This is a genomic window from Curtobacterium sp. ER1/6, assembly GCF_001742745.1.
Taxonomy (GTDB): domain Bacteria; phylum Actinomycetota; class Actinomycetes; order Actinomycetales; family Microbacteriaceae; genus Curtobacterium; species Curtobacterium citri.
This window is the reverse complement of sequence record NZ_MJAK01000009.1, coordinates 1-57,671: the sequence shown is the minus strand read 5'-3', so window position 1 is coordinate 57,671 and position 57,671 is coordinate 1. Positions and strand designations below refer to the sequence as shown.

Here is a 57,671-nt window from a genome sequence, read left to right as displayed (position 1 = left end):
CGACGTCACCGCGACCGAGGTCACGATCGGCAAGGCGCTCGTGCAGAACGCCGACGTCGACGCCGTCCTGCCGATCGGCGCGTCGAAGGACCGCGACATCATCGCCTTCCAGGTGAAGCCCGCCGGTGGGCCGGACAGCATCTCGACCGAGGAGCTCGTCAAGGACCTCCGCGAGCAGACCGTGTCGAGCGAGGACGGGCGGATCACGCTGGGCGTCGCCGGCAACGCGAGCGCGAACATCGACGTGTCCGAGAAGCTCGCGGACGTCCTGCCGCTCTACCTCGTGGTGGTCGTCGGCCTGTCGCTGATCATCCTGATCCTGGTGTTCCGGTCGATCCTCGTCCCGATCACCGCGACGGCGGGCTTCATCCTCTCGATCCTCGCCTCGTTCGGTGGCCTGACCGCCATCTACCAGTTCGGCTGGCTCAGCTCCGTGTTCGGCACCCACGACCCGGGGCCCATCCTGAGCTTCCTGCCGATCATCGAGATCGGCATCCTGTTCGGGCTCGCGATGGACTACCAGCTGTTCCTGGTGTCGGGCATGCGCGAGGCGTACGCCCACGGGGCGAGCGCGAAGGTGGCGGTCCAGCGTGGTCTGCACGCCGGGCGTGCGGTGGTCACGGCGGCCGCGATCATCATGATCTCGGTGTTCTCGGGCTTCATCTTCTCGGAGTCCTCCACCATCAAGCCGATCGGCTTCGGCCTGGCCTTCGGTGTCCTCGTCGACGCCTTCGTGGTCCGCATGCTCCTCATCCCGGCGGTCATGCACCTGCTCGGTCGGAGCGCCTGGTGGATCCCGAAGTGGCTCGACCGGATCCTGCCGGACGTCGACGTCGAGGGCGCCAAGCTCGAGCGGTCGCACCCGTCCGACGCGCGCGGCCACGACGACGGCGACGCGCACCGCGGTTCGCACGCCGCGGACGCCGAGCCGGACGCCAACGCGCACGAGGGGCACACGCCGACGCACCGCGCGTAGGCGACCCGCGTCACGACGCACCAGCCGGGAGGCCCGGTGCCGGTCCACGAGACCGGCACCGGGCCTCCCGGCCGTCGTGCGGCGCTCGGCCACGACCGTTCGTGCACGAAGGTATCGTGGGTGCATGGATGCGACCGACGTCGACCCGCTCGCCCTCGACCGGCAGCTCTGCTTCGCCCTGGCCGCCACGAGCCGCAGCGTCGTCGGCCTGTACCGCGACCTCCTCGAGCCGATGGGCCTGACCCACCCGCAGTACCTCGTGATGCTCGCCCTGTGGGAGCAGGACCCGCGGTCGGTGCGCGGGATCGCCCGGGAGCTGCGGCTCGACTCCGCCACGCTCAGCCCGCTGCTCAAGCGCCTGGAGGCGTCCGGGTACGTCCGCCGCACGCGCAGCACGGTCGACGAACGCCAGCTCGAGGTGTCGCTCACCACGGCCGGTCGCGCCCTCCGGGATCGCGCCCGAGCCGTCCCCGTCGCCGTCGCCGACCGACTGGGGTGGCCCGTCGAGCGGCTCGAGCGGCTGAAGGACGACCTCACCGAGCTGCTCGGTCGGGTCGACACGCTCGACTGACGACGGCGCACGTGGCAGAATGGTTCGTGCACGAACGAAAGGGTGGACCGTGGGTCGCTTCGGCAAGTGGTACGACCGCTGGAACCGCACGCTCATCGAGAAGATGGGTCCGTCGCAGATCGGTGCCGGACGCGTCGAGGGCGTCGACGACCGCACCGTCGACCGTCCCTGCCCGATCTGCCACCAGCCGCTCTCGCAGCACACCGTGATCCGACCCGAGGGCCAGGTCCGCTCGAGCACGCTGGTGTGCCCCGGTCGCTGAGGATCCGCCGTGCCGGGGGAATTGCCCCGCGCAACACGTGGTTGAACGGACACGTGAAGCTCTTCGAAGCCGCCGACCTCGGCGCACTCCACCTCCGCAACCGCATCGTCATGGCACCCCTCACCCGGACGCGCGCCGGTGAGCAGGGCATCCCGAACGACCTGCTGGTCGAGCACTACGCGCAGCGCGCGAGCCTCGGCATGATCATCACCGAGGGCACCTGGCCCGTGCAGGAGGGCCGCTCGTACCCGGGTCAGCCCGGCATCGAGACCGACGAGCAGGTCGCCGGCTGGCGTCGCGTGACCGACGCGGTGCACGAGCGGGGCGGCACCATCGTCATGCAGCTCATGCACGGCGGTCGCGTCTCGCACACCGACATCTCGCAGACCCCGCGGATCGTCGGCCCCTCGGCCGTCGCCGCCCCGGGGCAGACCCACCTCGCCGACGGCTCGAAGGCGGACATGCCCGTGCCGCACGAGCTCACCACCGACGAGGTCCGCGAGGCCGTCCAGGGCTTCGCCCGTGCCGCCCGTAACGCGATCGCCGCCGGACTCGACGGCGTCGAGGTCCACGGCGCGAACGGGTACCTCGTGCACGAGTTCCTGTCCCCGGTGTCGAACACCCGCACCGACGAGTACGGCGGCTCCCCCGAGAACCGCGCACGCTTCGCCGTCGAGGTCACCACGGCCGTCGCCGAGGCGATCGGCGCGGACCGGGTCGGCATCCGCCTCTCGCCGCAGCACAACATCCAGGGTGTCCTCGAGGAGGACGACGCGGACGTCCGTGCGACCTACACGGCCGTCGCCGAGGGCCTCGCGCCGCTCGGGCTCGCCTTCGTCGACGTCCTGCACGCCGAGCCGGGCAGCGACCTCGTGCAGCACGTCCGCCGCACTGCCGGCGCACCGTTCATCGCGAACTCCGGCTTCTCGTCGATGACGACCCGCGACGAGGCGATCGCGCTGCTCGACGGTGGCCTGGCCGACGCCGTGGCCGTGGGCCGCGCGGCGATCGCGAACCCGGACCTCGCCGAGCGCTGGGAGCAGGAGGCCGAGCTCAACGAGCCGCGCCCGGAGCTCTTCTACGGCGCGACGGCCGAGGGCTACACGGACTACCCGACGATGGCCGAGGTGTCGGAGCGCGTCGCGTAGTCGACGCGACCAGCGACCGACGGGAGGCGCGGTGCCGGCTGGCACCGCGCCTCCCGTCCGTCTCCGGTCCGGTCCGCTGCTACCGGGTCGCCTCGTGCGGCCGGTCCCGGTCGGTGCCGTCCCACAGGTCGGCGCAGTCGACTCCGGTGACGCCCGCTCGGCCGAGCCACGCTCCCGCGGACCGGTCGGCCGGGTCGGCCGTCACCGCGGCGATCAGGCCTGCGTGGTGGTCCGGACCGACGAGGACGGGGTGGCCCGGCCGCTCGCCGAACACCGCGCGCCGCAGGACGTCGCGGTCCGACCCGGGTCCGAGCACGCGCCGGACGACCGCGGCGGGCAGCGTCGGCAGGTCGACGAGGGTGATGCAGGCGGTGTCCTCGTCGTCGAGGGCGCGCAGCCCCGCGGCGAGCGACGCCCCCGGCCCGGCCGCCCAGTCCGCGGCGACGACGACCCGCACGTCGGGAGCGATCGGGACGTGCGGCCGTGCGCGGTCGGCGGCGGCACCGAGCACCACGACGACCTCGGCGCACCCGCCCCCGCGCAGGGCGTCCACCGCCAGCGTCGGCCAGGGCACGCCGTCCGGGCTCCGCACGAGCGCCTTCGGGGTGCCCATCCGGGTGCCGGCACCCGCGGCGAGGACGACCCCGACCACGCGGCGCCGGCCCCGCACGGCGGCCGGGCTCACACGAACGCGGGCACCGACGTCCACGCCGCCGGGGCCTCGGCGACGCCGTCGCGGACGACCGTGCCGGAGATGAGGCCGTAGGGGCGGTCCGCGGCGAAGAACACCTCGCCGGGGTTCTCGAGCCCGAACGGTGCGAGGTCGACGAGGAAGTGGTGCTTGTTCGGCATCGAGAAGCGGACCTCGGCGATCTCGGGGAACGCCTCGATCGCCGTGCGGCCCATCGCGAACAGGGTCTGCTGGAGCGCCAGCGAGTGCAGCTCGGCGAAGGTCGCGAGCATCCGGTCGAGCACGCCGGTGTACACCGCGTCGTAGTCGATGCCCGCGGCGACGGCCTCGGGCGTGTAGCGCCAGCGCGCGGTCACCGAGGTCGCGAGGATTCGGTCGTCGGTCTCCGCGAGCGTCGTGTAGCCGTCGCGGGGGAAGCCGTGGAACTCGCTGCCGGTGCTCTTCAGGACCGTGAGGTCGGTCACGCCGGCGAGCACGTGCACGTCGTCGCCGTCGACCTGCACGACCGCCGTCCGCGTGCCCCGACCCGATCGGACGAAGGAGTGGTCGTGCTCCCGCCCGTCCACGGCGATGCGCTCCCAGGCGTGCTGCTCGGCCGAGAGCGTCGAGCCGTCGTACCAGTCGAAGGCCGTCGCGAAGTGCCGACCGAGGCGGAGCAGGAACTCCTCCGGGCTGCCGACCCCGTGCTCCTTCGCGAACGCGTACACGGTGTTCTTCTGCGTGTCGGTGGCCACGACCTTGGCGTTGTCGCCCTCGGTGTACGACTCGGCGAGCGCCGCGCCCCGGAGCTGCGTCGTGACGGTGAGGTCCTCGATCTCGTGCCGGTCCGTGTCGCGGGTGACCCGGACGAGCCGGACCTCGGCCTTGCCGTACTGGTTCGCGCCGAGCCGGACGGACGTGGTGGTGGGGGCGGACGTGGCCTCGGTGATCTCCATGACGGCGACGATGGCACCCGTGTGTTTCGGTGGTGCGTCGATCAGGTCACGGGTTCGGGCACCGGTCGTGATGCCGGCGTCGCTCCCCCGTAACGACGCTGAAACACCCGTTCCCTACCGTTGCCGCAACGACCCGATCCGATCCGATCCGATCCGACAGAGGAGGCCCCGTGGCGCGCACGACCGCACCCCGAGCGGCGTCCCGACGTGCTCGCGGGGCGTGGAACCGCGGGATGATCGCACACGGCCGACGGCGGCAGGTGTCCCCCGACCCCTCGCCCGTCATCCCGATCGGACCCTCGCATGGACCTCGTCACCGTCCGCACCGTGCGGACACCGTCGCACCGCGACGACCTCGCCCTCGCCCCCGGTGAGCAGCCCCTCGCCGGCGGGACCTGGCTGTACTCGGAGGAGCAGCCGGGCACGACCGGCCTCGTCGACCTGACGACGCTCGGCTGGCCCGACGCGGAACGGACGCCCGACGGCCTCCAGCTCGGCGCCACCTGCACGCTCGCGGCACTGCTGCGCGTGCGACCGGAACCGGACTGGCGCGCCTGGCCGCTCGTCTACCGGTGCGTGAACGCACTGCTGGCGTCGTTCAAGGTCTGGAACGCGGCGACCGTCGGCGGCAACGTCGCCACCGCACTGCCGGCCGGCGCGGTCACGGCGCTGCTCGTCACCCTCGACGCGACCGCCGTGGTGTGGACGACGGACGGCGGGGAGCGTCGACTGCCGGTCGCGGACCTCGTCACCGGACCGCGCACCACGGCGCTGACACCGGGCGAGGTCGTCCGGGCCTTCGACGTGCCCACGGCGGCGCTCCGCGGGACGACCGGCTTCCGCCGGGTGTCGCTCAGCCCGCACGGGCGGACCGGGACGCTCGTCACGGCTCGACGCGACGCCGACGGCTTCGTGCTCGTCGTCACCGGCGGGACCCCGCGCCCGCTCGTGCTGCGGTGGGACACGGTCCCGACGGCAGCCGAGGCGGACGCCGCCCTCGCCGCACACGACGACTGGTACGACGACCCGCACGGCTCCCCCGACTGGCGACGAGCGGTGTCCCGACGCTTCGCCGCCGAACTCGTCGCCGAGGCCGACAGCCCCGTGTCCGCCGCCACCGACGGGGGTGCCCGATGAGGCTCACGGTCGACGGCACCGAACTCGACACGAACCCGCAGCCCGGACAGGTGCTCCGGACGCTCCTCCGCGAGCACGGCGTGACCGCGGTGAAGAAGGGGTGCGACGCCGGTGACTGCGGCGCGTGCTCGGTGCTGCTCGACGGCGTGCCCGTGCACTCCTGCATCACGCCCGCCCACCGGCTCGAGGGCCGTACGGTGACCACCGCCGCGGGCCTCGGCACCCCGGAGGACCCGCACCCGGTGCAGCGTGCGTTCGCCGAGGCACCGGGCTTCCAGTGCGGCTTCTGCACGGCCGGGTACGTCGTCACGGCCTCGGCGCTCGACGACGACCAGCTCGCCGACCGGCACCGGGCACTCAAGGGCAACGTCTGCCGGTGCACCGGCTACCGCGCGATCGAGGACGCCCTCGACGGGGTCCGGAACACCGCGTGCGCCTCCGCCGGGGACGCCGTCGGCACGTCGGTCGCGGCACCGGCGGCGATGCGCATCGTCACGGGACAGGAGGAGTACACGCTCGACGTCCGCCGGACCGAGGCGCTCCTCCACCTCGCGGTCCTCGGCAGCCCGCACGCGCACGCCCGCATCACCGCGATCGACACGAGCGCGGCCGAGGCGCTGCCGGGGGTGCACGCCGTGCTCACGCACCGCGACGACCCGGGCGTGCTGTTCTCGACCGGGCGCCACGAGTCGCGGCTCGACGACCCCGACGACACCCGCGTGTTCGACACCGTGCTGCGCTTCCGCGGGCAGCGGGTCGCGGCCGTCGTCGCCGACAGCGTCCGCACCGCCGAGCAGGCGTGCGCGCTGCTCCGGGTCGAGTACGAGGTGCTGCCGAGCGTGCACGACGTCGACGCCGCCCGGCTCCCCGGCGCACCGCTCCTGCACGGCGACAAGACCACCGAGGAGCACCGGATCGCCGACCCGGGCCGGAACCTGGTGGCCGCCCTGCACGGCGGGACCGGCGACCTCGAGGCCGCCCTCGCCGCGTCCGCGGCGACGGTCGGGGGCACCTGGTCGACGGGCCGCGTGTCCCACGCCGCGCTCGAGACGCACGCCACCCGCGGATCGCTGGACCGGAACGGGAGGCTCGTGCTCCGGACCGCCACGCAGGTGCCGTTCCTGGTCCGCGACGAGGTCGCCCACGTCTTCGGTCTCGACCCCTCGCGCGTCCGCGTGGTCGCCAAGCGGGTCGGCGGCGGGTTCGGCGGCAAGCAGGAGATGCTCACCGAGGACCTCGTCACGCTCGCCGTGCTCCGCACCGGACGCTCGGTGCAGTACGAGTTCAGCCGCCGCGACGAGTTCACGATCGCGCCGACGCGGCACCCGATGCGCGTCCGGGTCCGTCTCGGTGCGGACGCATCGGGACGACTGACCGCGATGCACGTCGACCAGACGATGGACACCGGCGCGTACGGCAACCACGGCGTCGGCGTCATGTTCCACTCGGTGAGCGAGTCGGTGGCCGTGTACCGCTGCCCGGTCAAGCGCGTCGACGCGGAGTCCGTGTACACGAACAACCTGCCGTCGGGCGCGTTCCGCGGGTACGGCCTCGGCCAGGTCGTGTTCGCGATCGAGTCCGCGATGGACGAGCTCGCTCGACGCCTCGGCCTCGACCCGCTGGAGTTCCGGCGGCGCAACGTCGTCGTCCCCGGCGACCCGCTCGTCGTCACCGACCCGGACGAGCAGGACGACCTGCGGTGGGAGGGCAGCTACGGCCTCGACCAGTGCATCGACCTGGTCGAGGACGCCCTCCGTGCTCCCCTGCCCGAGGTCCCCGCGATGGACGGGCCGCCGCTCGACGACGCGGCCGGCGACGGGACGGGGGACTGGGCGTTCGGCACCGGCGTCGCCCTCGCGGCGATCGCCACCATGCCACCCCGCGGGCACCACGCCCACGCCTCGGTCGAGGCCACCGAGGACGGCCGCTACCGCATCGGCGTCGGCACGGCCGAGTTCGGCAACGGCACCACGACGGTGCACACGCAGCTCGTCGCCACGGCGCTCGGCACCACGCCGGACCGGATTGACGTCCACCAGTCCGACACCGACGCCGCGCGGTACGACACCGGTGCGTTCGGTTCGGCCGGGGTCGTCGTCGCGGGCAAGGCGCTGTACGCCGCGGCGCTGGACCTGCACGACCAGATGACGGCGCGCGCGCTGACGATCGTGGCTGCGCGGACCCCGAGGAGCGCCGTCGGCCCGCTCGGCCCCGCGGTCGCGGTGCTGCCCGACGGGGTCCGCATCGGCGACGAGCTGGTCGGGCACGCCGAGCTCCTGGCCGACGGCCCCCTCGTCGCGCACGGCAGCCACGACGGGACCCCACGGTCGCTGGCCTTCACGGTGCACGGTGCCCGGGTCGCGGTGCACCGGCCGACGGGCGAGGTCCGGGTGCTCCACAGCGTGCAGGCGGTGGACGCGGGCACGGTCCTCAACCCCGAGCAGCTCCGCGGCCAGGTGGAGGGCGGCGCCGCGCAGGCGATCGGTTCGACGCTGTACGAGGAGGTCGTGCTCGACGCCGAGGGCCGGGTCACCACCGACGCGTTCCGCTCCTACCGGGTACCGAAGATCTCGGACGTGCCGCGCACCGAGGTCCGGTTCGCCGTCACGTCCGACCCGCTCGGACCGCTCGGTGCGAAGTCGATGAGCGAGGCGCCGTACAACCCGGTCGCCCCGGCCGTCGCGAACGCGGTCCGGGACGCCGTCGGTGTCCGCCCGTACCGCCTGCCGATGACGCGCGACCGTGTGTGGGCGATGCTGCAGGACGCGGCAGCGGACGCGGCAGTGGACGCGCCGACGACCGACGCGACCGACGCCGGAGGTGCGTGATGTTCGAACTGGCACCGCGCCTCCTGGCCGTGCTCGAGACCGGCGACCCCGTCGTCATCGCGACGGCCGTCGCGATGTCCGGCAGCGCACCGAGCGGCGTGGGCACGTCGATGGCGGTCCTGCCCCGCGGTCAGGTCGTCGGCACGATCTCCGGCGGCTGCGTCGAGGGGTCGTTGTTCGTGACCGCCGAGCAGGTCCTCGAGGACGGCGTCCCCGTGCTCGAGCGGTTCGGCTTCGACGAGGACCCGGACGACCCGGACGCCGTGTGGGCGCCGGCGCTCCGCTGCGGAGGGCGGGTCGAGGTCCTCGTCCGCCGGATCGCACCCGGCGACCCCGTGGTCGACGCCCTCCGCCGGGCGGCGTCCGGCGTCCCGACGTCGCTCGCGCTGTCGCTCGACCCGGCCACGCTCGGCGAGGTCGTCACCGCTCCGGACGGCTGCCGGGGCCGGGTCTTCGTCGAACGTGCCGACGCCCGGCCGCGCTGCATCGTGGTCGGTGCCGTGGAGTCCGCCGTCGCGGTGACGAACGCCGCGGCGGTGCTCGGTCACGCGGTGACCGTGGTGGACCCGCGGCCGGTGTTCCTGACCGACGAGCGGTTCCCCGCCGCGGACGAGCGGATCGTCGGGTGGCCGACACGGGTGCTCGAGGGGCTGCCGATCGACGCGTCGACCGCCGTCGTGGTGCTCTCGCACGACGACCGGTTCGACGCCGCGGTGATCGACCTCGCACTCCGACGGGGCGCCGGCTACGTCGGGGCGATGGGATCCCGGGCGACGCACGAGCGGCGGCTCGCGGCGCTGCACGCACTCGGGACGCCGGAGCTGGAGCGCCTGCGGTCCCCGATCGGCCTCGACATCGGCGCGGAGACCCCGGCGGAACTGGCCGTCGCGATCATGGCCGAGGTCGTCGCGGTGCGTCGGGGCGCTCCCGGCGGCGCGCTCACCGCCGGCTCCGGTCCGATCCACCGGCGCGCGGTACGCGTCTGACGGCGGGGACGCTCCGAACCACGGATCCGACGTCGAACCACCCGCGGCGCGTGGTTCGACGTCGGGATCCTGGTTCGATCCGACGGGCACCGGGGGGCGCGCGGTCGCGTGCGGGGTCGGGGTGCGGTCGGGTTCGCGGACGGTTCGCGGACGCTCCGATCGTATGATCATTGGAGGCGCGCAGACGGATCCCCGCCGGGACCCCGTGCGCGCCGGACGCTCAGCCCACGGGTGTGCGCGCGAGCCGCTCGCCGAGCCGAGCTGCGATCTCGCGCTCGTCGCCCGTCACGAGCCGGAAGTCCCGCACCACCACGCGCCCACCGACGACCACGTGCCGCGGACGGCGCCCCGGAGACGCCCAGAGCAGCCCCGCGACCGGGTCCGCCACGCCCGCGTCCGCCACCCCGGAGACGTCCCACACGCACAGGTCGCCGGCGGTCCCCTGCCCGAGGTGCCCGAGCTCGGGCCGTCCGAGCCCCGCGGCCGACCCCTCGGTCATCATCCCGAGCACCTGGCGCGCGGGCAGCTGCGGCCCGACGAGCGCCGACACCTGCATCGCGAGCCGACCGTCCGCGAGCAGGTGTCCCGCGTCGTTGCTGCCCCCGCCGCTCGTCCCGAGTCCGACCGGGATCCCGGCCGCCGCGAGCGCTGCGACGGGGGCGATCCCCCACCCCATCGGCACGTCGCACCCGGGCGCGTGCGTCGCGGTCACGCCGGCCGCCGCGAGCCGACCGATCTCGTCGTCCGTCACGTCGCAGAGGTGCGCGATCGTGACGTCCGGCGCCACCCATCCCCACTCCTCGAGCAGGTCCAGCGGTCGGCGGCCGTACCGCTCGAGCGCGATGGCGGTGTCGACCTGCTCGTTCGCCTGCGTCCGACGCCGGAGCCCGTGCCGTGCAGCGACCTCGCCCAGTGCCCGGAAGGTCGCCTCGCCGTCGGAGTGCACGCCCGCCGGTCCCACTGCCACCTGCAGTCCGCCGTCGGGGTCCACCCCGCCCGCCGCTCGCTCGTGCAGCAGCCCCGTCGCCATCGCGTCCGCCGACGCCGCAGCGCGGTCGGCGTCGTCCCGCGCCGACCCGCGAACGAAGACGAGCCGGCCGCCGAGTCCCCGGACGGCGTCGACCGTCGCCGCGGCGAGCGCGACGGTGTCGTCGGTCGTCGCGTCCGCGGGCCAGTTCAGGTGGTGGTCCGCGATCGTCGTGACGCCGGACAGGAGGCCCTCCGCAGCCCCGGCAGACGCCGCCAGTCCGTAGAGCTCGGGATCGTGTCCCGCCCGGCCGTACGCCGCGGCCATCGTCGGCAGCCACTCCGCCATCGGCACACCCCGGGTGCCGGGCAGGGTGCGGAACGCCGTCTGCAGCAGGTGGTGGTGCGCGTTCACCAGGCCCGGCGTGACCACGCATCCCGACGCGTCCAGCGTGGTCGCCAGGTCGCTGCCGTCGTCGAGGACCACGTCGCCCTCCCGTTCGGTCCGGGGGTCGACGAGGACGCGCAGGGCACCGGTGACGGTCAGCATGGGTGCGTTTGTAGCAGCGTCCTGTTTCCGGGGTGTGTCGGGCGGTCGACGCCGCACGGCCGTGCCTGGGTAGCCTCGGCCGGGTGCCGACGGCGTCACGTGATCCGCACGACGACCCGGAAGGCCCCCACCATGTTCCGACGCAGCTCCCCCGGCAGCGCACCCACCACGAGCGTCTGGGCCGACTCGTTCGGACGGCTCGCGACGCGCTGCTCCCAGGTCGTCCTCGTCGTGACCGTCGCCCTCGGGATCGTGTACGCGGTCGCGCAGGTCGGGCTCGTCACGATCCCGGTCCTCGTCGCCCTCATCATCGCCTCGGCCCTGCAACCGGTCGTCGGTTGGCTCCGCCGGCACGGGGTCCCGTCGGTGCTCGCGACGGCGCTCGTCTTCGTCGCGGTGCTGGCGCTGCTCGCCGGCATCCTGTGGCTCCTCGTCGCGGCCGTCGCGAGCCAGTGGTCGACGCTCCAGTCCTCCGCCGTCGACGGCCTGCAGCAGGTGCAGGACCTCCTGCACGAGCTGCCGTTCCGGATCACGGACGGCCAGATCGAGGACGCCGTGGACGGGATCGTCGGCTTCCTCACGAGTGCTCGGTTCGGCGCCGGAGCGCTGGCCGGCATCTCCGCCGTGACGAACGTCGTCACCGGCGCGGTGCTCATGGCCGTGATCCTGTTCTTCTTCCTCAAGGACGGGCCGGCGCTCTGGGAGTTCCTGCTCCGACCCTTCACCGGCAGCGCCTACGACCGCGCCCGGCGCATCGGCGACCGCGTCGTGACGACGCTCGGCGGGTACGTCCGCGGGACCGCCGCGGTGGCCGCGTTCGACGCCGTCGCCATCGGCGCCGGGCTCGCCGTGCTCGGCGTCCCGCTCACGATCCCGCTCGCGGTCGTCGCCTTCGTGACCTCGTTCATCCCGATGATCGGGGCGCCGATCGCCGGGACGCTCGCCGCACTCGTCACCCTCGTCGGGGTCGGGCCGGTACAGGCGGTGGTCGTCGTGGCGATCGTCGTGCTCGTCAACCAGATCGAGGGCAACTTCCTGCAACCCGTGCTGATGGGCAAGACCCTCCGGCTGCACGGGCTGGTCATCCTGGTCGGGCTGACCGCGGGGACCGTCCTCGGCGGGGTGACCGGGGCCCTGCTCGCCGTGCCCCTGATCGCCGCGGCATGGGGCGTCGTGCAGGTCTGGAACGGCGACGACCGGCCCGCCGAGGCCTGGCGGCAGAAGCGCCGCGAGACGGTGCCGGTCGGCTGAGGGCTACGGACGGCGGGACGGGACGGTGACGCGGAGCCCGCTGCTCCGCCGCTCGATCTCGGCCAGCGCGAGCACCGTCTCCGGGTCCCGCTGCCGCCACCGGTCCACGACGCCGGCACCGAGCCTCCCGACCGCGTCCCGGGTCGTCAGCGCCCGGACGGCGAGCAGTTCCGTGCCGTCGGGCTGCTGCGCCAGTCGTCGGGTCGCGGACGCCCGGCGGATGAAGCCGCCCCGGTACCGGAGCCAGACCGCGATCAGCACGACGACGAGCACCACCGCCAGCGAGGTGCCGAGCAGGTGCGCGAGGTGCAGCGTCTCCTCCTGCTGCTGCGACCCCGCCGCCGCGATGTCGCCCGCACTCCGGCTCGCGTCACGCAGGGGTCGGCTGACAGAACTGCCGACGAGCGGGACGTCGCCCAGGGCGTCGGCGGTCCGGCGGAGCTGCTGCTCGAACGCCGACCCCTGCTCGTTCACGCGTCCCCCGATGGCGGCGAGCGCACTGATCGACGCCGAGACCGCGCGTCCGAGGAGCACGGCGACCACGATGCCTGCGAGGACGACGACGTCGAGCAGCACCTGCGCCGCGGTCCGGACGGGTCGGGCGTCGTAGATCACCATGCTCCGGTCCTACCAGGCCTCGGCACCACGAGATGACCCGCCTGGTCTGCGAGGATCGCGGGATGCAGCCCGACGGAGTGTCCTCGCCGCATCTCGTGCTCAGCGACGGCGCATCACCCGAAGCGCAGTCCCTGCTGCAGCGCTGGAATGCGCAGTGGCCGGGGGTCCAACCGTGGCGACACCTCCCCCGCGAGGCGCGGCCGGACGCCTGGGTCCGGTTCCACACCCTCGTGGGCGGTCGCCAGGCGCCACGGCACCAGCGGGATCGACGAACAGCGGTCCGACGCTTCCGGAGCGTGGTGCGCACCGTCGAGGAGATCACCGCGACGCCCGCGACGGTGCTCCTCGTGGAGGCACCCAGATGGGCCGGCGAGTTCCGCGACCGTGTCGCCTCCGTCGTGCCGACAGCGCAGCCCTGGGTCACACATGTCTTCGACGACGACCCCGGCGAGGATGATGACCACGACGACGACGTCTGGCCCGAGGAGCGGCACTCCTTCCGGTCCGGGGCGGTCGACGACCACATGCTCGCCGCCATCGCTCTGCTCGTGCACGACCGGGACGCCGACCTCCTGCTCCTCCCCGCAGACCTGAGCTGGGCCGTCAGCCCGTACGGGGGCGGGATCGACGCGGTCGTGCGCAACCCCGAGGAAGCCGCAGTCCTCGCGGCTCGGCTCCGTCGGTGGCTCCCACCGGAAGGATGGCCGGGTGCCGTGTCCTGGACGCGGCCGGCGACACAGCGCGAGCTGCACCGCGCACCCGACCGCTGAGCGTGCTCGACCGCGGTCGCTGATCTCGGCCAGGCTCTGCGTCGTCAGCGCCGGGTGACCGCATGGCCGCCGGACCGGACGAGGACGCGGCGTGGGAAGCGTCGGTGGACATCCTTTCTGAGCTGCTGCTCGAACCATCGCGCGGCGAGCGCAGCCGCGGTCCCCGCACCGCGACCGTCGCCCGGAGCGATCAGCTCGACCGGGGCGTCGACTCCGCCCGCTCCGTCGTCGACGACGCCCGCGCTGCCCCACCAAGCTCGGAGAGACGACGCGCGGCCGTCCTCGTGCGAGCAGAGCATCCACAGGGTCGTGCGCCAACCGGTCGTACCCGGCACCTCGATCGACACCGCGAGCGGCTGCACCATCGTCTCGACCGTCGTGTGCCCCGGCGTGACGTCGGTGTCCCACGTCTTCGCGAGCTCGCGGAGCCGGACGAGGAACTCCTGGCAGAACGGGTCGTGCAGGCGGTACCGGCCCTCTGGGAACCAGTCCGACCACTCCGCCCAGAACGCTCGCGCACGCTCGCCCGGACCCCACCACGTGACGTCGACCGCTCGGGTCAGCGCGTCGACGAGTCCCCCGGTCACCCCGGGCACTCGGTCGTCCACGACCCCGTCCTCCACGACGAGACCACCCGAAGCATCCGTCACGCGGTCCGGTCCGTCCGGGAACCACAGGTCGTAGCACTCGAACGTACCGGCGGCGTCACGGTACGCGGAGGCGACCACCGTGCAGTCCGCGTCCGGTCCCGTCCCGATGGTGCCCACGATGCCCTGCTCGTCCCAGTCGGCGAGCGGCGGCACCCCCGGATGCAGTTCGACGGGTTCGGGTCCGCGACGCTCCGGCCACCAACGCATGGTGCCAGGATGGCACGGCTGCACGAGCGACTCCCTCCTAGGCTGCGTTCATGGCAGTGATCGTTCGCTCCGCAGAGCAGCGCGACCTCGAGCACGTCGGACGCATCGAGGACGAGGCCGACCGGATCCTCGTCGATCTGCTGCATCCCGATGACTGGGCGCCGGCGCCCTCCGGGGCCGAACGTGCGGCAGCGGCCGGTCTCCTGCTCGTCGCGGAGCAGGACGGCGCCGTCGTCGGGTTCGCGCACGTGCTGGAACCCGACGGCGTCTGCCACCTCGAACAACTGTCCGTGCTCCCGCTGCACGCGCGTCGCGGTATCGGTCGAGCGCTCCTCGAAGCCGCGAAGGACCGTGCCAGGGCTCGCGGGCACGAGCGGATGACGCTACGGACGTACGCCGACGTGCCGTGGAACGCGCCCTTCTACCGGACGGCAGGGTTCGTCGAGGAGGAGCCGGTCACGGCGTTCGATCGTGCACTCGTCGACACCGAGGACCGGCTCGGCCTCGACCGGTTCGGCCGTCGGGTCCAGATGGCCGCAGCGCTCCTGCCGACGCCGGTGCCGCACGACGTCGAGGGCGGTCCAGGTTGGAGCATCCGCGCTGCTGACCTGCGTCCCAGCGTCACGGATCGGGCAGCGTTCCGTGCTGGTCTGCTGGACGATCCGCTCGCGGTGCCGTTGGAACTCCTCTGGAACGGGGAACCCGACGTCGCGCTGCACCAGCTCGACGCGTTCCCCCGAACCGTCCGGGTCCGCGCTCTCGCTGCCGACTGTCACCGTGACCTCGGAGACACCCTCCGGGCCGTGCAGGAGTACGACCGCCTGGTCGACGAGCACGACGGAACACCGCTCGAGGCCGTCGTCCGCCAGCATCGGGGGAAGGCCCTCCTGGCGCACGGCGACGCCGCACGGGCTTCCGAGGACTTCCGACGGGTCGTGAGGCTGCGCCGCGCCGGCGCCCCGGCTCTCCTCGCGTCGGCCGAACAAGCACTCGCCGTCGCGGAACGGGAACGCACCCGGATGGTCAGCCGGCGGAGCAGCCCGGACGTCCGGCGGATCCTCGGCGCACTGCCCGACTGGTTCGGCGATCCGGTTGCGATCGAGAACTACGCCGCCGCGGCGGCAGACGGGCCCTACGACAGTCGGCTCGCCGTCCTCGGCGGCACGGTCGTGGGCGTGGCGCTCACCCGTCGACACTTCCCGGCGTCCGCCGAACTGCACCTCATCGCCGTGCACCCCACGGTGCACGGGCGCGGTGTCGGGAGTGCCCTCGTCGAGAGCATCGCGGCTGAACTCGCGGCAGACGGGTGCCGCTTCCTGTCGGTGCACACCGTCGGGCCGTCCTTCGATCACGAGCCCTACGCCAGGACCCGTGCGTTCTACGAGCGGCTCGGCTTCACGCCGCTCGAGGAGCACCACGGCCTCGACTGGTCCGGCCCCAGCGTCATCCTCGTCCGTCCACTCGGATCGACCGGGCCGACGCAGTAGGGTCCTGCGGATGCGGAACCTCGATTGGGACGGCTACCCGAACGCGCGTGACCTCGGCGGTCTCCCCACCCCCGACTCCTCGACCGGCGCCACGATCCTCGGCCGGGTGGCGCGGGGACCGCGACGGGAGCGACTCACCGAGGCCGGCTGGAGCCACGCGCGCGACTGGGGGCTCGCCACGGTCGTCGACCTCCGCTGCCCGGACGAGGTCGGTGTCCGCGACGGCGACCCGGACGTGCCGCCCGCAACCCGAGCGTCCGTGCCGGTGGTGCTCGCCCCGACCGAGGACCAGGACGATCCAGAGTTCCGCGCCGTGTGCTTCCCGATCCTCGACTCACCCGAGTACTGGCGGCACAACTGGCGGATCCTGCCCGACCTCGTGCTCGGTGCCCTCCGGGCCGTCGCGGACGCCCCGACCGGCGTGCTCGTGCACTGCAGCGCGGGACGAGACCGCACGGGCATGATCAGCGCGCTCCTCCTGGCGAACGCCGGGGTGGCGCCGGCGATCGTCGCCGAGGACCACGCCGCCTCGGTCCGCGCGATGGCGGGCACAGCGATCCACGCACCGACGCCCGACCGCCAGGCGTCGTGGCGCCCGGAGCAGGTGGAGGCGTGGATCGCTACCACGGGACCGATCGTCGCGGAGGTCGCCGCGGACGTCGACGGTGCGTTCACGACCATCGGCGTGGACGACGTGCTGCGCGACCGGCTGCGTGCCCTGCTGACCCAGGCCTGAGCACCAGGCGTTCCGACGGGTGCCGCGCGCACCACGGGGAAACCCGACGGTGACACCCGCGAAACACGGGCGCCCTAGGTTCGCCACATGTCACAGACCCTGATCCGCGCCGGCTGGGTGCTGACCGCCGCGCCCGACGACTCCGCCACCCCCGCCGCGATCCGCGACGGCGCCGTGCTGCTCGACGGGGACCGCATCGCCGCCGTGGGCACCTTCGCCGAGCTGTCGGCCGCGCACCCCGACGCTCCGGTCCGCGGCGGTGCGTACGACGTCGTGACGCCGGGGTTCGTCAACACGCACGGGCACTTCAGCGAGGGCCTCATCACGGGCATCGGTTCTCAGTACACGCTGTGGGAGTGGCTCACGGCGCTGATCGGCCGCGTCAACCCGGTGATGACCCGCGAGAAGGCCTACGCCGGGACGGTCCTGCAGGGCATCCAGCTGCTCCGGAGCGGTGTCACGACGGCGAACGACATGTTCTGCGCGGACCCGGTGCCGGACGAGCCGGCGACGCCGGGCGTCGTGCAGGCGCTCGAGGACCTCGGGCTCCGCGGTGTCGTGTCGTTCGGCTCGGGCGACGTCGACCGCGACTTCGGTGCGACGCCGATCCTCGAGGAGTTCGAGGCGCTGCGCGAGGCCGCGGACGCCAGCCGGTACAGCACGTTCCGCGTCGGGGTCTCGTCGATCGGCCGCTACACCGACGACACCTGGCAGGAGCACGTCGACTACGCGGTCGCGGGCGGCCACGGCGTGCACGTGCACTTCCACGAGGTGCGTGAGGAGGTCACCGCCGCGCGCCAGCGCACCGGCCGGACGGCCATCGGGCACGCCGAGGCCACGGGCATGTTCCAGGTGCCGGTCATCGCGGCGCACAGCGTCTGGGTCGACCGGGAGGACCGGGAGCGCTACGCCACGAACGGCGTCGGCGTCGCCCACAACCCGGTCGCCAACGGCATCCTGGCCAGTGGCATCGCCCCGGTCGCGGAGCTCCGCGCCCTCGGGATCCCGGTCGGCATCGGCGTGGACGGGCCGGCGTCGAACGACTCGCAGGACTTCCTGCAGGCGATGAAGACCGCTGCGCTCCTCGCCCGCGTCCGCGACCTGCAGGCCACCGCGATGAGCGCCCGCGAGACGTTCGAGATGGGCACGATCGGGGGCGCCCGTGCGCTGCGGATGGAGCACGAGATCGGCTCGCTCGAACCCGGCAAGCGCGCGGACCTCGTCGTGTTCGACGGCGACTCCCCCACCCTGGCGAACGTGCACGACCCCTACCAGGCGGTCGTCTTCGTCGCGGGCAGCCGCGAGGTCCGTGACGTCTGGGTGGACGGTGACCTCAGCGTCGCCGACTTCGACGTCACGAGGGTCGACGTCCGCGAGGCGGTTGCCCGGGCACGCCCGCTCGCCCGCCAGCTGGTCGCCGAGGCGGGCCTGGAGCGCCTGTCGGCGCTCACCGGCGGCGCACTCGACGACACCGAGCGTCCGTAGGAGACGCCGAGCGTCCCTAGGGCGTCAGAGTTCGAGCACCAGGCGCGGGCACCCGCGCCGGGCGCGCGACACGCAGACCATCATCGTGCGGTCGTCGGCCTGCTCCTCCGGGCTGAGCACGGTGTCGCGGTGCTCGACGGCGCCCTCGAGGACGGGCGTCTCGCAGGTCCCGCACGTGCCCTCGCGGCAGGAGGAGAGCACGAAGGCGCCGGCCTCCTCGGCGACCTCGAGCAGGGTGCGGTCGGCCGGGACCACCACCGTCACGCCGGTGACGGCGAGCTCGACCTCGAACGCCTCGCCGGGGGCGTCCACGTCGGCGGCGGGCTCGAACCGCTCGACCCGGACGCTGCCCGCCGGCCAGTGCGCGGCTGCCGACTCGACGGCGTCCATGAGCCCGCGCGGGCCGCAGCAGTAGACGACCGCGTCGCGCGGTTCGGCGAGGAGTCCGACGACGTTCAACCGGGGGTGCTCGTCCGCGGCCGCGACGACGACCCGCTCCGGGTGCGCCGCGACGAGGTCGTCGACGAAGGCCATCCGACTGCGGCTGCGTCCGGCGTAGTGGAGCTCCCACGGGGTCCCGGCACGCTCGGCCGCGTCGATCATCGCGCTGAGGGGCGTGATCCCGATGCCGCCGGCGACGAACACGGCCGGTCGGGTCGGGTCGAAGCCGAAGTGGTTGCGTGGCCCGGCGACCACGACCTCGTCGCCGACCGCGAGGTCGTCGTGCACGGCGACGGACCCCCCGCGGCCGTCCGACTCCCGGAGCACCGCGATGCGCCAGTGCCCCTCGGCCGTCGTCGTGACGAGCGAGTACTGGCGCTCGGTGCCCGGCGCCACCTCGAGGTCGACGTGCGCGCCCGGCTCCCACTCGGGAAGGGTCGACCCGTCGAGGGGTGCGAGGTCGAGCGCGACGACGTCGGTCGCGACGGTCCGACGTGCGGCGACGCGCACGCGGCGACGCTCCGGCACGGCGGTCACGAGGCCGCTCCGGCGTGCGGGGCCGCTCCGGCGTGCGGGGTCTCCTTGACCACGATCATGTGGAAGCGACCGCCGTCCGCGCTGCACCACCGGTGTCCGGTGCCGCCGCGGTAGTAGGCCGAGTCGCCCGGTCCCAGGCGGAGCGGCTCCTGTCCGCGGAGGTCGAGCAGGACGTCGCCGGTGAGCACGGTGAGGAACTCGTCCTCGCGGTGCTCGAAGTACTCGCCGAGGTCGGTGTTCTCACCCGTCCACTCGAGCGGCTCGAAGGCGTGCGGGCCGGCGTGCACGAGGAGCCGGGCCTCGCCGCTCGAGAACGGACCGCGCGCACCCTCGTCGGCGCGGAGCATCTCGGGTGCCCGCACGTCGTGGTCCGACCGTTCCGGCGCACCCGCGGCGAGCAGCTCGACCTGCGTGGTCCCGAGCGCAGCGGCGATCTTCTCGAGCGACACCATGCTCGCGCGGGAGTGCCCGCGCTCGACCTGGCTGAGGAACGGGTGCGACAGGCCGGTCTGCTCGGCGACCTGCACGAGGGTCAGCCGGGCGGCCCGGCGACGGGCGCGGATGTGCTCGCCGATCCGCTGGGTCTGGTCGTCGACGACGCGGTCGGTCTCGGTGGTGGTGCCGGTGCTCACGGCGCACTCCTCTCGGCCTGGACGGGTCCTCCGACGACCTCGCGGACGCCCGGGACGGAACGCTCGTTCCGGCCCCCCGGTCGGACCGGGACGGGTGTCACACACGGCAACCGCCTCGAAACGAGAGGGAAACACGGCCGCCCTAGCATCGGAGATGTTGATGCGATCAACATTGTCACACACGATCGAGAGGCTCCGGATGGACGCGACAGCACCCCGCACGATCGGGCTCCTGCGGTCCGCGCTGCTGCCGGACGGTCGCCTGGTCGACGTCACGATCGAGGACGGCACGGTCACGGCCGTCGCTCCGGCGGGCACCCTGTCGACACCGGCATCGACCCCGGCGGACGCGACGCTCGACCTCGAGGGGCGGCTGCTCCTCACCGCTCCGGCCGAGCCGCACGCACACCTCGACAAGGCCCTCAGCGCGGACGCCATCCGCCCGCCGCTCGGCGACCTCGGCGCCGCGATCGCCTCGTGGTCCGCACACGCCGCCACCATGACCGTCGAGGACATCGCCGACCGCGCCCGGACCGCCGCCCTCGCGCTCCTCGCCGCCGGCACCACCTCGGTCCGCAGCCACGTCGACGTGCTGAGCGGCCGTCGCTCCCCCGCGGACGCCCCCGCCTCCGTCGAGTCCGCGACCCGCGGTGCCCGCGCCGTCGTCCAGGTCCGCGACGAGCTCGCCGGGCTGATGGACGTCGAGCTCGTCGCCCTCGCCGGACCGCTCGCGCCCGACGCCCACGTCGAGGCCGTCCTCGACTGCGGCGTCGACCTGGTCGGCGGTGCCCCGCACCTCGCCGAGGACCCCCTCGCCGACGTCGACCGGCTGCTCGCCCTCGCCGAGCGGTACGGCGTCGGCGTCGACCTGCACACCGACGAGAGCCTCGACGGACCCGTCACCCTCGACCACTACGCCCGTGCCGTCAGCCGCCTGCGCCGTGACCGCGGTGACGCACGCCAGTACTCCGCCGGGCACTGCGTCCGCCTCGGCACCCTCGGCCCCGAACGCCTGGCCGAGGTCGTCGCCGACGTCGCCGCCGCGGACCTCGGCATCATCACGCTGCCGATCACGAACCTCTACCTGCAGGGCTGGCAGCACCCCGTGTCGACGCCCCGAGGGCTCACCGCGATCCGGGCGCTCACCGACGCCGGCGTGCGGGTCGCCGCCGGGGCGGACAACGTCCGCGACCCGTTCAACCCGGTGGGCCGGAGCGACGCCCTCGAGACCGCGAGCCTGCTCGTGTCGGCGGGCCACGTGACGCCGGACCAGGCGTACGCGATGGTGAGCGACACCGCGCGGAGCGTGATGGGCCTCCCGGCCGCCGGTCCCGTCCCCGGGCGGCGCGCCGACCTGCTCGCGATCGCCGCGACGAGCGTCACCGACGCCGTCGCGAACGCACCCGCCGACCGGATCGTCCTGTCCCGCGGACGACTCGTCGCCCGCACCGAGGTGCGGCGGAGCGTCGCCGCCCCTGAGCGGACGCGAGCCAGCGTCCCGCCCCGACCCCAGCCCGTCGCCGTTCCCTGACCGCGCACCACCCGTGCACGAGAACACGAGGTACCCGTGACCACCACCGCCCCACCGCCCGTCACCGCGACGGACACCCTGCTCGACTTCCGCGACGTCGAGATGACCTTCCCGAACGGGACCGTCGCCCTGCAGGGCGTCGACCTGACCGTCGACCGCGGGCAGTTCGTCTCGGTCGTCGGCCCCTCCGGCTGCGGCAAGTCGACCCTCCTCCGGATCGCCTCGGGCCTTGAGTCCGCGTCCCACGGCACCGCCGGGGTCGCCACCGACCGGATCGGCTACGTCTTCCAGGACGCCACCCTCCTGCCGTGGCGCTCGGTCCAGGGCAACGTCGAGCTGCTCGCCGAACTCGGGAAGGTGCCGAAGGCGGAGCGGGCGGCGAAGGCCGCGCACGCCATCGACCTGGTCGGCCTGGGCGGGTTCGAGGCGAACCTGCCGAAGCAGCTCTCCGGTGGCATGCGGATGCGCGTCTCGCTCGCCCGGTCCCTCACGCTCGACCCGGAGCTCTTCCTGTTCGACGAACCGTTCGGCGCGCTCGACGAGATCACCCGCGAACGACTCAACGACGAACTGCTCCGGCTGTTCGTCGAGCAGCAGTTCGCCGGGCTCTTCATCACGCACTCGGTTTCCGAGGCCGTGTACCTCTCCACCGAGGTCATCGTGATGTCCGGCCGCCCGGGCAGCATCGTCGGCCGCTTCGACGTGCCGTTCCCGATGCCGCGCGACCCCGACATCCGCTTCACCCCCGAGTTCGCCGAGCTGGTCGGCGAGGTCTCGCACGCGCTCCGGGAAGGACACCGCTGATGGTCACCCTGCAGGAGGTCGCCGAGACCCGCACCGTCCGCGCCGCCGCCCGTCGCACCACCGGCCGCTCGCGTCCGCGGGTCGCGTGGTGGCAGCCCCTCGTGGTCCTCGCCGTGCTCGTCGGCATCTGGTACGCCGCTGCCGCGTACTACGACCACGTCCGCGGCCTCGCCTTCCTGGTGCCGTACCCGCACCTGGTGGCGAAGGCGATCGTCGCCCCGACCATGCCGGACGGCTCCCCGTCGACCTTCGGCACCGACCTGTGGTCCGCGCTCGGCCGCACCACCGTGGTGTCGCTCGTGGGCCTGGCCTTCGCGATCGTGATCGGCGTCGTCTGGGCGATGGCCATGGCGCAGGCGAAGTGGCTCGAGCGCTCGCTCTACCCGTACGCGGTCGTGCTGCAGTGCGTGCCGATCCTCGCGCTCGTCCCGCTCATCGGCGCCCTGTTCGGCTACGAGTTCGCCAGCCGGGTCATCGTCACGGTGATGATCGCCCTGTTCCCGATGGTGTCGAACACCCTGTTCGGCCTGCAGTCCGCCGACCGGGCGCAGCGCGAGCTGTTCCGCCTGCAGCGGTCGAGCCGGTTCGCCCAGCTCGTCAAGCTGCAGTTCCCCGCGGCCCTGCCGTCGATCTTCGTCGGCCTGCGCACCTCGGCCGGGCTGAGCGTCATCGGCGCGATCGTCGGCGACCAGTTCTTCCAGCGCGGCAACCCCGGCCTCGGCGTGCTCATCCAGGTGACCGCCTCGCGCCTGATGGGCCCGGAGCTCTACGCGACGATCATCATCGCCTCGCTCTACGGCGTCGCCGTCTTCCTCGTGTTCGGACTGCTCGGCCGCCTGGCGGTCGGTCGGTGGCACGACTTCAGCTGAACCACTCCTCCCTTCCCACCCGACCCCTGTTCCCACAGCACCACGAGACCCGCACCACGAACGGAGCCTCCATGCGCACCACCACCCGACTCGGCGTCGCGACCGCCGCCCTCGCCGTGACCGCCATCGCCCTCACCGGATGCGCCGCCGGCTCGTCCGGGGACACCGCGAGCAGCGCCCCCGCCAAGGCGGCGTCCGGCCCCGCGATCGACCTGTCCGACGTCTGCCCCGCGACCGTCGTCGTGCAGACCGACTGGAACCCCGAGGGCGAGCACGGCCACCTGTACGAGATGCTCGGCCCGAACCCGTCCATCGACGCCTCGGGCAAGACCGTCACCGGCGACCTGTACGCCAACGGCAAGAGCACCGGCGTGAAGCTCGAGATCCGCGCCGGTGGCCCGGCCATCGGCTACACGAAGGTCGCGTCGCAGATGTACCAGGACAAGGACATCACGCTCGGCTACATGTCGACCGACGAGCAGGTCCAGTTCTCCGGGAACCTGCCGACCACGGCCGTCTTCGCCGAGAACGACTCGTCCCCGATGTCGATCATGTGGGACCCGAAGACCTACCCGGACGTCGACAGCATCGAGGACCTCGGCAAGGCGCTCGAGGAGAACGGTGGCGTCGTCCGCTACTTCAACGGTGCCGCGTACATGACGTACCTCGAGCAGTCCGGCATCCTGCCGAAGAAGGTCCTCGACGGCAGCTACGACGGCACCCCGGCGAAGTTCGTCTCCGCCGGCGGCAAGGACGCGCAGCAGGGCTTCGCCACCGCCGAGCCGTACATCTACCAGAACCAGGTCGCGGCCTGGGGCAAGAAGGTCGCGTACAAGCCGGTCTCGAGCACGGGCTGGAACCCGTACCCCGAGGCCATGTCGGTCCGCACCGGCGACCTGTCGAAGCTCGAGCCGTGCCTGCAGAAGCTCGTCCCCGTCATGCAGCAGGCCGACGTCGACTACCTGAAGGCCCCGGAGGCGACGAACGACCTCATCACGCAGCTCGTGCAGCAGTACAACAACGGCTGGACCTACGACTCGAAGGTCGGCGCGTTCGCCGCGTCGCAGATGGTGAAGCTCGGTCTCGCGAAGGACACCGACGGCTACATCGGCTCGATGGACGAGCAGCGCATGCAGGACTTCATCGACAAGGCGAAGCCCGTCTTCGCCGGGACCGGTGACGTCAAGAGCGACCTGAAGCCCTCGGACCTGTTCACGAACGAGTTCCTCGACAAGTCCATCGGTCTGGGCAACTGACCCGACCACCCACCGGACGGGAGGCGCGGGGCACGCCCGCCCCGCGCCTCCCGTCCGCTGTTGCAGCACCACCCACCCCACAGGAGTGAGCATGACCACCGTCACCCCCGCCTCCACCACCGGTCTCGAGGCGCTGCGCGCCGAGCTCGTCGACCTGCTCGGCGAGCGCGGCGTGAGCGCCGACGAGCGCACCCGCGCCCGCGCCTCCGTCGACGAGGCGACCATGAGCCCGATCCTCAGCGCGCAGCTACCGCTCGGCCTCGCCGACCTCGTCGCGTACCCGGCGTCCGCCGACGACGTGGCCGCGACCCTGCGCGCCGCCGTCCGGTACGGCGTTCCCGTCACCACCCGCGGCAAGGGGACCGGCAACTACGGCCAGGGCATCCCGCTGCACGGCGGCCTCGTCCTCGACACCTCCCGCGCCCGCGCCGTCGTCGAGGTCGGGGACGGCTGGATCACGGCCGAGGCCGGCGCCTCGATGGTCGCGATGGAGCAGGCCGCCGCGGCCACCGGGCAGCAGCTCTGGATGTACCCGTCCACCGCGCAGTCCACCATCGGCGGCTTCCTGTCCGGCGGCTCCGGCGGCACCGGGTCGATCGCACACGGCTCGAACTGGCAGGGGTTCGTCACCGCGCTCGACGTCGCGCTCCCCGGCTCGGACGGACTGCTGCACGTCGAGGGCGAGGAGGCGCAGCCCTTCGTGCACACCTACGGCACCGCCGGGGTCATCGCGCGTGCAACCGTCCGGCTCGAACCCCTGCAGGAGTGGCGCGCCGTGTACGCGGCGTTCCCGACCTTCGAGGACGCCCTCGTCGCCGTGCGGACGCTCCGCGGACTCGACCCGGTGCCGCGACTCGTCAGCGCCGACCGGCCGGCGATCGCCGCGACCCTGCCGTCGGACACCGCGATCCCGGACGACCGCGCCAGCCTGCGTGCGATCATCGACGACGTCGTCCTCGACGAGGCCCGCGCGCTCATCGAGCAGGCCGGTGGCGAGGTGTCCGACGTCCGCGAGGGGCTGCAGCAGACCACGAAGGTGTCGATGCTGTCGTACAACCACCCGATCTGGTGGCTCAAGCGGAACACCCCGGACACCGAGTGGTTCCACGTCGAGGTCGGGGGCGAGGCGCTCATCGACCGCATCGCCGAGGTCGAGGCCGTGTACCCGGGTGGGATGCTCCACATCGAGGCGGCGCACGTCGGGCCGATCGGCATGCTCACCGCGCCGTACACCGGCGCCGAGGACGTCTACGCCGGGTACCCGCTGCTCCGCGACCTGGGCGTCCGGGTGCACAGTCCGCACCAGTACTACGTCGACCACGGCGTCGAGGAGCTCGTCGCGCTCAAGCAGCGGACCGATCCCGACGGGCTGCTCAACCCCGGGCACGTGATCGACCCGGCGCTCGTCGTCAGCGGGGGCTCCACCGCCTCCGCGCAGCCCGTCGTGCCGGGGTTCGGCAAGTGAGCGGCGGGGCGCGCACCCGCCTGCTGGCCGAGCTGTCGGGTCCGGCGGTCGCCGCCGGGCTCGGCCCCGACTCGATCGTCGTGCAGCCGACCGGCGCCGTCGAGCACCACGGTCCGCACCTGCCGCTCGTCACCGACTTCCTGCTCGCCGACCACATCGGCGGCGCGGCCGTCGAACGCGCGGCGGCCGAGGGCCTCGACGTCTGGCAGCTGCCGACCCTCGCGTTCACGAAGTCCGACGAGCACAGCTGGGCACCGGGCACCGTGTGGCTCGACGAGTCGACGATGTTCGACACCGCCGTGCAGATCGGCCGGGCCGTCGCACTGATGGGTGCCGGATCGCTCGTCTTCGCGAACGGCCACGGCGGCAACGTCGCCCTGCTGCAGGTCGCCCTGCGGGAGATCCGGAAGCGCTACGGGCTGAAGACGTTCCTCATGCCGACGCTCGCCCGGACGCCCGGGCCCTCCGGCGAGGACGCCGACGAGCGCGGGCTCGGCATCCACGGTGGCGCGGCGGAGACGTCGATGATCCTGCACCTCCGCCCGGACCTCGTCGACATGACGAAGGCCGAGCGGTGGGTGCCGGACCACCTGGCCGAGTTCGAGAAGATCCGGTTCAACGGCGGGCCGGTGTCCTTCGGGTGGCTGTCGAACGACTTCGGCACCCCCGGGGTCGTCGGCGATGCGAGCCGGGCGACCGCCGCGTACGGGCAGGCGCTGTGGGACCGGTCGCTCGACGAGGCGGTGGCGTCCCTGCACGAGATCGCCCGGTTCGACCCGGCGGTCGCGAAGCCCGGCGCTGCCGGTGCCGCTCCGCTCGCGTCCGACGCGGTGGCGGTGTCGTGACCGTGCTGCCGGGGCAGGCAGCCGAGGACCCCGACGCCGCCGCCCCGGCCGACCCGCTCGTCCTCGCCGCGGCCTGGCTGCCCGGTGTCGACGCCGGGCCCGGTCCGACGATGACGCTCTCGACGGTCGGCCTCGACGGCTACCCGTCCGCCCGGACCGTGCTGCTCTCGCGCTTCGACGGGGAGCGCCTCCACTTCCACACGGACAGCCGCAGCCGGAAGGCCGCCGAGCTCGCCGCACTCCCCCGTGCGGCGGTCACGATGGTCTGGCCCGAGGCCGCCCGACAGCTCGTGGTGGTCGGGGACGTCGCACCCGTCACCGCCGACGAGGCCCGCGCCGCGTACGCCGCCCGCACCCGGTACCTGCAGGTGCTCGCGTGGGTGAACGACCACGAGGCCGCCGCCGACACCGCCTCGCGGCGTCGGGAGCTGTGGGCGGCCTTCGAGCGGGAGCGGCCGGAGCTCGAGCCGCCCAACACGTGGGCGGGCTACGCCCTGACCCCGGTGCGAATGGCGTTCTGGCGCGGGTCGACCGACGCCGCGAGCAACCGCGCGGCGTACGAGCGGCGCCCCGACGGCTCCTGGTCCCAGGAGTCCTGGCCCGGTTGACCAGCCGGTTGCGCGCCTGGCGCGCGCGTCGCCGGGCGTCGCCGCGCGTCGAACCACGTTCCCGACGTCGAACCAGGCGGACGGCGTGGTTCGACGTCGTGTTCGTGGTTCGACGCGCTCGCACGGCCGGCACGCCTCATCCGTGGTCGGGGCCGACCGTCTCCTACACTCGATCCGATGAGCACCGCACCGGGGGGAACGAGGGCGCCGGCGCACCGCGCACGGGACACGACCCGCTGGGACGTGCAGGGGCTCCGGGCGTTCGCCGTCCTCGCGGTCGTGCTCTACCACCTGTGGCCGGAGGTCCTGCGCGGCGGGTTCGTCGGCGTCGACGTGTTCTTCGTCATCTCCGGCTACCTCATCAGCGGACACCTGCTCCGCGAGCAGCTGGCCACCGGCGGCATCCGCCTCGGCCGGTTCTGGTCCCGACGCGCGAAGCGCCTGTTGCCCGGTGCGTTCCTGACGATCCTCGCCACCGGGGTCGCGGTGCTCGCCGTCGTGCCGAGCGCCCTCTGGGAGCAGTACGGCCGCGAACTCATCGCCTCGACGGTCTACGTGCAGAACTGGGAACTCGCCGCCAACTCGGTCGACTACCTGGCCTCGGACAACCGGGCCTCGCCGTTCCAGCACTTCTGGTCGTTGTCGGTCGAGGAGCAGTTCTACATCGCGCTGCCCCTCATGCTGGTCCTGCTCGCGCTCGCGGTGCGGAAGCGGCCCTCCCCCGCGACGACCGCTCGCATCCTGCTCGGTACCGTGGTCGTGCTCTCCCTCGTGTGGTCCGTCGTCCAGACGACCACGAACCCGGGGGTGGCGTACTTCTCCACCGCGACGCGCGCGTGGGAGTTCGCGATCGGTGGGTTCGTGGCCACGTTCCGGATGCCGGTCGCGCAGAGCACCGTGGGTCGCGCGGTCCGCTCCGGCGCCGCGGTCGCCGGTGCCCTCGCCCTCGTCGCCTCGCTCGTGGTCATCACCCCGGCGACACCGTTCCCCGGCATCGCGGCTGCCCTGCCCGTGGTGGGTGCGGCCCTGCTCGTGACGTTCGGCGCCCGGACGGTCCTCGAGTCGCTCGGCGCCCTGCGGCCGATCGCGTTCGTCGGCCGCATCTCGTACTCGCTGTACCTCTGGCACTGGCCGCTCGTCGTCATCGTGCCGATCGCCCTCGGCCGTCCGCTCGACTGGACGACCAAGCTCGCCGTCCTGGCACTGTCCCTGGTGCTCGCCGCCGCGACGACCATCTTGTTCGAGGAACCGCTGCGCTTCTCTGGTCGGGTCCGCGCGCTCCGCCCCCGCTGGGTCGCCGCGCTCGGTGTCGTGAGCACGCTCGTCGTCGTCGCCCTCGGTTCCTCGACGCTCGCCGCCGTGCACGTGCAGGAGGTGCGTGCGGCGCGCGTCGCGGAGCAGTCGGTGAAGGACGCCGCCTCGTGCTTCGGTGCCGCAGCGCTGATCAGCGCCCCGGAGCCGTGCGTCGACCCGCGCCTGGCCGACGTCCGCGTGCCGGCGCCGGCCGCCGCGAAGGACGACGACGCGAACCGGACCGCCTGCTGGAACGCCACCTTCACGGTCTGCGCCCTGGGGACGCAGTCGGGGTACACCGAGCGCCTCATCGTCATCGGCGACTCGCACAGCAACGCCCTCCTCGGTGCCTACGACGCGATCGGCCGCGAGAACGGCTGGCGCATCGACCTCGCCGGCACCGGCGGCTGCTACCTCACTACGGCCCAGCAGGACGCGTCGAACGACCAGGGCGTGCGCGACTGCAACCGTTGGAAGCAGCAGGCGATCCAGTACGTGCAGGAGCACCGCGACCAGGCCGACGCCCTCGTCGTCACCCACTCGGCGACGCAGCTGGCCGTCACCGCGGCGACGGACGCCGAGCGGGACGCGAGGACCGAGGCGGGCCTCGTGGACGCCTGGACCCAGGCGGCCGGGGACCAGCTGCCCGTCATCGCGATCCGCGACAACCCGGTCCCGCGCCGGGACGTCGTCCTCTGCGTCAGCCAGATGTCCGGTCGGACCGACACCTCGTGCGACCAGCCACGGTCGGAGGCGCTCGCCCGGACGGACTCGTCCGCCGAGGCCGTGCAGCAGTTCACGGCCGCCGGCGGTCGCGCCGAGCTCATCGACCTCACGCCGTACTACTGCACCCGGACGAGCTGTCCAGCGGTCATCGGCGGCGTGCTCGTCTACCGGGACACGAGCCACATCACCGCCACCTGGGCGACGTCGCTCACGCCGTACCTCGAGGAGGACCTGCAGCAGGCCCTCGCGTCCTTCGCCCGCTGACGCGCAGCCGGCGACGCCTCCCGTCCGCCCCACGCGACGCGGAACGGCCCGCGAACCATGACGACTCGGGAACGACGACGACTCGGGAACGACGAAGGCCCCGGGGAACGACGAGGGCCCGGGGGAACGACGAAGGCCCCGTCGCAGTGCGACGGGGCCTTCTCAGATGTGCGCTCGAAGGGACTCGAACCCCCAACCTTCTGATCCGTAGTCAGATGCTCTATCCATTGAGCTACGAGCGCATCCGGCCCTGGGGCCGATACCGGCCTTGCGGCCGTGGAAGACTCTACAACAGGTGCGGCACTGAACGCCAATCGAGCCGCTCCGGCCGAGCCCTCGGCGTGTCGCCGGGGTCAGGCGACGGTCGGTTCCTCGTCGAACACCTCGGCCAGGAACACCTGCAGCGCCTGCCACGAGCGACGGTCCGCGCGCTCCTGGTACTGCGCCCCGTGGTCCGGCGCATCGGTGCCCGGCACGGCGAACGCGTGCATCGCCCCGGCGTACGTCACGACCTGCCAGTCGACGGTCGGCACGGCGCGCATCTCGTCCTGCCACTCGGCGACCTTCGTGTCCGGCACCATCGGGTCCGCTCCCCCGGTGAGCACGAGGAGCTTGGCCCGGATCGCGGAGGCGTCCGAGTCCTCGTGGACGATCAGCCCGCCGTGGAACGAGACGGCTCCGGCCAGGTCGGCACCCGTGCGCGCGAGCTCGAGCGCCCCGGAACCACCGAAGCAGTAGCCCATCACGACGATGCGCGAGTGGTCGACGTCCGGGTCGGCGCGGAGCTGCTCGAGCCCGGCGGTCAGGCGCGCGCGGAACAGCGGCAGGTCCTGGTAGTACGAGCCCGCGACCTGGCCGGCGGTGTCGTCGCCGGGGCGCACGCCCTCGCCGTAGACGTCCGCGCCGAAGGCCACGTAGCCGAGGCGCGCGAGCATCGTGACGCGGGCCTCGACGTGCTCGTTGACGCCGTGCCAGTCGTGGACCACGAGCACGCCGGGGCGCGGGCCGGACGCGGCGTGGTCCTTCGCGAGGACGCCGAGCAGCGCGGTGCCCTCGTGGTCGTAGCGGACGGGCTCGACGCGGACGTCGGAGCCGGCGGGAGCGGGGACGGTGGACAGGACGTCGTCGGTGGTCTTCACGTCACCGGACGCTACGCCCGGTGACCAGGAGACGGACGGGAGGCGCGGTGCCAGCTGGCACCGCACCTCCCGTCCGTCACCGCATCAGCAGTCGATGTTGTCCCACGTCTCGGGACCGGCCGACCCCGCCGCGTACTCGTCGAGCGGGGTCTCGCCCGCTCGCCAGGCCTGCAGGAACGGCTCGACGACCTTCCACCCCTGCACCGCGCTGTCGCCGCGGACCGACAGGGTGGCGTCGCCCTCGAGCACCCCGGCGAGGACCTCGCCGTACGCGCTGAGGCGTCCGGGGTTGAACGTCGTCGCCAGCGAGGTGTGGTCGATCGTGTACGGGTCGCCCGGGCCGTTGACGTTGAGCTCGAGCTGCATCTCGTCCGGGGCGATCCAGATGCGGAGCTTGTCCGGCCGTTCGGCGCCGGACAGCCCGTTCGGCACGTGCGGCGAGTCCTTGAACGTGATGACGATCTCGCGCCGCTGCTGCTCGAGCGCCTTGCCGGACCGGAGCGTGAACGGCACACCGGCCCAGCGCCAGTTCGCGACCTCGAGGGTGAGCTGGGCGAGCGTCTCGGTGCCGAGCGAGGGGTCGACGCCGTCCTCGTCGACGTACGAGGGCAGCGAACGCTCGCCGATCGTCCCCGCGGTGTACCGGGCGCGCTTGCCGGCGGCCACGACGTCGCCGCCCCACGGGCGGACGGCGCGGAGCACGAGCTCCTTCTGCGTGCGGAGGTCGTCGGCGTCGATCGAGGCGGGTGCCTCCATCGCGACGACGGCCATCACCTGCAGCAGGTGGCTCTGGATCATGTCGACGAGCGCGCCGGCCTTGTCGTAGTAGCGCGCCCGGCCCTCGAGCCCGAGGGTCTCGTCGTAGACGATGTCGACGCGGGAGACGTGCTGCGACGACAGCAGCGGCTCGATGATGCGGTTCGCGAAGCGCAGGCCGAGCAGGTTGAGCACGGTCGAGCGGCCGAGGAAGTGGTCGACCCGGTGGATGCGCTCCTCGGGGAGGAACGAGTGCAGCACGTCGTTGAGCTGCTCGGCGCTCGCGGCGTCGGTGCCGAACGGCTTCTCGAGGGCCAGGCGCGTGCCCGACGGCAGGTCGAGGCCCTCGAGCACCGCGCAGCTCTTCTCGGTCACGGCCGGCGGCAGCGCGAAGTAGATCGCGGGGTCGTGCTCGCACGCGGCGAGCAGGCTCGTCAGGTCGTCGGCGCTCGTGACGTCGGCCCGGTGGTAGCTCGAGGCCTCGATCACGGCGACGAGGCGCGGGCTGAGCCGCTCGCCGTCGTCGTCGTGCGCACCCTCGTCCTCCTCGTTCTTCGACGCCTGCGCGTTCTCGAACGACGTGCGCACCTGCGCCTTCCAGTCGGCGTCGGAGATGTCCTCGACGCCGGCGCCGACGAGTTGGACGTCCCAGTCCTCCTTGACGTCGAGGAGGGTGGCGAGACCCGGCAGCAGCAGCCGCTTGGACAGGTCGCCGCTGGCACCGAGGATGAGCAGGCTGGTCTGGAGGCTCGACATGCCCCAGACGGTACTCACGCCGTCCGGCGCGTGGCCGGGTCGCGTCGCTACGGTGGGTGCAGTCCGGCGCGAGGGAGCACCATGAGCAGTGGGTACGGAGGGCGACGCCTCCGCGTCGCCGTGGTCGGGACGGGCATGATCGCCGGCGTCCACGCCCGGGCCGCCCGCGCGGCCGGGGCCGAGGTGACCGGCGTGCTGGGACGCACCCCCTCCCGTTCCGAGCGGGTCGCCGCACAGCTCGACGTGCCGCGCGGGTACGCCTCGCTCGACGAGGTCCTGGCCGACGCACCGGACGTCGTGCACGTCTGCACCCCGAACGACCAGCACCACCCCCAGGCCCTCGCCGTGGTCCGGGCGGGCGTCCACGTGGTGTGCGAGAAGCCCCTGGCGATCGACGCCGTGCAGGCGTCCGAGCTGGTCGAGGCCGCACGTGCGGCCGGTGTCGTGGCGACCGTCCCGTTCGTCTACCGCTACCACCCGGTCGTCCGCGAGATCCGGGCGCGGATCGCCGCCGGGGAGCTCGGGCGCCTGCTCGGCGTCCACGGGCACTACCTGCAGGACTGGATGCTCGACGAGGACGCCTCGTCGTGGCGCGTCGACGCCGGCGCCGGCGGACTGTCGCGCGCCTTCGCCGACATCGGCTCGCACTGGTGCGACCTCGTCGAGTTCGTCACGGGCGAGCCCTTCGCCTCGGTCTCCGCCGCGACCGACGTCGTCCACCAGACCCGACCGGCGGCCTCCGGGCCCTCGTTCTCGGGCTCGCCGGACGCGGACCCGCTCGCCGACGCGACCCAGCGCGCGGAGGTGACGACCGAGGACACCGCGGTCGCGACGTTCCGCACCGGCGCCGGTCGCATCGGCAACGTCGTGGTCTCGCAGGTGTCCGCGGGGCGGAAGAACCGGCTGTGGTTCGAGGTGGACGGCACCCTGGGGTCCGCGGCGTTCGACCAGGAGCAGCCCGAGTCGGCCTGGTTCGGCACCGAGCGCGGCGCGCAGATCGTCGTCCGCGACCCCTCCCAGGGGTTCCCGGACCAGCGTCGTCTGGCGGTCGTGCCGGCGGGGCACCCGCAGGGGTACCTCGACGCGTTCGCGGCGTTCGTCGCCGACACGTACGCGGCGGTACGGGGCGAGACGCCGGAGGGCCTGCCGACCTTCGCCGACGGCGCCCGGGCGGCCCGGGTGATCGACGCCGTGGTGGCCAGCGCGGTCGACGGGACGTGGCGCACCATCGGGTGACGGGCGGCCGGTCGCAGACCTGGACGCGTACAGGATCCGACGAGCACGGTGGACGCATGAGCACCACCGTGAGCGACTTCGTCATCGACCGCATCAAGGCGTGGGGCGTCTCCCGCGTGTTCGGGTACCCCGGCGACGGCATCGGTGCCTTCGACGGCGCCCTGGGGAAGGCCGACGGCAGCGAGCGCGAGCTCGAGTACGTCCGCCCGACGCACGAGGAGATCGCGGCGCTGATGGCGACCGCCCACGCGAAGTTCACCGGCGAGGTCGGCGTGTGCGTCGCGACGTCGAGCCCCGGGGCGTTCCACCTGCTCAACGGGCTGTACGACGCGCAGATGGACAACCAGCCCGTCGTCGCGATCGTCGGGCAGCAGGGGCTCGCGTCGATCGGCACGTTCACGCAGCAGGAGTCGAACCTCGAGCGCGTGTTCGCCGACGTCGCGTGCTACGTCGAGACGGTCGCGACCCCGGACGCGGTCCAGGTCGTCGTCGACACCGCCTTCCGCACGGCGATGCTCCGCAAGCAGCCGGCCGTCGTCGTGCTCCCCCACGACGTGCAGGCCATGGCGTACGAGGCTCCCGCCGCCGAGCACTGGGTGTCGCGGTCGAGCGACGCCGCCCCGTCCACCCGGATCGTCCCGCCGCAGGACGAGATCGCCCGCTTCGCCGAGATCCTCAACGCCGGCGAGCGCGTCTCGTTCATCGTCGGTGCCGGGGCCCGCGGTGCGACGGACCTGGTGCTGGCCGCCGCCGAGAAGACCGGTGCCGGCATCATCACCGCGCTGCGCGGCAAGGACGTCGTGCCCTCCGACGTGCCGTACCACACGCAGCAGGTCGGGCTCCTCGGCTCCCGTCCGAGCCTGACGCAGGTCAAGGAGTGCGACACGATCGTGCTCCTCGGCTCGAACTACCCCTACGGCGAGTACCTGCCGGCGAGCGGTCAGGCCCGCGGCGTGCAGGTGGACATCAAGCCCGAGCAGATGGGGCTGCGCTACCCGACCGAGCTCAACCTGTGGGGCGACGTCGGCGCGACGCTCGAGGCCGTGCTCCCGCTCCTCCGCGACAAGCAGGACACCGCGTGGCAGGACAAGCTCGCCGGCGAGATGCGCGAGTGGGAGGCCGAGATGGACCGCCAGGCCGAGGTCGCCTACGACGACGGCGTGAACCCGCGCCGGGTCATCCGCGCCGTCAACCAGCGCCTGCCCGAGGGCGTCACGGTGACGTGCGACGCCGGCACCACCGCCGACTGGTACGGCCACCACATCCGGCTGCGCCGCGGCATGCACGGTGACATGTCCGGACGACTCGCGACGATGCTCGCCGCGATGCCCTACGCCGTGACGGCGAAGTTCGCCTTCCCGGACGCCCCGGCCGTGTGCACGATCGGCGACGGCGCGTTCCAGATGCTCGGCATGAACGAGCTCATCACCGTGAAGAAGTACATGGCCCAGTGGCCGAACCAGCAGCTCGTCATCGTCGTCATGCACAACGACGACCTCGGCCAGGTCTCGTGGGAGATGCGGACCGAGGACGGCAACCCGATGTGGTCCGGCTCGCAGGACGTCGAGTCGATGGACTACGCCGGCTACGCGGAGCTGCTCGGGTTCACGGGCATCGCGGTGCACCGCGACGACGAGGTCGAGGCCGCCGTTGAGCGGGCCTTCGCGAACCCCGGCGTCACGCTCATCGACGCGTACGTCAGCCGGAACGTCCCGCCCCTGCCGCCGCACATCACCGCCGAGTACGCGGTCAACACGGCGAAGAGCCTGCTCAAGGGCGACCCGGCGGAGCTCGGCGTGATCAAGGACTCGGCGAAGGCGATGGCCGCCGAGGCCGTCGAGCGGGTGAAGGGCGCCCTCGGCCGCGACTGACCCGGCGGTTGTCCCCCGATCGGGAGGATCGTCCCCCGTGGTGTGAACAACACGTGACGTGTCGGGCCGGGGCCTGGCGTGTTGTCTGTGGGATTTCGTAGGTTCAGCGCCGATGAACGCTCACTCCTCCCCGCGCCGCCGGCGCCTGGCCGGGGCCTCGGCCCTGGTCGCCGCCGGCGTCCTCACCGCCCTCACCGTCCCCTCCGCGGCACTCGCCGCCGAGGGCGACACCACCATCGACATCCTCGACGTCAACGACTTCCACGGTCGCATCGAGTCCGAGGGCACCGCCGCCGACAAGGCCGCCGGTGCCGCGAAGCTCGCCGCCGTGGTGCAGTCCTACCGCGAGTCCAACCCGAACACGATCTTCGCCAGCGTCGGCGACAACGTCGGCGCCTCGACCTTCACGTCGCTCATCCAGCAGGACGCGCCGACGATCGACGCCCTCAACGCGATGGACCTCGACGTCAGCGCGATCGGCAACCACGAGCTCGACAAGGGCCAGGACGACCTGACCGGACGCATCGAGGACCGCGCGCAGTGGCCCTACGTGTCGTCGAACATCGTCAAGGCGGGCACCACCGACCCGGCCTTCACGCCGTGGTCGATCGTCGAGCGCGGGGGCGTCAAGGTCGGCTTCATCGGCGCCACCACCGAGGACCTCATCCCCGGGCTCGTCAGCCCCGGCGGCGTGCAGGGCCTGGCGATGGCACCGATCGTCAGCCAGGTGAACCGCTACGCCGACGAGCTCACCGACGGCAAGGCCGACAACGGCGAGGCCGACGTGCTCGTGCTGCTCGTCCACGAGGGCGCCACCACGGGTGCGCTCGCGGACGCCACCGGCACGGGCGCCTTCGGGAAGATCACCTCGGGCGTCTCGTCGAAGGTGTCGGCGATCGTGTCGGCCCACACGCACGCGACGTACGACCACTCGATCCCGGGTCCGGACGGGACCGTCCGTCCGGTGATCCAGACCGGGTCCTACGGCGTGAACTACGGCCACCTGCAGCTCACCGTCGGTGCCGACAAGGAGCTGAAGTCGATCACGTCCGAGGTGCAGTCGGTGAACGGCTCCACGCGCGTGCCGGCGGACCAGACCTCGGTGCAGGAGGTGAGCGGCATCGTCACCGCGGCGAAGGCGAAGGCGGACGTCGAGGGCGCGAAGAAGCTCGGCGACATCACCGCCGACCTGCGTCGTGCCGTGCAGTCGGACCGGAAGACCGAGAACCGCGGTGGTGAGTCCGTGCTCGGCAACTACATCGCCGAGGTGCAGCGGTCGGCCACAGAGCGCCAGGGCTCGCAGGTCGCCTTCATGAACCCGGGCGGTCTCCGGACCGACATGCTGTTCGCCTCGAGCGGGGCGGGCGACCCCGACGGGCAGGTCACCTACAAGGAGGCCGCTCTCGTCCAGCCGTTCGCGAACACCCTCGTCACCGAGGACATGACCGGGCAGCAGATCAAGGACGCCCTCGAGCAGCAGTGGCAGCCGGACGGCCTCGAGCGTCCGTTCCTCAAGCTCGGCGTCTCGGACGGCTTCGCGTACACGTACGACCCCGACGCCGCCCGTGGCGCGCGCATCACCGGGATGACCCTCGACGGCGCCCCGATCGCGCTCGACGACACCCTCAAGGTCACGGTGAACTCGTTCCTGTCGACCGGTGGCGACAACTTCGCCGCCTTCGCCTCGGGGACGAACAAGGCCGACTCGGGCACCGTCGACCTGCAGGCCCAGGTGGACTACTTCGTCGCGAACCCCGTCGTCACGCCGCCGACCGACCAGCGTGCCGTCGGCGTCGTGACGACCCCGGTCCCGGCCGCGGGCTTCCAGCCCGGTGACGAGGTCTCGGTCGCCCTGTCGTCCCTCGTCTTCAGCAGCGACGACCCCGCGGCAGCCGGCTCGGTGTCCGTCAGCGCGGGCGACGTCCTGCTCGCGGAGTCCCCGATCGACCCCACGATCGTGGACAAGCGCGACGAGCAGGGTCGCGCGACCCTGACCTTCACGGTCCCCGAGGGCACCGTCGCCACGCCCGCTGACGCTCGTGCCTCGGCACTCGCGGCTGCGCCGACCGCGGCCGCGCCGACCGCGACCACCGACGAGCCGCTCGTCGTGACCCTGCCGAACGGTCAGACGATCACCCTCGCCGTCACCGTGCCGATCGAGACCGCCGCCGAGCCGACGGACCCGACCGACCCGACCGACCCGACGGACCCCACCGACCCGGGGACCCCGGGTGCCGGTGACCCGACCGCCCCGGGCGCGGGCCTGCCGGGCGACGGCACCGGCACCGGCACCGGCGACGTGGACGGCGACGGCGTCGCCGACGGCGTCCGTCCGGGCACGGCCGGTGGCGACCTCGCCTTCACCGGCGCCGACCTGGTCGTCCCGGGCATCGCCGCCGGTGTCCTGCTGCTCGCCGGCGCGCTGGGCCTGGTGCTCGCCCGCCGGAAGCGCGCCGAGCGCGAGGCGACGGTCCTGACGGACTGACACCGCGCCTCCCGGCCGACGGCACGCGACGGGCCGTCCCACCTCGGTGGGGCGGCCCGTCCCGCTGTCCGCTGCCGGAAGACACGGCCTGTTCCACCGGTCCGCGAGGTACGCTCCCCCTGTCGCATCGCGACGCGTCGCGCCGGGTCGCCCCCCCCCAGGGCCGGACGGTGGTTCCGTCCGCCGACTCCGCGACGCGGGTGTCCTCCGTCTCCAGGGAAACGACGGAGGACACCCACCTCAGCTCCGCGGGCCGGTCAGCGGAAGAGCTGCTCCCCGACGTACGACCCCTTCCGCGGCGCCGGCGGGACGGCGAAGACGCCGGACCCGATGTGCGACACGTACTCGTTCAGACGGTCCGACGCCCCGAGCTTCCGCTGCAGCCGCGTGAAGTGCTCCGGGTCGGTCGTGTAGGCCGCGAAGAGCAACCCGGCGTCGAGCTGGCCGTACTGGTTCAGCCCGTCCGTGTAGTTGTAGCCGCGGCGCAGGATCTTCACGCCGCCGTTATTCTCGTGCGCGGCGAGCGCGACGTGCGACCGCGGGTCGATCGCGGTCCCGCCGTCCGCACCGGCTCCGTGCGCGGCCGCGTGGAAGTCCGGCGTGGTGTGCTCGGTCCCGCCGGAGAGCGGGGCGCCCTCCACCTTCGTACGGCCGAAGACCCGCTGCTGGTCGCGCACGACGTCGGCGTCCCACGTCTCCAGGTTCATCCGGATCTTCCGGACCACCTGGTACGTGCCACCGGCCATCCACCCGGCGTCGTCGTCGAGCCAGACGAAGCGGTCGTACTCCTCGTTCGTCGAGACGTTGCGGGTGCCGTCCTTGAAGCCCATCAGGTTCCGCGGCGTCGACTGCGACGGACCGGCGGAGGCGCGGCCGAAGCCGATCACCGTCCACCGCACGGTCGCGGTCCCACGGGCCATCCGCGCCAGGTCGCGCACGGCGTGGTACGCCACCTGCGGGTCGTCGGCGCAGGCCTGCAGGGAGAGGTCCCCGCCGGTCAGGCCGTCCTCGAGGGCGTCGCTCGGCAGGGTCGGGATCGCCGCGAGGTGCACCGGGCGCTTCGCCGCGAGCCCGAAGCGCTCGTCGAACACCCCGGGGCCGAGGCCGACGGTGACCGTGAGGGACGCGGGACCGAGGTCGAGTGCTTCCCCCGTGTCCGCGCCGACGCCCTCGCCGTGTGCGGGCTCGACGCTGCCGATCGTCCGACCGGCCTGCAGCTGCGCGATCGCCGCCGACCACCGGGCGAGCAGCACCTGCAGCTCGGTGGCGGTGGAGGCGGTCAGGTCGAACACCATGAACACGCAGTGCCGCTGCGGGGTCGTCCGGATCCCGCCCTGCGGCTGCCGTGCCGCCGTCGCGTAGAACGGCACCTGCTGGGAGAGGTCGATGGACTCGTCGGCGTTGCCGGCGGCGGCGAACGGGTCGACCCCGGTCGCCACCGTGGCCCCGGCGACACCTGCGACCGCGCCGACGCCGGCACCGGCCGCGGCGAGCCCGGCGCCGAGCAGACCACGGCGCGAGAACCGTGACGCGGTCACGCCGTCGCGACCTTCTCGGCCAGGCGGGACAGCGGGTCCTGGAGCGCCTGGACCTGCTGCGAGATGCGGTTGGCGTCCTCCGCCTTCGCGGCGGCGTCCCACGTGCTGAAGCCGCCGAGGGCGTTCGCGTCGCGGAACCCGTCCATCATCGTGTTCGTCGCGTCGAACTGCGCGGCGATCTGCTTCGTGAGGGCCGGGTCCACCTTCGTCAGGCCGGGCTTGAGGTACGCGAAGGCCTGCCGGGCGCCCTCGACGTTCGCGGCCAGGTCGACCAGGTCGATGTGGCTGTACGCCTCCTCCTCCCCGGTGATCTTGTTCGACTGGACCTCCTCGAGCAGCCCGGCGGCGCCGTTCGCCAGGTCCTCCGGCTTGTAGTGCAGCGTCGGCACGAGCTTCGCGAGGAGCTGCACGTTCGCGGTCAGGTCGGCGGCGGTCTGCTTCGTCGACGCCGTGATCGCGCCGGCCTGGAACAGGTCCCTCTCGACGGCGTGGAACCCGCTCCAGCCGACGGCGGCGTCGAGGTTCGACTGCCGCATGTCGACGAGGTAGTCGAGGTTGCCCGCGTTGTCGGTGGCGCTGTGGCCCTGCTTGACGAAGCCGTCGACGTCGCTCTCGACGTGCTCGTAGAACGGCCGGGCGGCCGCGTAGTCGCGCTTCGCCGCGTCGAGGTCCCCGGCGTCGACGTCGGTCTGCAGCTGCCGGACGGCGGTCACCATGTCGGTCACCTGGCCGTCGACGTAGGTCGCGTAGCCCGTCGCGCCGTCGGCGAGCAGGGCCGCGGCGCTGCTGTCGGCGGTCGCCGCCGCCTTCCCGGTGACGGTGAAGTCGGTCAGCTCCTCGGCCGCGCCGGGGCAGTACACCTGGTACTTGCCGCCGGTCAGGGTCGCGGTGAAGCGGACGGGGTCGAGGCCCGGGGCGAGGTTCTCCTTCTCGCCGAGGATGCGCTGGTCCTGCAGGAGCTCCACCTCGGTGATGGCGGTGGACGACTCGTTGTGCACGGTGAACGTGACGGGGCCCGCGGGGACCTTCGTGGTCGACACGGCGCAGGCGTCGGAGCCGTCGTTCGTCAACGTGATGGTGACGCGGGACACCCGGCCGGTGCCGCCGGTCGCGTCGTCGGCCGGCGTGCTGCCGGCCGAGCACCCGGTCAGGGTCAGGGCAGCGGCGACACCCAGGGCGCCGAGGGCGAGCAGGGGTCGGGCGGTCGTCGTGGCGGTCGGGATCGTGGGGGTCCTACCGAACGGCATGGTCGAGGCTCCTCGCAGGGACGTCGGCGGGCGGGCCGCGCGACGGGTCGGTTCCGGGGGTGGTGGTCGTGGGGGTCCGGACGCGGCGCCGGTCACGGAGCGCGAGCGCGGCCTGGGCGGCCGCCGCGACGAGCAGCGCGAGCGGCAGCCAGGCGTTCCAGAGGCGCAGCTCGGCGGCACGCGTCTGCGCGGCGGCGAGGTCCGCCGCCGCACGGTCCGCGTCGGCGGGCGGGACGGTCCAGACGTCGCGGTCCAGCGTGGTCGTCCGGGCGGCCGGGAGGCCCCCACCGCGCAGCGTGAGGACGTCGCGTTCCGAGCCGGTCGCCTCCAGGACGCCGCCCTGCACGGTCGTGAGGGTCACGGTGTCGCGGACGGTCCAGTCGGCGGCGAACGGGCCGGGGTTCGTCGACGGGGAGACGCCGACCGGGACCCGGCCGAACAGCCCGATGAGCTGGTCGAGCGTCAGCGAGGCCGGCCGGTCGGCGGACGGGACGTCCTCGGTGACCTGCCACTGGTCGGCGCTGGTGCCCGCGCGGGCGACGCGGCGGTGGGCCGACGCGGGCAGGGTGATCCTCCCCTCGGTCTCGGCCGTCCCGTCGCTCCGCAAGCTCCGCGACGCGCCGGTACCGGACCGAGTGGGCCCCTCCTCCCGGCCGCGGCCCGCCACCCGGAGGACCGCGGCGTCCCCGTCGACCGACGCCGTGACGGCGCGCGCGTCGCCGGTGACGGCGACCGTGCGGGGCAGCTCCGTGCCGCCGCCGGAGGGCACGGCGACCGCGAGCACGACGGCCGTCGCGGCGAAGGCTGCGGCGAGGACGGCGCGCACCCGCGGGACGCGCCGCGGCGACGGCCGCCATGCGCGCGGCCAGAGCGCGACGGCGAGGACCGGGACGACGTAGAGGACCCAGCCGAGCACCTCGACGACGCGCGGGTCGGCGGGGATGCCGAGCACGCCGGTGACGAGCGCGCCGCGGACCGAGCCGTTCGGGGCGAGCCAGCCGAGGTCGACCGTCCGCTGCTGGCCGATGACGAGCCGCCCGGCCTCGTGCGCGTGGCGGAGCGCGGTGAGGACGAGGCCGCCCGCGACGAACACGAGGAAGACGCCCGTGACGGTGAAGAACCGGCCGAGGTCGAGCCGCACGCCGCCGGTGTAGATGCCGTACCCGATGAGCACCGCCACGGCGATGCCGATCACGGCGCCGAGGGCCGCGGTCCCGGTGTCCGTCGACGCCTGGAAGGTCGCGAGCAGGAACACCGCGGTCTCGAAGCCCTCCTTGAGGACCGCGAGGAACGCCATGCCGGCGAGGGCCCAGGCGGTGCCGCGGCCCAGGGCTGCTGACGCGCTCGCCTGCAGGTCCCGCGAGAGGGTCCGCGCGTGGGTCCGCATCCAGACGACCATCCCGGTCACGAAGACGACCGCGACGGCGCCGATGACGGTCTCCATGCCCTCCTGCTCGGCCTGCGGCAGGGCCTGCTCGACGAGCTGCAGGCCGAAGCCGACGGCGATGCTCAGGGCGACCGCGACACCGACGCCGGTCCACATCGGGGTCAGCGGAGCGCGGTTGCGACGGAGGAACGCGGCGATGATGCCGACGATGAGCGTCGCTTCGAGGCCTTCGCGGAGACCGATGACGAGGGTGGCGATCATGGCGAAGGTGAGGCTAACCTAACCAGCCGTCGCACCGCCACCTCCGCGACGTGGGGTTTGATTGTTCTCATGAACCTGCTGACCCCCGAGGGCCTGGCGTCGGTCACGAACGTGCTCGACCTCGCCGGCGTCTTCGCCTCGGCCCTGCTCGGCGGTTCGCTCGCCCGCACCATGGAGTTCGACCTGTTCGGGTTCCTCGTCGTCGGCTTCGTCTCCGGACTCGGCGGCGGCATCCTCCGCGACACCCTGCTGCAGAACGGCCCGCCCGTCGCGCTCGTCGACCCTCTCTACCTGCCCGTCGCGATCGCCGGGTCGCTCGTCGCCTTCTTCGTGTCGTTCTCCGAGGTGACGTGGGACCGCCTGTTCACCGTGCTCGACGCGGCGGTCATCGGCTTCTGGTCGGTGGTCGGCGTGCAGCGGACCTTCGACGCGGGCCTCGAGTGGCCGGCCGCGATCATCATGGGCACGGTCACCGCGGTCGGCGGCGGGGCCATGCGCGACCTGCTGCTGCGGCGCGTCCCCGCGGTGTTCGGTGGGAACGCTCTCTACGCCACGGTCGCGGTCGCCGCGTCGGCCGTGATGGTCGTCGCCTCGCACCTCGGCTCCCCCACGATCGGCATCGTCGCCGCCATCGTGCTCTCGCTCGGGCTGCGGTACGGCGCCGTCAAGCGGGGCTGGGGGCTGCCGAACGGTCGCGAGTGGCAGCCGAAGTCGACCCTCGGGTCCCTGCTGCAGCGCGGGCGACGTCTCCGGCCGGACGCGATCCGGCTGCTCCGTCGACCCGGCCGGCGCACCGGACGGGGCAGCGTGCGGAGCGACCGCGACCGCGAGCCGTCCGACGACGCCTGAGCCTGCCTCCGGGACTGTGCTCGGGAGTCCCCACGCGCTACCATCGCTACCGCCGGGTATCCACCCGGTGACCACGTCGACGACCACACCGACACGACCCGAACGTGCCGGTCGGGCCACCGACGTGGCCGGGGGCTTCGCTGGTGCCGCGCGTGTGCGCAGCGCGCGGCGCGGCAGGTCCCCGACGGTCGCACCGCAGCCCGGGGCGCCCGCACCCCGCACGGTCACCCACGTGCGGAGATCGACAGCACGGCACACCACCGCGACGATCAGGGATCAGGACCACATGGACGACGACGCCACCTCCCCCACCGCCAGGACCCCGCGCGCCGAGGTCCGGGAGCGCCTGCTCGCCGCCGGCGCCGACGTGTTCGCCGAGTCCGGTGTGCACGGCGCCCGGCTCGACGACGTCGCCGCCCGCGCCGGGTTCAGCAAGGGCGCCGTCTACTCGAACTTCTCGTCGAAGCAGGACCTCGTCGCCCAGGTCATGCAGCGCTCGACGAACATGGTGCTCGCGTCGCTGCAGGAGGTGGTGCGGGTCGACATCGCGGCCACCGACATCGCCGACGTCGTCCGTGCCGCGTTCGGCGGGCACGACCAGGCCCGGCAGTTCGCGCTGCTCTGCGAGTTCCGCGCCTACGCGACCCGCACGCCGGAGGCGATGCCCGAGTTCGTCCGGCAGCGCCGCGAGCTGCAGGACGGCGTGCTCGACCTCGTGCGGCTCTGGTTCGGGGCGCACCCGGAGGTCGCGCCCGCGATGCCCCTGGAGGACTTCGCGATCCTGCTCGTCGGCGCGAACGTCGGCATCGTGTTCGACGCCCCCGCGCTGCCCGGCGTCCACCCGGGCGACGTCATCGCCGGCATCGTCGACGCGGTGGTGCGCCCGCGGCGCTGACGCGCGCGGGCGCGGGGCGCGCCCGCGGGCCGTGGCCCGCGGCGCCGCCGCACAACGGGAGGCACGTCACGCCACGCGATCTCGTCGCGCGAGGCGCCCCACGTTGTGCGCAGGCACCACGCGCCGCGGGCGCGCCCAGCGCGGCTACGCCGCCCGCCGCCGCCGGCCCTCGTGCGACCACGCGGACGAGGGCAGCAGGCTCGGCGGGAACAGCCGCGACCGCACCACGCGCGCCCGGGGGACGGACGCGTCGAGGGCGACCCGCGCCTCCAGGACGGCTCGTCGGAGCGCGGTCCCGTCCACCGCTGCCGCGCCGTCCGGTGCGAAGCGTTCGACGTCGACGGCGTCGACCACCGTACGCAGGTGCGGCAGCACCGCCGGCGGCAGCGTTCCCGACAGCCGGCCGAGCACCGCGCGGGCCGTCCTGGCCGCGGCGGCCGGGTCGTCCGGTGGCGCGACGCCCGGGGCGTCGCCGTGGTCGGCGACGTCGTCGAGGACCTCCCGCCAGGCCTGCACGGCCGGCGACCGGCCCGCCCGGATCGCCGCCAGCCGCTGCCGGCGACGCATGGCTCGGACCAGCCCCGGTGCGACGAGCACCGCGAGCAGGAGCACGAGCCCGACGAGGACGCCCGCAGGCCCGGCGCCCGGACGGTCGGACGCGGCCGCCGCACCGGGGGCGGCGGATCCCGAGGGCGTCGGGGTGGCCGTCGCCTGGTCGGTCTCGGTCTCGCCGGGAGCGGGGAGCGGGGTCTCGGAGGGCGCGGGTGCCGGGGTCGCCGAGGACTCGGTACCGGCCTGCGCTGCTGCGTCGGAGTTCGGCGTCGGCTCGAAGGACACCCACCCCGCGCCGCGGATGTACAGCTCCGGCCACGAGTGCAGCTGCCGGTTCGACACCGTGTACTCGCCGTCCTCGGTCTGCTCGCTGCTCGCCCGGTAGCCGACGGCGATGCGCGAGGGGATGCCGAGCGAGCGCGCCATGACCGCCATCGACGAGGCGAAGTGCACGCAGTAGCCCTCGCGGACGCGCAGGAACGTGTCGATGACGTCCATGCTGTCGCCGTCGTAGCCCTGCTCCACCGGGGCGGTCTCCGAGTAGGTGAAGAGGTCGCTCCGGAACCACTGCTCGAGTGCCCGCGCCTTGCCGTAGTCGCCCTGCGCACTCCCCGCCACCCGCTCGGCGGTCGTCCTGATGTCCCGCGGCAGGTCCTGCGGCAGGGACAGGTCGGTCCGGAGCTGCGCCGCACTCGGCTGCGAGAACCCGCGGCTGCCCGCGCGTCCGAGGATGCCGGACGCGGCGATCGCGTCGAGGTACTCACCGGAGGACGTCGACGCGCCGAAGACCTCGTAGGTGGAGCCGCGCTGGGTCGTGGGGCCGGTCGACCGGATCGTGTTCGAGTCCCCCATCCACCGCCACCGGGCCAGGTCCAGGTTCGTGGACTGCGACTCGACGGACACGGCACCCGCGGGCACCGGCAGGTAGTTGCTCGACAGGCCGGTGACCCGGACGGTCAGGTCGCCCCGGCTCGCCAGGCGTGGGTTCACCCCGACGGCCCACTGCTGCTGGTCGGCGGTGTCCGACGTGCTCGCGTCCGTCACGGTCGGCACCCAGTCGCCGGTGCCGAACTCGTCGAGGTCGGCGAGCTTGAGGTACTCCGGCTGCCCGTCGGCGGTGCGGTACCGCAGCACCTCGAGCTCGTTCGGCTGTCGCAGGTCCCGCCCGAGCTCGAGCAGGGTGCCGGGACGGCCGGGCTGGATCGGCGACTGCAGCGACCCGGTGACCCCCGACAGCCAGCTCGCGTTGAGCGGCACGAGGGCGGGCAGCCCGACGGCGACGACGAGCCCGACCGCGCCGACCACCGTCGCGGGGAACGCCCGTTGGACCGGTCGCACCGACAGCCAGAGGAGCCCGAGGAACGCGGCCCCGACCAGGACCACGAGGACGGCCGGGGCCGGCTGACCGGTGACGACACCGGGCACGATGAGCACCACCAGGGCGGGCACCGCGGCCAGTGCCACGGTCGGCGCCACGGCGGCGAGGAAGAGCGACACCCCGGCCACCCAGCCGATCGCGACGGTGACGACGAGCCGGACGGCGTCGGTCTGGAGCAGCGGTGCCGGGTTGAGCCGGATCGCCGCGAGTGCCTCGCCGAGCGCGCCCCCGCGGTCGAGCCAGCCGAGCGGGTGCACGTCGTTCACGACCGCCGCGACGCAGGACCCGAGCACGAGGGTCGTGACGAGGGCGATGAACCGCACGCCGGGCGCCCGCCGGCGGACGGCGAGCACGACCCCGACGAGCACGGCGGTGAAGACCACGCCGGAGACCCACCAGAGGGTGCCCTGCACGAGCGGCCGCATGGACAGGGCGGCGATGAGCACGGGCAGTGGCGCGAGGGCCACGACCCAGGGGCTCGGGACGTCCGACCGCTCGGTGGGGCGGTCGTCCGCCGGCGGGCGGGAGCCGGCACGGACCCGCTCGGTCGTCGAGGCGCTCACCGCGTGCTCCCCGGGTTCTGCGCCCCGGCGACCGGCACCACGAGCGTGCGCCAGCCGGCCCGGTCGAGGATGCCGCGCACCACCGGGTCCGGCGGCACGACGGTCGCGAGGATGCCGCGGCTCGACCCGCTCGTCGCGGTGACGAGCTCGGCGGCCTGCTCGACGGTGCAGCGGCCGGTGACGACGGCGGTCATGCCGTGCACGTCGCGTCCCCGCACCTCGGGCAGGACCTCGGTCACGGGTCGGGCGTCGGAGCGCACGCGGACGTCGGCGAGTCCGACGAGCACGTCGGTCAGGCTGCCGGCGTCGCCGGTGTGCCGGGAGGCGCCCGTCGCGTCGTCGCTGACGAGCACCACGCGCGAGGTCCGCGCGCTCAGCGCCCGTGCCACGCTCGCCGCCACGACGACGGCGTGCTCGAACGCGGCGTCGCCACCGAGGTCGGACAGCTCGGCGAGGTCGTCGCGCCCGAGCGCCTGGTACGACTCCCGCCGGACGTCGATCGCGATGACGGCCTCCGGAGGCTGTGCCTGCGTGGTCTGCCGGACGTGGAGTTCGCCGCGTCGGGCGCTCTGGGCCCAGTGCACGCGGCGGATCGGGTCGCCCTGCCGGTACGGACGGAGCTCGCTGTCGTCGGCGGAGCCGCCCTGCCCGACGCGGCCCTCGTCCGCGGACACGGCGCCGGCGAGCGCCCCCGTGTCGATGGCGGTGAGGGTCGTGGACGCCGGGACGACGACGACCTCCTCCGCGGGGACGACGGGACGGTCGATGCGCAGCAGGCCGAAGGGGTCCTCGACGCGGATCGTCACCGGACCGACGAGGGTCCGGCCACGGTGCATCGCGAGCGCCTCGACGTCGAGGACCGCCGGGGGCTCGTGGGGTCCGACGAGCGCGTACGTCTCGGCGTCGGACACGCTCGCGAAGGCGTCCTCGAGCCGTTCGCGGACGAGCAGCGTCGTCCGCGGCCCGATCGGCAACGAGGTGCCGCGCAGCGTGATCCGTTCGCGGTACACCTCACCGACCTGCACGACGGCGCGCGCGGTCGTCCGGGTGGCACGGAGCGGGGCGGCCACCACGAGCGCCATGACGACGCCGAGCAGCAGGAGGACGAGCAGGAGCAGCCCGGCGGAGACGGCGATGCTGGTCGTGGCGACGAGCCCACCGCCCACCAGCGCGATCCCCGAGCCGAGCACGGTCCAGCCGCGGGCGGTCGGTCGCGGGAAGGGGGTCCGCCGCAGCAGCCCGGCGGCGCGTCGGCCGTACCGGACCGCCCACGACCGCACCGCGCCGGTCCGCAGCGCGAGCGTCGAGGGCCCTCCGCCGTCGGACATCAGGACCGGACGGCAGCCGCGGCGAACGGCACGGCGGTGTCGGAGACGATCCGGACCACCACGTCGCGCGCGGTGTCCTCCGTCCCGCCGCCGAGGCCGCGGGCGACCGGGACGAGGCGGTGGGCGAGGATCACCGGCGCGAGGCGGGCGACGTCGTCGGGGGTGACGAACGGGCGGCCGAGCAGTGCGGCGTGCGCGCGGGCGGCCTGCGCGAGGTGCAGCGTCGCACGCGGGCTCGCACCGAGCGTCAGGTCGGGGTGGGAGCGGGTGGCGCGGACGATCGCGACGATGTACGCCTCGACGTCGGGTGCGACGTGCACGCCCCGGACGGTCTGCACGATCGCGCGCAGGGTCTGCACGTCGACGATCGGCCGCAGCGCCGACAGCGGGTCGCGGACACCGCGGTCGGCGAGCATCTGGCGCTCGGCGTCGGCGCTCGGGTAGCCCATCGTGATGCGCGCCATGAAGCGGTCGCGCTGCGCCTCGGGCAGCGGGTAGGTGCCCTCCATGTCGATCGGGTTCTGCGTCGCCACGATCATGAACGGCGCCTCGAGCGGCCGGGTCACGCCGTCGACGGTGACCTGCGACTCGGCCATCGCCTCGAGCAGGGCCGACTGGGTCTTCGGGCTGGTGCGGTTGATCTCGTCGCCGATGACGACGTTGGCGAACACCGGTCCGGGCGAGAACCGGAAGGTTCCGGAGGACTGGTCGTAGATGTTCACGCCGGTCACGTCGGACGGCAGCATGTCGGACGTGAACTGGATGCGGTTGACCGAGCCGCCGACCGAGGCACCGAGCGCCTTCGCGAGCACGGTCTTGCCGACGCCGGGCACGTCCTCGACGAGCAGGTGCCCCTCGGCGAGCATGACCGTGAAGGCGGTGCGGATCGCGTCGACCTTGCCGTCCACCACGGTGGAGACCGCCGCCACGACGTCGTCGCCGACCGCTCGGACGCGCTCGATCGGGAAGGGCTGGTCGGTGGGGTCCTGCACGCAGGCCTCCTCGTCTCGGGACAGGTGTCGTGCATGCTACAACGGCGCGGTGACAGGGACCGGAGGATGCGTCACCCGTCATCCGGAAGGCACACTGCGGGCCTCGCCACGCGCCGCGGTCGCGCCCCGACGACGGACGGGAGGCGCGGTGCGGGCCCGCACCGCGCCTCCCGTCCGGGGACCGTCACGTCAGGACGCGGGGTCGCCGACCGGGGTCGCACCGTCCGCCGCGACACGCGCCGCCTCGGCGGCGAGCAGCACCGCCGCGGCGACGGCGACGCCCTCCTCGCGCCCGAGCTCGGTGTCCTCGTGCTCGATGTTGACGAGCATCTCCGGGTCGACGTCGTGGAGTGCCTGCAGGAACGCTGTCCAGTACTCGGTCGGGTGCCCCTTGCCGAGCGCGACGAAGTCCCACGACGACGGTGACGGCCACGCGTTCGCCCACTCGTCGCCGCCGAGGTTCGTGCGCGGCTCGTCCGGCGAGAGCCGGCGGAAGGAGTTGTCGAGCACGCCGTTGAGCGCCACCGACGGGTTCACCCGCACGTCCTTCGCCGCGGCGTGGACGACCAGCGGCCCGAGCTCGCGGACCACCGCGACCGGGTCCATCTGCTGCCAGAAGAGGTGGGACGCGTCGAGTTCCACGCCGATGTTGGTCAGGCCACCGCGGTCGACGAGCTCGCGGATCGTCGCGACGTTGAACACGAGGTTCTGCGGGTGCAGCTCGAGCGCGACCCGCACCCCGTGCTCCCGGGCGAGCGCGTCGATCTCCTGCCAGAACGGCACGGCCACGTCCCACTGGTGCTCGAGGACGTCGAGGGCCGCGGAGTTCCACGCGTTCACGATCCAGTTCGGGCGCGTGCCGCCCGGCTCACCGGCGGGCAGGCCCGACATGGTGACGACCCGGGTCTGGCCGAGGCGTGCGGCGAGGCGGATGCTGCGCCGGACGTCCTCGGCGTGCGCCGGCCCGATCGCGGGGTCCGGGTGCAGCGGGTTGCCGTTGCAGTTGAGCCCGGCGATCGAGACGCCGGTCCCCGCGAACTGCGCGACGAACGCGTCGCGGGCCTCGTCGTCCTCGAGGATCGCGTCGACGTCGGGCACGTGCACGGGCGGCAGGAACCCGCCGGTGTTCAGCTCGATGCCGGTGAGGCCGTTCGCCGCGACCACGGCGAGGGCGTCTGCGAGCGGTCGGTCGTGGAGGATCGCGTCGTACAGTCCGAGCTTCATGCGTCCTGCTCCCGGGTGCTCGTGGGGACGGTGCTGGTGGGGACGGTGACGGCCGTGCCTCCGTCGGCGGCGGAGCGTGCCACCGCGTCGAGGACCTCCATGTTGTGGACGCCGTCGTCGAAGGTCGCGTTGCGGGGCAGCGGGTCCGCGACACCGGCGACCTCGTCGAGGAACGCGCGCGCCTGGTACTCGAACATCTGGTTCTGGCCCCAGCCGACGCCCGGGGCGTCCATCGCCATGCCACCGGCGACGTAGGGGTGGTCCGGGCCGAGCACGACCTGGCGGTACCCACCCGTGCGCGATCCGTCGGCCTGCAGCGCGAGGCCGATCTCCGACGGGCGCTCCTGGTCCCAGCGCGCGGCGCCGTGCTCGCAGAACACCTCGACCACGAGACCGTTCGGGTGGCTGGTCGCGACCCGCGAGACCTCGAGCGACCCGACGACGGAACCGTCGCCGAAGCGCGCCGAGAACGTGGCGTAGTCGTCGTTCTCCACCGCGACCCGTTCGCCGGTCAGCGGGACGTCCTGCCCGCGCAGGGCGAACCCGGCGGCGACCGGCCGCTTGGTGACGGCGGTGGTGAAGGTCCCGCCGCTGACGCTGACCACCGGACCGGCGAGGAACTCCGCGACGTACGTCAGGTGCGAGCCGACGTCCGCGAGTGCACCCGTCCCGGGGGCACCGGCGAAGCGCCAGGAGGTCGGGACGTCCGGTGAGGCGCCGTAGTCGGTCCAGTACCGGCCGGAGACGTGCAGCACCCGGCCGAGCGTGCCGTCCCCGACGAGCTCGGCGATCGCGGCGAGCCCGGGTGCACGGCGGTAGGTGAACCCGGTGCGGGCGACGAGCCCGCGACCGGCGGCACGTCGGGCGGCGTCGGCCATCGCGCGGGCGTCCTCGAGCGAGTCGGACAGGGGCTTCTCGCACAGCACGTGCTTGCCCGCGTCGAGCAGTCCCTCGACGACCTCGCGGTGCAGGTGGTTGGCGACGACGACGCTGACGACGTCGACGTCGTCCGCAGCGGCGACCGCCCGCCAGTCGGTGTCGTGCCGCTCGTAGCCGAAGCGTCGCGCGGACTCGTCGGCGACGGGCTCGTACGCGTCGCACACCGAGACGAGCCGCACGGGCGGCAGGGTGGGTGCGAAGAGGGACGGTGCGTTGCGCCACGCTGCCGCGTGTGCCTTCCCCGCCATGCCGGCGCCGATGACGGCGACGCCGATGCTGTCGACCATGCGTGCTCTCCTTCGAGACGTGAGGTGCATTATGGAACGTTCCAGAACGCACTAGACTGTACCCGTCTCACGCCATGTCCTGTCAAGCACCTGGTTCCCCCGACGTCCGATCGGAGTCGCCCGTGTCCCACCGCCCGCCGACGATCATCGACGTCGCCGCCCGTGCCGGGGTCTCGAAGTCGCTCGTGTCGATGGTGCTGCGCGACGACCCCGGTGTCTCCGCCGCCCGCCGCACCGCCGTGCTCGCCGCCGTCGCGGAGCTCGGCTACCGGCCGAACCGCGCCGCCGCGATCCTGGCGGGCACGCGGACCCGCACGATCGGCGTCGTGGTCGACGACTTCCGGAACCCGTGGTTCGTCCCGATGCTCGACGGCGTCCGGACCGCGCTCGCACCGCACGGGCTCCGGCTCACCGTGGCGGACACGCAGGCGAACGCGCACCTCGGCACCTCGCCGCTCGACGACCTGCTCGCGCTCCGCGTCGACGGCGTCGTCCTGGCCGCCGAGGGATCCGCCGACACCGTCGTCCCGCAGGACACCCCGGTGGTCGTCGCGGGCGAGCGGGCGACGGTGCCGCCGGGTCTCGACGTGGTCGCTTCCGACGAGGCCGCGGGCGGCCGACTGGCAACCGAGCACCTGCTGTCGCTCGGGCACCGGCGCATCGTCCACGTCACCGGGTCGGGAGGCCCGGCTGCCGCCCGGCGCGCGGCCGCCGTCGAGCGGATGGTCGCCGCGGGGGCCGTCCCGCTCGTGGTCGGCGACGGTCCGACCGACGAGTCCACCGGGTACGAGGGGACGCGGCGCGCGCTCGCGGAGCACCCCGGGACGACCGCGGTCTTCGCCGCGAACGACGTCATGGCGATGGGCGCGATCGCCGCGGTGCGGGACGCCGGCCTCCGGGTCCCCGAGGACGTGTCGGTGATCGGGAACGACGAGACCCCGCTGGCGTCGTCACCCCTGGTCCGGCTCACGACCGTCGACCCGCACAACGACGAGGTCGGGCGGCTCGCGGTCGAGCGACTGGTGTCGCTGATCGGCGGTCCGACGGCCGGGCCCGCACCGACGCGGACCCTCGTGCAGCCGTCGCTCGTGGTGCGCTCGACGACGGCGCCGCCGCGGGCCTGAGGCGACCCGGCACCGTGCTGCCGTCAGGCGGGCAGCGCCTGCGTGCCGAGCGACCAGTACGCGACCCCGTGCAGCCCGAGGTCCCGCGCCAGCGCCACCCGCGCCCGGTACGACCGGGCGTCCGACCAGTGCAGCTCGCGGCCGTCGGCGAGCGTCGCGGACCACTCCCCCGTCCGCTCCGACCACCGCGCAGCGTCGCCGGCGAGGTCGCGTGCTCGTGCGGGCGACACCTGGCCCGCGTCGTCGGAGCCCTCGTCGGCGCCCCACACGTACCCGTAGCCGGCGATGCCGAGGTCGATCCGGTCCGCCGACAGCCCCTCGCGCTCAGCCGTCCCGACGACCCGCTGCGCCCAGGACAGCGCGCCGATCGTGCCCGGCTCGCTCCACGGGCCGTGCTCGTCGTACGTCATGAGGACGAACCGGTCGACGTGTTCCGCGAGAGCGCGGAGGTCGTAGCCGGTGTCCCGGAAGCCGGACGCCGACGTTGAGGCCATCACGGCCATCGAGACCTCGGCGTCGTCCCCGAGCTCGTCGTGCACGGCTGCCTCGAGTGCTGCGGCGAAGGCGACGAGTCCGGCGCGGTCCTGCGCGCGCAGGGACTCGAGGTCGATCTGCACGCCGTCGAGGTGATGCTCCGCAGCGAGGGCGGCGAGCTCGTGGGCGACGTGCTCGCGGGCGTCCGGGTCGCCGAGCAGCGCCGTGCCGGTCTCCGGGGAGAAGTCACCGAGCGACTCGGAGTAGTTGCTGACGAGCAGTTCGGTGCCGGCACTGCCAGCGGCCGCGGCACGGGTCAGTTCGTCGGTGCCCTCGGGCAGCGGGTGCAGTGCGGCACCGTCGTCCGTCAGGGTGACACCGTCGATGCCGATCGTCGCGGCGAGCTCGGTCGCGGCGGTCACCCGGGCGGCGAGTCCGTCCCCGGGTTCGGCGTACGCCTCCACCACGGGGCGGGACGACCCGGTCGCTCCGACACACCCGGTGAGCGACACACTCGCCAGCACGAGGACGGCGGCGGTGAGGACGGATCGGCGGAGCACCCGGCAACGGTAGCCGACCGGTGCGACGGGGCTGCGACGACGAACCCGGGACGACGAGCCGGGTATGACGAGCCGGGTATGACGAGCCCGGCACGACGAGCCCGGCACGAACGAAGAGACCCCCGCGCGGGGCGGGGGTCTCGTCGTTCGTGCGGAGACGGAGGGATTTGAACCCTCGGTCCCCTCAAAGGGGACTCCACCTTAGCAGGGTGGTGCACTCGGCCGAACTATGCGACGTCTCCATGCGCTCTCGCGAACGCAGGTCCCACCATACAGGAGGACCGGCCTCCGCTCGACCTCAGCCACCGCCGAGTTCCGACTCGGGCCGACTCGCGATGCTCGGTCCCCTGAAGTGGGGACATCTGGGGGTTGTCGAGCCGTACCCCGACGCCTAGCATCATCGGGACGCGGCGATCACATTCCGGGGGTCCTCCCCCGCAGTCGCGACACAGCACCAGACGTCGTCCCCTCCTGCCGAGCCCGGCGCGCCCGATCGCGATGCGCTCGTGCGGGGACGACCAGGGGGCGCGGACCCGGTCCGCGCCCCCGCTCTGGGTCTTCAGGCAGCCGAACGGAACCGGTCGGGCAGCGCGATGAGGTCGTCGGCGAGCCCCACGAGTTCCGCGGCACAGGAGTCGAGCTGCCCGAGCTCCGCAGCGGCCGCGGCACGCTCGACCTGCTGCACCCGCGCACGGCGCCCCACGACCGCATCGATGCCGTTGGCCACCGCGACGTCGTCCGTGAAGAACGCGTCGAGCACCGGACGCTGCGCGACGAGCCAGTCCGAACTCACCACCGCCCCTCGGCGCCGCAGGTACCAGGCACCGAGCTCGACGAGTGCGCCCGCCTCGGTCAGGCACGACCGCAGCCGCTGTGCGTCGAAGGGCTCCTCGACACCCGGCCCACCGACGGCGGGCTCCGCGATCATGGCCCGAGCCACCCGCAGCCGTTCCACCATCTGCCCGACCGACCACGGCGCCACCACGACACCGACGTACCGCTGCACGCTCACGAGCCGGAGGGCCTCGAGCGGCACGAGCGCTTCGCGCACCGGCGTCCGCGACACCTGCATGTCCTCGGCGATGTCGTCGAGGCGCAACCGCTGCCCCCGCCGGTACACACCGCGCAGGACGTTCTCGAGCAGCTTGAGGAAGACAGCATCGCGCAGCAGGCTGCGTCGGATGCCCTGCGGGTCGGGGACCCGGCCCGTGACCGGGGACGATGCGCGATCCATCCAGCCAGGCTCACGCATCGGTGCCACCGAGCGGTCCGTGGACGGGCGACCGGTGGACCGCTCCGGTCGGTGTCGGAGTGTGGAGGAGTGCCATGCCGACACCCTCCCAAGCGGAGGGTGTCGGCCCAGAACATTTCGTGTACGAAGTGTTACTTCTTGCTGGCCTCGGTGAGCACGGACAGCGGTTGCGTGATGTCCTCGAGGCCCTTGCGTGCCGCGTCGACGCCGAAGATCAGCGCGATGACGCCACCGACGATCATCACCCCGGAGCCGAGCAGGTACCCCCAGAACAGCGGCTCCCGCGACGAACCGTCCCCGATGAACGCTCCGTAGATGGTCGGCGCGACGGCACCGAAGATCTGCGCGAGCGCGAAGAAGTACGAGATGGCCTGCGACCGGAGCTCGAGCGGGAAGATCTCGCTGACGGTGAGGTAGGCACTCGACGCCCCCGCGGAGGCGAAGAAGAACGAGACGCACCAGAACACGACCTGGACGGTGGCGCTGATCGCGTCGGCCCGGAAGAGGAACGCCGACGTCGCCAGCACCAGCCCCGACACTAGGTAGGTCAGGAAGATCATCTGCCGACGGCCCCACGTGTCGAAGAACCGCCCGAGGATGATCGGCCCGAGCAGGTTGCCGATCGCGAAGGGGAAGAAGTAGATCGACGTCTCCGAGGTCTTCAACCCGAAGAAGTTGGTGAGGACGAGGGCGTACGTGAAGAAGATCGCGTTGTAGAGGAACGCCTGCGTGATCATCATCGTCGCGCCGACCAGCGTCCGGGTCGGGTACTGCTTGAGCAGCACGCGCGCGATGGTCAGGAAGCCGACCTTGTCGAGCGGCGTGACGGTCATGGCCTTCGAGTCGTCGACGTCGGGCAGCCGGTGGCCGGTGGACTTCTCGACCGACTCCTCGATCTGGGAGACGGTCCGCTCGGCCTCGTCCTCGCGGCCGTGCGTCATGAGCCACCGGGGACTCTCCGGGATGTGGCGTCGGAGGAAGATGATCGCGATGCCGAGCACCGGGCCGAGGAAGAACCCGATCCGCCACCCGATGTTCTCCGCGAAGATCGAGGTGTCGAGCAGGTAGATGTTCGCGAAGGCGCCGAGGGCGGCACCGCCCCAGTAGGTCCCGTTGATCGCGATGTCGACGTGACCGCGGTACTTCGAGGGGATCAGCTCGTCGATCGCGGAGTTGATCGCCGCGTACTCACCGCCGATGCCGAGGCCGGCGACGAAGCGGAAGGCCGCCAGGAACCAGAAGTCCTGCGCGAAGCCGGCGATGCCCGAGCCGATCAGGTAGATCGCGAGCGTGAGGATGAACAGCTTCCGTCGACCGAGGCGGTCGGACAGCCGCCCGAACACGAGCGCTCCGATGACCTGACCGAACAGGTAGATGGTGCCGAGGTACGTGACCTGCTGGGTCGAGAGTCCGAGGTCCGCCTGGAACCCGGCGTTCGAGACGATCTGGATCTCGAGGCCGTCGAGGATCCAGGACACCCCCAACCCCACCACCACGCTCCAGTGGAACCTCGTCCACGGCATCCGGTCCATCCTGGCGGGCACCAGGCTCTTGATCGCCCCGTTCGTCGTGCTGCTCACGAGAGCGGACCGTACTCCGGGGATTCCAGGCAGGTTCCCAGTAGCAGCGCAGCTTTACGGTCTCACAGGTTCAGGAACCTGCTGTAGAGATGGACGCGAGACGTCACGACTGCGCGACCACGCGCCTCCCGTCGGTACCGTGGCGGGGTGCCGCTCCAGAACTCGACCGACCGCATCCTGACCACCCACACCGGGTCGCTCCCCCGGACGCCCGAGCTCACCGCGCTCCTGGTCGCCCGCGACCAGGGGAAGCCGTACGACGCCGATGCACTCCGCGAGGAGACCGCCGCCGTGCTCGCACGGACGGTCGACGCGCAGCTCGACGCCGGCATCGACGTGGTGAACGACGGCGAGGTGCCCCGCGTCGGCTTCTCGACCTACATCCGTGAGCGCCTGTCCGGCTTCGGCGGGACGGGCCACCGGAAGCCGACGCTCGACTCCGTGAAGTTCCCCGAGTACGCCGCGTTCCAGGCGCGTCAGATCGACGAGGGCGCCGAGTTCGCACGCGTCTGGGACACCCCGGTCGCGCAGGGACTGCTCGAGTACGACCAGGAGCGCGCCGGCATCCGCGAGGACCTCGACGGCTTCGAGCGCGAGCTCGCGCGGAACGCCGCCGCGGGCCGGACCCCGGCGGGCACCTTCCTCTCCGCCGCGACCCCGGGCATCGTCGCGACGACCCTGCTGCTCGACGAGCAGAACCCGCACTACCGCGACCACCGAGAGTACGTCTTCGCGCTCGCCGAGCAGCTCCGCGTCGAGTACGAGGAGATCGTCGCCCGCGGCCACGTCCTGCAGCTCGACGCCCCCGACCTCGCGATGGAACGTGTGATCCACTTCGGCGACGCACCCCTCGACGAGTTCCTGGCCGCCGTGGACCTGCACGTCGACGCGCTCAACCACGCGCTGCGGAACATCCCGAAGGAACGGACGCGCCTGCACGTCTGCTACGGCAACTGGCAGGGCCCGCACCAGGACGACGTGCCGGTCGACGTGCTGCTGCCGCACCTGTACCGCGCGGAGGTCGGGTCCTTCAGCATCCCGTTCGGCAACCCGCGGCACGCGCACGAGTTCCCCGCGTTCCGCGACCTGCCGCTCCCCGAGGACGCCGTGCTCGTGCCCGGGGTGATCGACGTGACGACGAACTACCTCGAGCACCCGCAGCTCGTCGCGAACCGCATCGTCGAGGCCGCCGAGGCCGTGGGCGACCCGACCCGCATCGTCGCCGGCACCGACTGCGGCCTGGCGACCTTCGCGAGCTACGAGTTCGTGGCGTCGGACGTCGCGTGGGCGAAGCTCCGCGCGCTGACCGAGGGTGCCGAGATCGCGAGCCGTCGCCTGTTCGGCTGAGCCGGGGGCGTCTGTGCGAGACGCCCACTGCGCGGCGAGACGCCGCCAGATCCGGCGGCGTCTGGGGACGACGACGGCGTCTCGCTGACGCGGGAGCGGCGGACGGGAGGCCCGTGGCGGGGCCCG

At 73.2% G+C, this 57,671-nt stretch carries 47 protein-coding genes and 2 tRNA genes (1 of these 49 running past the window's edge); 27 read left to right on the top strand and 22 right to left on the bottom strand.

The features are described from left to right. The 4 genes from Cus16_RS13015 to Cus16_RS13000 form a co-directional block, all read left to right on the top strand. Nucleotides 1-976: the 3' portion of an MMPL family transporter gene (locus Cus16_RS13015; protein WP_069713086.1), read on the top strand. 1,706 nt of this gene lie to the left of the window's left edge; 976 of the gene's 2,682 nt are visible here — the last part of the coding sequence; its start codon lies beyond the left edge, outside the window; its stop codon occupies nt 974-976. A 124-nt stretch (nt 977-1,100) separates the two neighbouring features. Then, the gene (locus Cus16_RS13010) at nt 1,101-1,547 is read left to right on the top strand and encodes a MarR family winged helix-turn-helix transcriptional regulator (RefSeq protein ID WP_069713085.1); all 447 of its coding nucleotides are present in this window, start codon (nt 1,101-1,103) and stop codon (nt 1,545-1,547) included. Between the two features lie 49 nt (nt 1,548-1,596). Beyond that, entirely contained in the window at nt 1,597-1,809 is a 213-nt protein-coding gene (locus Cus16_RS13005) for a hypothetical protein (RefSeq protein WP_182047365.1), read from the top strand. Nucleotides 1,810-1,862: 53 nt separating this feature from the next. Next, nucleotides 1,863-2,957: an alkene reductase gene (locus Cus16_RS13000; RefSeq protein WP_069713083.1), complete on the top strand. Its 1,095-nt coding sequence runs from the start codon at nt 1,863-1,865 to the stop codon at nt 2,955-2,957. Between the two features lie 79 nt (nt 2,958-3,036). On the opposite strand, the gene Cus16_RS12995 is transcribed toward Cus16_RS13000, so the two are convergent. Then, nucleotides 3,037-3,627 (bottom strand): NTP transferase domain-containing protein, encoded by a 591-nt coding sequence (locus Cus16_RS12995; RefSeq protein ID WP_223246617.1) that lies wholly within the window; start codon nt 3,625-3,627, stop codon nt 3,037-3,039. 11 nt (nt 3,628-3,638) lie between these two features. After that, nucleotides 3,639-4,583 carry a factor-independent urate hydroxylase gene (gene pucL, locus Cus16_RS12990; protein WP_069713082.1) on the bottom strand — a complete coding sequence of 315 codons (945 nt, stop codon included), beginning with the start codon at nt 4,581-4,583 and terminating at the stop codon, nt 3,639-3,641. A 303-nt stretch (nt 4,584-4,886) separates the two neighbouring features. On the opposite strand from pucL, the gene Cus16_RS12985 reads away from it, so the two are divergent. The 3 genes from Cus16_RS12985 to Cus16_RS12975 are packed head-to-tail and all read left to right on the top strand — an operon-like array spanning nt 4,887 to nt 9,534. Next, nucleotides 4,887-5,720: an FAD binding domain-containing protein gene (locus Cus16_RS12985; RefSeq protein WP_069713081.1), complete on the top strand. Its 834-nt coding sequence runs from the start codon at nt 4,887-4,889 to the stop codon at nt 5,718-5,720. Then, entirely contained in the window at nt 5,717-8,548 is a 2,832-nt protein-coding gene (locus Cus16_RS12980) for a molybdopterin-dependent oxidoreductase (RefSeq protein ID WP_069713080.1), read from the top strand. Before Cus16_RS12985 ends, Cus16_RS12980 begins: the two co-directional genes overlap by 4 nt. Next, nucleotides 8,548-9,534, top strand: coding sequence for an XdhC family protein (locus Cus16_RS12975; RefSeq protein ID WP_069713129.1), 987 nt, complete (start codon nt 8,548-8,550; stop codon nt 9,532-9,534). Before Cus16_RS12980 ends, Cus16_RS12975 begins: the two co-directional genes overlap by 1 nt. Before the next feature lie 220 nt (nt 9,535-9,754). On the opposite strand, the gene Cus16_RS12970 is transcribed toward Cus16_RS12975, so the two are convergent. After that, nucleotides 9,755-11,050: an amidohydrolase family protein gene (locus Cus16_RS12970; protein WP_069713079.1), complete on the bottom strand. Its 1,296-nt coding sequence runs from the start codon at nt 11,048-11,050 to the stop codon at nt 9,755-9,757. 132 nt (nt 11,051-11,182) lie between these two features. On the opposite strand from Cus16_RS12970, the gene Cus16_RS12965 reads away from it, so the two are divergent. After that, nucleotides 11,183-12,301: an AI-2E family transporter gene (locus tag Cus16_RS12965; protein WP_069713128.1), complete on the top strand. Its 1,119-nt coding sequence runs from the start codon at nt 11,183-11,185 to the stop codon at nt 12,299-12,301. 3 nt (nt 12,302-12,304) lie between these two features. Here the strand turns inward: Cus16_RS12965 and Cus16_RS12960 are convergent, their stop codons facing one another. Further along, a complete protein-coding gene (locus tag Cus16_RS12960; RefSeq protein ID WP_069713078.1) occupies nt 12,305-12,919 on the bottom strand; it encodes a hypothetical protein in 615 nt (204 codons plus the stop codon). Between the two features lie 296 nt (nt 12,920-13,215). Here Cus16_RS12960 and Cus16_RS12955 point away from each other — a divergent pair, with 296 nt between their 5' ends. After that, entirely contained in the window at nt 13,216-13,689 is a 474-nt protein-coding gene (locus Cus16_RS12955) for a hypothetical protein (protein ID WP_069713077.1), read from the top strand. Between the two features lie 44 nt (nt 13,690-13,733). Here the strand turns inward: Cus16_RS12955 and Cus16_RS12950 are convergent, their stop codons facing one another. Beyond that, on the bottom strand, nt 13,734-14,546 hold the full coding sequence (locus Cus16_RS12950) for a hypothetical protein (RefSeq protein ID WP_141718983.1): 813 nt from the start codon (nt 14,544-14,546) through the stop codon (nt 13,734-13,736). Nucleotides 14,547-14,596: 50 nt separating this feature from the next. Here Cus16_RS12950 and Cus16_RS17065 point away from each other — a divergent pair, with 50 nt between their 5' ends. From Cus16_RS17065 to Cus16_RS12935, 3 genes are all read left to right on the top strand, one after another. Next, nucleotides 14,597-16,033 (top strand): GNAT family N-acetyltransferase, encoded by a 1,437-nt coding sequence (locus tag Cus16_RS17065; protein ID WP_317614866.1) that lies wholly within the window; start codon nt 14,597-14,599, stop codon nt 16,031-16,033. A 10-nt stretch (nt 16,034-16,043) separates the two neighbouring features. Then, nucleotides 16,044-16,769, top strand: a complete 726-nt coding sequence (locus Cus16_RS12940; RefSeq protein ID WP_069713074.1) for a tyrosine-protein phosphatase — start codon at nt 16,044-16,046, stop codon at nt 16,767-16,769. Between the two features lie 87 nt (nt 16,770-16,856). Then, nucleotides 16,857-18,254 (top strand): amidohydrolase family protein, encoded by a 1,398-nt coding sequence (locus tag Cus16_RS12935; protein ID WP_069713073.1) that lies wholly within the window; start codon nt 16,857-16,859, stop codon nt 18,252-18,254. Nucleotides 18,255-18,278: 24 nt separating this feature from the next. On the opposite strand, the gene Cus16_RS12930 is transcribed toward Cus16_RS12935, so the two are convergent. Continuing rightward, nucleotides 18,279-19,205, bottom strand: coding sequence for a PDR/VanB family oxidoreductase (locus Cus16_RS12930; protein WP_223246616.1), 927 nt, complete (start codon nt 19,203-19,205; stop codon nt 18,279-18,281). Between the two features lie 23 nt (nt 19,206-19,228). Continuing rightward, a complete protein-coding gene (locus tag Cus16_RS12925) occupies nt 19,229-19,864 on the bottom strand; it encodes a helix-turn-helix domain-containing protein (protein ID WP_069713071.1) in 636 nt (211 codons plus the stop codon). Between the two features lie 199 nt (nt 19,865-20,063). Here Cus16_RS12925 and Cus16_RS12920 point away from each other — a divergent pair, with 199 nt between their 5' ends. The 8 genes from Cus16_RS12920 to Cus16_RS12885 all read left to right on the top strand — a co-directional run bounded on the left by Cus16_RS12920 (nt 20,064) and on the right by Cus16_RS12885 (nt 29,525). Further along, nucleotides 20,064-21,395, top strand: a complete 1,332-nt coding sequence (locus Cus16_RS12920; protein WP_069713070.1) for an amidohydrolase family protein — start codon at nt 20,064-20,066, stop codon at nt 21,393-21,395. A 36-nt stretch (nt 21,396-21,431) separates the two neighbouring features. Beyond that, the gene (locus tag Cus16_RS12915) at nt 21,432-22,199 is read left to right on the top strand and encodes an ABC transporter ATP-binding protein (RefSeq protein WP_069713069.1); all 768 of its coding nucleotides are present in this window, start codon (nt 21,432-21,434) and stop codon (nt 22,197-22,199) included. Beyond that, complete coding sequence (locus Cus16_RS12910) at nt 22,199-23,068, top strand: ABC transporter permease (protein ID WP_069713068.1); 870 nt, start codon at nt 22,199-22,201, stop codon at nt 23,066-23,068. Before Cus16_RS12915 ends, Cus16_RS12910 begins: the two co-directional genes overlap by 1 nt. Before the next feature lie 71 nt (nt 23,069-23,139). Further along, on the top strand, nt 23,140-24,324 hold the full coding sequence (locus Cus16_RS12905; protein WP_069713067.1) for a nitrate ABC transporter substrate-binding protein: 1,185 nt from the start codon (nt 23,140-23,142) through the stop codon (nt 24,322-24,324). A 91-nt stretch (nt 24,325-24,415) separates the two neighbouring features. After that, a complete protein-coding gene (locus Cus16_RS12900) occupies nt 24,416-25,789 on the top strand; it encodes an FAD-binding oxidoreductase (protein WP_069713066.1) in 1,374 nt (457 codons plus the stop codon). Next, the gene (locus Cus16_RS12895; RefSeq protein WP_083263959.1) at nt 25,786-26,634 is read left to right on the top strand and encodes a creatininase family protein; all 849 of its coding nucleotides are present in this window, start codon (nt 25,786-25,788) and stop codon (nt 26,632-26,634) included. The genes Cus16_RS12900 and Cus16_RS12895 overlap by 4 nt, the downstream gene beginning before the upstream one ends. Further along, a complete protein-coding gene (locus Cus16_RS12890) occupies nt 26,631-27,242 on the top strand; it encodes a pyridoxamine 5'-phosphate oxidase family protein (RefSeq protein WP_069713065.1) in 612 nt (203 codons plus the stop codon). The genes Cus16_RS12895 and Cus16_RS12890 overlap by 4 nt, the downstream gene beginning before the upstream one ends. Before the next feature lie 177 nt (nt 27,243-27,419). Next, nucleotides 27,420-29,525, top strand: coding sequence for an acyltransferase family protein (locus tag Cus16_RS12885; RefSeq protein WP_083263958.1), 2,106 nt, complete (start codon nt 27,420-27,422; stop codon nt 29,523-29,525). 169 nt (nt 29,526-29,694) lie between these two features. Here Cus16_RS12885 and Cus16_RS12880 read toward each other — a convergent pair. From Cus16_RS12880 to Cus16_RS12870, 3 genes are all read right to left on the bottom strand, one after another. Further along, nucleotides 29,695-29,767: transfer RNA gene (locus Cus16_RS12880), tRNA-Arg, on the bottom strand. Between the two features lie 111 nt (nt 29,768-29,878). Beyond that, nucleotides 29,879-30,664 carry a dienelactone hydrolase family protein gene (locus tag Cus16_RS12875; protein WP_069713063.1) on the bottom strand — a complete coding sequence of 262 codons (786 nt, stop codon included), beginning with the start codon at nt 30,662-30,664 and terminating at the stop codon, nt 29,879-29,881. A gap of 84 nt (nt 30,665-30,748) precedes the next feature. After that, nucleotides 30,749-32,176: a glucose-6-phosphate dehydrogenase gene (locus Cus16_RS12870; RefSeq protein WP_069713062.1), complete on the bottom strand. Its 1,428-nt coding sequence runs from the start codon at nt 32,174-32,176 to the stop codon at nt 30,749-30,751. A gap of 81 nt (nt 32,177-32,257) precedes the next feature. Here Cus16_RS12870 and Cus16_RS12865 point away from each other — a divergent pair, with 81 nt between their 5' ends. The 3 genes from Cus16_RS12865 to Cus16_RS12855 all read left to right on the top strand — a co-directional run bounded on the left by Cus16_RS12865 (nt 32,258) and on the right by Cus16_RS12855 (nt 37,768). Continuing rightward, nucleotides 32,258-33,412, top strand: a complete 1,155-nt coding sequence (locus tag Cus16_RS12865) for a Gfo/Idh/MocA family protein (protein ID WP_069713061.1) — start codon at nt 32,258-32,260, stop codon at nt 33,410-33,412. A gap of 56 nt (nt 33,413-33,468) precedes the next feature. Beyond that, entirely contained in the window at nt 33,469-35,283 is a 1,815-nt protein-coding gene (locus tag Cus16_RS12860; protein WP_069713060.1) for a thiamine pyrophosphate-requiring protein, read from the top strand. 112 nt (nt 35,284-35,395) lie between these two features. Next, entirely contained in the window at nt 35,396-37,768 is a 2,373-nt protein-coding gene (locus Cus16_RS12855; protein WP_069713059.1) for a bifunctional metallophosphatase/5'-nucleotidase, read from the top strand. Between the two features lie 257 nt (nt 37,769-38,025). Here Cus16_RS12855 and Cus16_RS12850 read toward each other — a convergent pair whose 3' ends face one another. Genes Cus16_RS12850 through efeU form a run of 3 tightly spaced genes read right to left on the bottom strand, consistent with a single transcriptional unit; the run spans nt 38,026 to nt 42,201 of the window. Next, complete coding sequence (locus Cus16_RS12850) at nt 38,026-39,306, bottom strand: Dyp-type peroxidase (RefSeq protein WP_069713058.1); 1,281 nt, start codon at nt 39,304-39,306, stop codon at nt 38,026-38,028. Further along, the gene (efeO, locus tag Cus16_RS12845) at nt 39,303-40,553 is read right to left on the bottom strand and encodes an iron uptake system protein EfeO (protein WP_069713057.1); all 1,251 of its coding nucleotides are present in this window, start codon (nt 40,551-40,553) and stop codon (nt 39,303-39,305) included. The genes Cus16_RS12850 and efeO overlap by 4 nt, the downstream gene beginning before the upstream one ends. Next, nucleotides 40,540-42,201, bottom strand: a complete 1,662-nt coding sequence (gene efeU, locus Cus16_RS12840) for an iron uptake transporter permease EfeU (protein WP_069713056.1) — start codon at nt 42,199-42,201, stop codon at nt 40,540-40,542. The genes efeO and efeU overlap by 14 nt, the downstream gene beginning before the upstream one ends. 69 nt (nt 42,202-42,270) lie before the next feature. On the opposite strand from efeU, the gene Cus16_RS12835 reads away from it, so the two are divergent. Then, on the top strand, nt 42,271-43,050 hold the full coding sequence (locus Cus16_RS12835; protein WP_069713055.1) for a trimeric intracellular cation channel family protein: 780 nt from the start codon (nt 42,271-42,273) through the stop codon (nt 43,048-43,050). 286 nt (nt 43,051-43,336) lie between these two features. Then, entirely contained in the window at nt 43,337-43,945 is a 609-nt protein-coding gene (locus Cus16_RS12830) for a TetR/AcrR family transcriptional regulator (protein WP_069713054.1), read from the top strand. A 144-nt stretch (nt 43,946-44,089) separates the two neighbouring features. On the opposite strand, the gene Cus16_RS12825 is transcribed toward Cus16_RS12830, so the two are convergent. From Cus16_RS12825 to Cus16_RS12805, 5 genes are all read right to left on the bottom strand, one after another. Then, on the bottom strand, nt 44,090-46,438 hold the full coding sequence (locus Cus16_RS12825; protein ID WP_069713053.1) for a transglutaminaseTgpA domain-containing protein: 2,349 nt from the start codon (nt 46,436-46,438) through the stop codon (nt 44,090-44,092). After that, nucleotides 46,435-47,766 carry a DUF58 domain-containing protein gene (locus tag Cus16_RS12820; RefSeq protein WP_069713052.1) on the bottom strand — a complete coding sequence of 444 codons (1,332 nt, stop codon included), beginning with the start codon at nt 47,764-47,766 and terminating at the stop codon, nt 46,435-46,437. Before Cus16_RS12820 ends, Cus16_RS12825 begins: the two co-directional genes overlap by 4 nt. Next, complete coding sequence (locus Cus16_RS12815) at nt 47,766-48,758, bottom strand: AAA family ATPase (RefSeq protein WP_223246615.1); 993 nt, start codon at nt 48,756-48,758, stop codon at nt 47,766-47,768. The genes Cus16_RS12820 and Cus16_RS12815 overlap by 1 nt, the downstream gene beginning before the upstream one ends. A gap of 189 nt (nt 48,759-48,947) precedes the next feature. Continuing rightward, a complete protein-coding gene (locus tag Cus16_RS12810; RefSeq protein ID WP_069713050.1) occupies nt 48,948-49,982 on the bottom strand; it encodes a sugar phosphate isomerase/epimerase family protein in 1,035 nt (344 codons plus the stop codon). Next, the gene (locus Cus16_RS12805; protein ID WP_069713049.1) at nt 49,979-51,208 is read right to left on the bottom strand and encodes a Gfo/Idh/MocA family protein; all 1,230 of its coding nucleotides are present in this window, start codon (nt 51,206-51,208) and stop codon (nt 49,979-49,981) included. Before Cus16_RS12805 ends, Cus16_RS12810 begins: the two co-directional genes overlap by 4 nt. Before the next feature lie 122 nt (nt 51,209-51,330). On the opposite strand from Cus16_RS12805, the gene Cus16_RS12800 reads away from it, so the two are divergent. Next, nucleotides 51,331-52,332, top strand: coding sequence for a LacI family DNA-binding transcriptional regulator (locus Cus16_RS12800; protein WP_083263957.1), 1,002 nt, complete (start codon nt 51,331-51,333; stop codon nt 52,330-52,332). Between the two features lie 23 nt (nt 52,333-52,355). Here Cus16_RS12800 and Cus16_RS12795 read toward each other — a convergent pair whose 3' ends face one another. The 4 genes from Cus16_RS12795 to Cus16_RS12780 all read right to left on the bottom strand — a co-directional run bounded on the left by Cus16_RS12795 (nt 52,356) and on the right by Cus16_RS12780 (nt 56,198). Next, nucleotides 52,356-53,366: a glycosyl hydrolase family 18 protein gene (locus Cus16_RS12795; RefSeq protein ID WP_069713047.1), complete on the bottom strand. Its 1,011-nt coding sequence runs from the start codon at nt 53,364-53,366 to the stop codon at nt 52,356-52,358. A gap of 152 nt (nt 53,367-53,518) precedes the next feature. Beyond that, a tRNA-Ser gene (locus Cus16_RS12790) sits at nt 53,519-53,608 on the bottom strand. 317 nt (nt 53,609-53,925) lie between these two features. Continuing rightward, complete coding sequence (locus Cus16_RS12785) at nt 53,926-54,600, bottom strand: GntR family transcriptional regulator (protein ID WP_069713046.1); 675 nt, start codon at nt 54,598-54,600, stop codon at nt 53,926-53,928. 149 nt (nt 54,601-54,749) lie between these two features. Further along, nucleotides 54,750-56,198, bottom strand: coding sequence for an MFS transporter (locus tag Cus16_RS12780; protein ID WP_317614865.1), 1,449 nt, complete (start codon nt 56,196-56,198; stop codon nt 54,750-54,752). Between the two features lie 147 nt (nt 56,199-56,345). On the opposite strand from Cus16_RS12780, the gene Cus16_RS12775 reads away from it, so the two are divergent. Next, nucleotides 56,346-57,545 (top strand): cobalamin-independent methionine synthase II family protein, encoded by a 1,200-nt coding sequence (locus Cus16_RS12775; RefSeq protein ID WP_069713045.1) that lies wholly within the window; start codon nt 56,346-56,348, stop codon nt 57,543-57,545. Nucleotides 57,546-57,671: the final 126 nt, after the last annotated feature.

Bases quoted from the DNA above. Each gene is read 5' to 3' on its own strand.
- Cus16_RS17065 (WP_317614866.1), top strand. From the start codon at position 14,597: ATGGCAGTGATCGTTCGCTCCGCAGAGCAGCGCGACCTCGAGCACGTC.
- Cus16_RS12805 (WP_069713049.1), bottom strand. From the start codon at position 51,208: ATGGTCGACAGCATCGGCGTCGCCGTCATCGGCGCCGGCATGGCGGGG.
- Cus16_RS12820 (WP_069713052.1), bottom strand. From the start codon at position 47,766: ATGTCCGACGGCGGAGGGCCCTCGACGCTCGCGCTGCGGACCGGCGCG.
- Cus16_RS12935 (WP_069713073.1), top strand. From the start codon at position 16,857: ATGTCACAGACCCTGATCCGCGCCGGCTGGGTGCTGACCGCCGCGCCC.
- Cus16_RS12970 (WP_069713079.1), bottom strand. From the start codon at position 11,050: ATGCTGACCGTCACCGGTGCCCTGCGCGTCCTCGTCGACCCCCGGACC.
- Cus16_RS12855 (WP_069713059.1), top strand. From the start codon at position 35,396: ATGAACGCTCACTCCTCCCCGCGCCGCCGGCGCCTGGCCGGGGCCTCG.
- Cus16_RS12980 (WP_069713080.1), top strand. From the start codon at position 5,717: ATGAGGCTCACGGTCGACGGCACCGAACTCGACACGAACCCGCAGCCC.
- Cus16_RS12860 (WP_069713060.1), top strand. From the start codon at position 33,469: ATGAGCACCACCGTGAGCGACTTCGTCATCGACCGCATCAAGGCGTGG.
- Cus16_RS12810 (WP_069713050.1), bottom strand. From the start codon at position 49,982: ATGAAGCTCGGACTGTACGACGCGATCCTCCACGACCGACCGCTCGCA.
- Cus16_RS12785 (WP_069713046.1), bottom strand. From the start codon at position 54,600: ATGGATCGCGCATCGTCCCCGGTCACGGGCCGGGTCCCCGACCCGCAG.
- Cus16_RS12905 (WP_069713067.1), top strand. From the start codon at position 23,140: ATGCGCACCACCACCCGACTCGGCGTCGCGACCGCCGCCCTCGCCGTG.
- Cus16_RS12940 (WP_069713074.1), top strand. From the start codon at position 16,044: ATGCGGAACCTCGATTGGGACGGCTACCCGAACGCGCGTGACCTCGGC.
- Cus16_RS12870 (WP_069713062.1), bottom strand. From the start codon at position 32,176: ATGTCGAGCCTCCAGACCAGCCTGCTCATCCTCGGTGCCAGCGGCGAC.
- Cus16_RS12985 (WP_069713081.1), top strand. From the start codon at position 4,887: ATGGACCTCGTCACCGTCCGCACCGTGCGGACACCGTCGCACCGCGAC.
- efeO (WP_069713057.1), bottom strand. From the start codon at position 40,553: ATGCCGTTCGGTAGGACCCCCACGATCCCGACCGCCACGACGACCGCC.
- Cus16_RS12865 (WP_069713061.1), top strand. From the start codon at position 32,258: ATGAGCAGTGGGTACGGAGGGCGACGCCTCCGCGTCGCCGTGGTCGGG.
- Cus16_RS12965 (WP_069713128.1), top strand. From the start codon at position 11,183: ATGTTCCGACGCAGCTCCCCCGGCAGCGCACCCACCACGAGCGTCTGG.
- Cus16_RS12920 (WP_069713070.1), top strand. From the start codon at position 20,064: ATGGACGCGACAGCACCCCGCACGATCGGGCTCCTGCGGTCCGCGCTG.
- Cus16_RS13010 (WP_069713085.1), top strand. From the start codon at position 1,101: ATGGATGCGACCGACGTCGACCCGCTCGCCCTCGACCGGCAGCTCTGC.
- Cus16_RS12975 (WP_069713129.1), top strand. From the start codon at position 8,548: ATGTTCGAACTGGCACCGCGCCTCCTGGCCGTGCTCGAGACCGGCGAC.
- Cus16_RS12950 (WP_141718983.1), bottom strand. From the start codon at position 14,546: ATGCGTTGGTGGCCGGAGCGTCGCGGACCCGAACCCGTCGAACTGCAT.
- Cus16_RS12960 (WP_069713078.1), bottom strand. From the start codon at position 12,919: ATGGTGATCTACGACGCCCGACCCGTCCGGACCGCGGCGCAGGTGCTG.
- efeU (WP_069713056.1), bottom strand. From the start codon at position 42,201: ATGATCGCCACCCTCGTCATCGGTCTCCGCGAAGGCCTCGAAGCGACG.
- Cus16_RS12900 (WP_069713066.1), top strand. From the start codon at position 24,416: ATGACCACCGTCACCCCCGCCTCCACCACCGGTCTCGAGGCGCTGCGC.
- Cus16_RS12910 (WP_069713068.1), top strand. From the start codon at position 22,199: ATGGTCACCCTGCAGGAGGTCGCCGAGACCCGCACCGTCCGCGCCGCC.
- Cus16_RS12830 (WP_069713054.1), top strand. From the start codon at position 43,337: ATGGACGACGACGCCACCTCCCCCACCGCCAGGACCCCGCGCGCCGAG.
- Cus16_RS12885 (WP_083263958.1), top strand. From the start codon at position 27,420: ATGAGCACCGCACCGGGGGGAACGAGGGCGCCGGCGCACCGCGCACGG.
- Cus16_RS12835 (WP_069713055.1), top strand. From the start codon at position 42,271: ATGAACCTGCTGACCCCCGAGGGCCTGGCGTCGGTCACGAACGTGCTC.
- pucL (WP_069713082.1), bottom strand. From the start codon at position 4,583: ATGGAGATCACCGAGGCCACGTCCGCCCCCACCACCACGTCCGTCCGG.